Annotated in this window: 53 protein-coding genes (2 of these 53 only partly in view); 17 read left to right on the forward strand and 36 right to left on the reverse strand. The window is 53.0% G+C overall.

The annotated features are described in order from the left end of the window. Positions 1 to 471 carry the 3' portion of a recombination-associated protein RdgC gene (gene rdgC / locus JG725_RS08280; protein WP_172289660.1) on the forward strand. It extends 441 nt beyond the left edge of the window, so 471 of the gene's 912 nt are visible here — the last part of the coding sequence; its start codon lies off the left edge, out of view; the stop codon is at positions 469 to 471. A gap of 56 nt (positions 472 to 527) precedes the next feature. Here rdgC and JG725_RS08285 read toward each other — a convergent pair whose 3' ends face one another. From JG725_RS08285 to JG725_RS08310, 6 genes are all read right to left on the reverse strand, one after another. Continuing rightward, positions 528 to 2318: a methyl-accepting chemotaxis protein gene (locus tag JG725_RS08285; RefSeq protein ID WP_199377543.1), complete on the reverse strand. Its 1791-nt coding sequence runs from the start codon at positions 2316 to 2318 to the stop codon at positions 528 to 530. A 301-nt stretch (positions 2319 to 2619) separates the two neighbouring features. Continuing rightward, a complete protein-coding gene (gene ppnP / locus JG725_RS08290) occupies positions 2620 to 2904 on the reverse strand; it encodes a pyrimidine/purine nucleoside phosphorylase (protein ID WP_172289658.1) in 285 nt (94 codons plus the stop codon). A gap of 141 nt (positions 2905 to 3045) precedes the next feature. Next, positions 3046 to 3567 carry a shikimate kinase AroL gene (aroL, locus tag JG725_RS08295; RefSeq protein ID WP_199377545.1) on the reverse strand — a complete coding sequence of 174 codons (522 nt, stop codon included), beginning with the start codon at positions 3565 to 3567 and terminating at the stop codon, positions 3046 to 3048. Between the two features lie 181 nt (positions 3568 to 3748). After that, positions 3749 to 4798 carry a type II asparaginase gene (locus tag JG725_RS08300; protein ID WP_199377547.1) on the reverse strand — a complete coding sequence of 350 codons (1050 nt, stop codon included), beginning with the start codon at positions 4796 to 4798 and terminating at the stop codon, positions 3749 to 3751. A gap of 200 nt (positions 4799 to 4998) precedes the next feature. Continuing rightward, positions 4999 to 6645, reverse strand: a complete 1647-nt coding sequence (locus tag JG725_RS08305) for a multidrug ABC transporter permease/ATP-binding protein (RefSeq protein ID WP_172289655.1) — start codon at positions 6643 to 6645, stop codon at positions 4999 to 5001. Positions 6646 to 6967: 322 nt separating this feature from the next. Then, a complete protein-coding gene (locus tag JG725_RS08310) occupies positions 6968 to 8182 on the reverse strand; it encodes a glycoside hydrolase family 28 protein (protein WP_172289654.1) in 1215 nt (404 codons plus the stop codon). Positions 8183 to 9054: 872 nt separating this feature from the next. On the opposite strand from JG725_RS08310, the gene JG725_RS08315 reads away from it, so the two are divergent. Together JG725_RS08315 and JG725_RS08320 are read left to right on the forward strand one after the other, a co-directional pair. After that, a complete protein-coding gene (locus tag JG725_RS08315; RefSeq protein WP_370541622.1) occupies positions 9055 to 10188 on the forward strand; it encodes an alpha/beta hydrolase in 1134 nt (377 codons plus the stop codon). Between the two features lie 130 nt (positions 10189 to 10318). Further along, on the forward strand, positions 10319 to 11212 hold the full coding sequence (locus JG725_RS08320; RefSeq protein ID WP_172289652.1) for a LysR family transcriptional regulator: 894 nt from the start codon (positions 10319 to 10321) through the stop codon (positions 11210 to 11212). On the opposite strand, the gene JG725_RS08325 is transcribed toward JG725_RS08320, so the two are convergent. From JG725_RS08325 to JG725_RS08340, 4 genes are all read right to left on the reverse strand, one after another. Then, positions 11190 to 11918: a sulfite exporter TauE/SafE family protein gene (locus JG725_RS08325; RefSeq protein WP_199377551.1), complete on the reverse strand. Its 729-nt coding sequence runs from the start codon at positions 11916 to 11918 to the stop codon at positions 11190 to 11192. The genes JG725_RS08320 and JG725_RS08325 overlap by 23 nt on opposite strands. Before the next feature lie 185 nt (positions 11919 to 12103). Further along, positions 12104 to 13195: a lytic murein transglycosylase B gene (gene mltB, locus JG725_RS08330; protein WP_172289650.1), complete on the reverse strand. Its 1092-nt coding sequence runs from the start codon at positions 13193 to 13195 to the stop codon at positions 12104 to 12106. Positions 13196 to 13310: 115 nt separating this feature from the next. Next, the gene (locus JG725_RS08335) at positions 13311 to 13652 is read right to left on the reverse strand and encodes a zinc ribbon domain-containing protein YjdM (RefSeq protein WP_172289649.1); all 342 of its coding nucleotides are present in this window, start codon (positions 13650 to 13652) and stop codon (positions 13311 to 13313) included. A gap of 126 nt (positions 13653 to 13778) precedes the next feature. Continuing rightward, positions 13779 to 14429, reverse strand: coding sequence for a DUF421 domain-containing protein (locus JG725_RS08340; protein ID WP_172289648.1), 651 nt, complete (start codon positions 14427 to 14429; stop codon positions 13779 to 13781). Positions 14430 to 14562: 133 nt separating this feature from the next. On the opposite strand from JG725_RS08340, the gene JG725_RS08345 reads away from it, so the two are divergent. Both JG725_RS08345 and mutS read left to right on the forward strand, forming a co-directional pair. Next, positions 14563 to 14763: a hypothetical protein gene (locus JG725_RS08345; RefSeq protein WP_199377553.1), complete on the forward strand. Its 201-nt coding sequence runs from the start codon at positions 14563 to 14565 to the stop codon at positions 14761 to 14763. A gap of 1139 nt (positions 14764 to 15902) precedes the next feature. Next, complete coding sequence (gene mutS, locus JG725_RS08350; RefSeq protein WP_199377555.1) at positions 15903 to 18467, forward strand: DNA mismatch repair protein MutS; 2565 nt, start codon at positions 15903 to 15905, stop codon at positions 18465 to 18467. 187 nt (positions 18468 to 18654) lie between these two features. Here mutS and nlpE read toward each other — a convergent pair whose 3' ends face one another. Both nlpE and JG725_RS08360 read right to left on the reverse strand, forming a co-directional pair. Continuing rightward, entirely contained in the window at positions 18655 to 19350 is a 696-nt protein-coding gene (gene nlpE, locus JG725_RS08355; RefSeq protein WP_199377557.1) for an envelope stress response activation lipoprotein NlpE, read from the reverse strand. An 81-nt stretch (positions 19351 to 19431) separates the two neighbouring features. After that, positions 19432 to 19986, reverse strand: coding sequence for a YaeQ family protein (locus JG725_RS08360; protein WP_172289644.1), 555 nt, complete (start codon positions 19984 to 19986; stop codon positions 19432 to 19434). Positions 19987 to 20225: 239 nt separating this feature from the next. Between JG725_RS08360 and JG725_RS08365 the strand changes: the two genes are divergently transcribed. Both JG725_RS08365 and rof read left to right on the forward strand, forming a co-directional pair. Beyond that, positions 20226 to 20426 (forward strand): YaeP family protein, encoded by a 201-nt coding sequence (locus tag JG725_RS08365; RefSeq protein ID WP_172289643.1) that lies wholly within the window; start codon positions 20226 to 20228, stop codon positions 20424 to 20426. Next, positions 20413 to 20673 carry a Rho-binding antiterminator gene (gene rof, locus JG725_RS08370; protein WP_172289642.1) on the forward strand — a complete coding sequence of 87 codons (261 nt, stop codon included), beginning with the start codon at positions 20413 to 20415 and terminating at the stop codon, positions 20671 to 20673. Before JG725_RS08365 ends, rof begins: the two co-directional genes overlap by 14 nt. Before the next feature lie 49 nt (positions 20674 to 20722). On the opposite strand, the gene tilS is transcribed toward rof, so the two are convergent. Continuing rightward, on the reverse strand, positions 20723 to 22054 hold the full coding sequence (tilS, locus tag JG725_RS08375) for a tRNA lysidine(34) synthetase TilS (protein WP_199377559.1): 1332 nt from the start codon (positions 22052 to 22054) through the stop codon (positions 20723 to 20725). Further along, positions 22044 to 22433: a VOC family protein gene (locus tag JG725_RS08380; RefSeq protein WP_199377561.1), complete on the reverse strand. Its 390-nt coding sequence runs from the start codon at positions 22431 to 22433 to the stop codon at positions 22044 to 22046. Before JG725_RS08380 ends, tilS begins: the two co-directional genes overlap by 11 nt. Before the next feature lie 405 nt (positions 22434 to 22838). Between JG725_RS08380 and JG725_RS08385 the strand changes: the two genes are divergently transcribed. Genes JG725_RS08385 through JG725_RS08395 form a run of 3 tightly spaced genes read left to right on the forward strand, consistent with a single transcriptional unit; the run spans position 22839 to position 25694 of the window. Further along, on the forward strand, positions 22839 to 23558 hold the full coding sequence (locus JG725_RS08385) for a (Fe-S)-binding protein (RefSeq protein ID WP_199377563.1): 720 nt from the start codon (positions 22839 to 22841) through the stop codon (positions 23556 to 23558). Between the two features lie 11 nt (positions 23559 to 23569). Beyond that, entirely contained in the window at positions 23570 to 24997 is a 1428-nt protein-coding gene (locus JG725_RS08390) for a LutB/LldF family L-lactate oxidation iron-sulfur protein (protein WP_199377565.1), read from the forward strand. Further along, complete coding sequence (locus JG725_RS08395; protein ID WP_172289637.1) at positions 24990 to 25694, forward strand: lactate utilization protein C; 705 nt, start codon at positions 24990 to 24992, stop codon at positions 25692 to 25694. Before JG725_RS08390 ends, JG725_RS08395 begins: the two co-directional genes overlap by 8 nt. 71 nt (positions 25695 to 25765) lie before the next feature. Here the strand turns inward: JG725_RS08395 and accA are convergent, their stop codons facing one another. The 17 genes from accA to rpsB all read right to left on the reverse strand — a co-directional run bounded on the left by accA (position 25766) and on the right by rpsB (position 45370). After that, entirely contained in the window at positions 25766 to 26725 is a 960-nt protein-coding gene (gene accA, locus JG725_RS08400; RefSeq protein WP_172289636.1) for an acetyl-CoA carboxylase carboxyl transferase subunit alpha, read from the reverse strand. Positions 26726 to 26737: 12 nt separating this feature from the next. Beyond that, positions 26738 to 30220: a DNA polymerase III subunit alpha gene (dnaE, locus tag JG725_RS08405; RefSeq protein ID WP_199377567.1), complete on the reverse strand. Its 3483-nt coding sequence runs from the start codon at positions 30218 to 30220 to the stop codon at positions 26738 to 26740. Between the two features lie 71 nt (positions 30221 to 30291). Further along, a complete protein-coding gene (gene rnhB, locus JG725_RS08410; protein ID WP_172289634.1) occupies positions 30292 to 30891 on the reverse strand; it encodes a ribonuclease HII in 600 nt (199 codons plus the stop codon). Further along, positions 30888 to 32036, reverse strand: a complete 1149-nt coding sequence (gene lpxB / locus JG725_RS08415) for a lipid-A-disaccharide synthase (RefSeq protein ID WP_199377569.1) — start codon at positions 32034 to 32036, stop codon at positions 30888 to 30890. Before lpxB ends, rnhB begins: the two co-directional genes overlap by 4 nt. Positions 32037 to 32039: 3 nt before the next feature. After that, the gene (lpxA, locus tag JG725_RS08420) at positions 32040 to 32828 is read right to left on the reverse strand and encodes an acyl-ACP--UDP-N-acetylglucosamine O-acyltransferase (protein ID WP_172289632.1); all 789 of its coding nucleotides are present in this window, start codon (positions 32826 to 32828) and stop codon (positions 32040 to 32042) included. Positions 32829 to 32832: 4 nt separating this feature from the next. Beyond that, on the reverse strand, positions 32833 to 33306 hold the full coding sequence (fabZ, locus tag JG725_RS08425) for a 3-hydroxyacyl-ACP dehydratase FabZ (RefSeq protein ID WP_172290018.1): 474 nt from the start codon (positions 33304 to 33306) through the stop codon (positions 32833 to 32835). Positions 33307 to 33393: 87 nt separating this feature from the next. After that, entirely contained in the window at positions 33394 to 34416 is a 1023-nt protein-coding gene (lpxD, locus tag JG725_RS08430; RefSeq protein ID WP_199377571.1) for a UDP-3-O-(3-hydroxymyristoyl)glucosamine N-acyltransferase, read from the reverse strand. A 3-nt stretch (positions 34417 to 34419) separates the two neighbouring features. Next, positions 34420 to 34917, reverse strand: coding sequence for a molecular chaperone Skp (gene skp / locus JG725_RS08435; RefSeq protein ID WP_172289630.1), 498 nt, complete (start codon positions 34915 to 34917; stop codon positions 34420 to 34422). 121 nt (positions 34918 to 35038) lie between these two features. Beyond that, on the reverse strand, positions 35039 to 37471 hold the full coding sequence (bamA, locus tag JG725_RS08440; protein ID WP_199377573.1) for an outer membrane protein assembly factor BamA: 2433 nt from the start codon (positions 37469 to 37471) through the stop codon (positions 35039 to 35041). A 35-nt stretch (positions 37472 to 37506) separates the two neighbouring features. Continuing rightward, entirely contained in the window at positions 37507 to 38862 is a 1356-nt protein-coding gene (gene rseP / locus JG725_RS08445; RefSeq protein WP_172289628.1) for a sigma E protease regulator RseP, read from the reverse strand. 22 nt (positions 38863 to 38884) lie between these two features. After that, positions 38885 to 39742, reverse strand: coding sequence for a phosphatidate cytidylyltransferase (gene cdsA, locus JG725_RS08450; protein WP_172289627.1), 858 nt, complete (start codon positions 39740 to 39742; stop codon positions 38885 to 38887). Positions 39743 to 39751: 9 nt separating this feature from the next. Continuing rightward, positions 39752 to 40513 carry a (2E,6E)-farnesyl-diphosphate-specific ditrans,polycis-undecaprenyl-diphosphate synthase gene (gene ispU / locus JG725_RS08455; protein WP_172289626.1) on the reverse strand — a complete coding sequence of 254 codons (762 nt, stop codon included), beginning with the start codon at positions 40511 to 40513 and terminating at the stop codon, positions 39752 to 39754. 193 nt (positions 40514 to 40706) lie between these two features. Further along, the gene (gene ispC / locus JG725_RS08460) at positions 40707 to 41900 is read right to left on the reverse strand and encodes a 1-deoxy-D-xylulose-5-phosphate reductoisomerase (protein ID WP_199377574.1); all 1194 of its coding nucleotides are present in this window, start codon (positions 41898 to 41900) and stop codon (positions 40707 to 40709) included. Between the two features lie 205 nt (positions 41901 to 42105). Continuing rightward, the gene (frr, locus tag JG725_RS08465) at positions 42106 to 42663 is read right to left on the reverse strand and encodes a ribosome recycling factor (protein ID WP_172289624.1); all 558 of its coding nucleotides are present in this window, start codon (positions 42661 to 42663) and stop codon (positions 42106 to 42108) included. A gap of 130 nt (positions 42664 to 42793) precedes the next feature. Then, on the reverse strand, positions 42794 to 43525 hold the full coding sequence (gene pyrH / locus JG725_RS08470) for a UMP kinase (protein WP_172289623.1): 732 nt from the start codon (positions 43523 to 43525) through the stop codon (positions 42794 to 42796). Positions 43526 to 43673: 148 nt separating this feature from the next. Beyond that, positions 43674 to 44531 (reverse strand): translation elongation factor Ts, encoded by an 858-nt coding sequence (tsf, locus tag JG725_RS08475; RefSeq protein WP_172289622.1) that lies wholly within the window; start codon positions 44529 to 44531, stop codon positions 43674 to 43676. A gap of 113 nt (positions 44532 to 44644) precedes the next feature. After that, positions 44645 to 45370 carry a 30S ribosomal protein S2 gene (gene rpsB / locus JG725_RS08480; protein WP_172289621.1) on the reverse strand — a complete coding sequence of 242 codons (726 nt, stop codon included), beginning with the start codon at positions 45368 to 45370 and terminating at the stop codon, positions 44645 to 44647. Between the two features lie 349 nt (positions 45371 to 45719). On the opposite strand from rpsB, the gene map reads away from it, so the two are divergent. The 4 genes from map (at position 45720) to JG725_RS08500 (ending at position 50744) form a co-directional block, all read left to right on the forward strand. Beyond that, positions 45720 to 46514 carry a type I methionyl aminopeptidase gene (gene map / locus JG725_RS08485; RefSeq protein ID WP_172289620.1) on the forward strand — a complete coding sequence of 265 codons (795 nt, stop codon included), beginning with the start codon at positions 45720 to 45722 and terminating at the stop codon, positions 46512 to 46514. Positions 46515 to 46629: 115 nt separating this feature from the next. Continuing rightward, entirely contained in the window at positions 46630 to 49314 is a 2685-nt protein-coding gene (gene glnD, locus JG725_RS08490) for a bifunctional uridylyltransferase/uridylyl-removing protein GlnD (protein WP_172289619.1), read from the forward strand. A 28-nt stretch (positions 49315 to 49342) separates the two neighbouring features. Continuing rightward, complete coding sequence (dapD, locus tag JG725_RS08495) at positions 49343 to 50170, forward strand: 2,3,4,5-tetrahydropyridine-2,6-dicarboxylate N-succinyltransferase (RefSeq protein ID WP_172289618.1); 828 nt, start codon at positions 49343 to 49345, stop codon at positions 50168 to 50170. A 184-nt stretch (positions 50171 to 50354) separates the two neighbouring features. Beyond that, positions 50355 to 50744 (forward strand): DUF3461 family protein, encoded by a 390-nt coding sequence (locus JG725_RS08500; RefSeq protein WP_172289617.1) that lies wholly within the window; start codon positions 50355 to 50357, stop codon positions 50742 to 50744. A gap of 63 nt (positions 50745 to 50807) precedes the next feature. On the opposite strand, the gene JG725_RS08505 is transcribed toward JG725_RS08500, so the two are convergent. The 4 genes from JG725_RS08505 to syd all read right to left on the reverse strand — a co-directional run bounded on the left by JG725_RS08505 (position 50808) and on the right by syd (position 53635). Next, a complete protein-coding gene (locus JG725_RS08505; protein WP_172289616.1) occupies positions 50808 to 51260 on the reverse strand; it encodes a flavodoxin in 453 nt (150 codons plus the stop codon). Positions 51261 to 51280: 20 nt separating this feature from the next. Continuing rightward, positions 51281 to 52069: a tRNA pseudouridine(65) synthase TruC gene (gene truC / locus JG725_RS08510; protein WP_199377576.1), complete on the reverse strand. Its 789-nt coding sequence runs from the start codon at positions 52067 to 52069 to the stop codon at positions 51281 to 51283. Then, on the reverse strand, positions 52062 to 52424 hold the full coding sequence (locus JG725_RS08515; protein ID WP_199377578.1) for a YqcC family protein: 363 nt from the start codon (positions 52422 to 52424) through the stop codon (positions 52062 to 52064). Before JG725_RS08515 ends, truC begins: the two co-directional genes overlap by 8 nt. Positions 52425 to 53086: 662 nt before the next feature. After that, positions 53087 to 53635 (reverse strand): SecY-interacting protein, encoded by a 549-nt coding sequence (gene syd / locus JG725_RS08520; RefSeq protein WP_199377580.1) that lies wholly within the window; start codon positions 53633 to 53635, stop codon positions 53087 to 53089. Between the two features lie 71 nt (positions 53636 to 53706). On the opposite strand from syd, the gene queF reads away from it, so the two are divergent. The 3 genes from queF (at position 53707) to xni (ending at position 56963) form a co-directional block, all read left to right on the forward strand. Then, complete coding sequence (queF, locus tag JG725_RS08525; RefSeq protein ID WP_199377582.1) at positions 53707 to 54555, forward strand: NADPH-dependent 7-cyano-7-deazaguanine reductase QueF; 849 nt, start codon at positions 53707 to 53709, stop codon at positions 54553 to 54555. A gap of 132 nt (positions 54556 to 54687) precedes the next feature. Further along, positions 54688 to 56052 carry a nucleotide 5'-monophosphate nucleosidase PpnN gene (ppnN, locus tag JG725_RS08530; protein ID WP_172290017.1) on the forward strand — a complete coding sequence of 455 codons (1365 nt, stop codon included), beginning with the start codon at positions 54688 to 54690 and terminating at the stop codon, positions 56050 to 56052. 146 nt (positions 56053 to 56198) lie between these two features. Further along, positions 56199 to 56963, forward strand: a complete 765-nt coding sequence (gene xni / locus JG725_RS08535) for a flap endonuclease Xni (RefSeq protein WP_199377584.1) — start codon at positions 56199 to 56201, stop codon at positions 56961 to 56963. A gap of 105 nt (positions 56964 to 57068) precedes the next feature. On the opposite strand, the gene rlmM is transcribed toward xni, so the two are convergent. Beyond that, positions 57069 to 57671, reverse strand: partial view of a 23S rRNA (cytidine(2498)-2'-O)-methyltransferase RlmM gene (gene rlmM, locus JG725_RS08540; protein ID WP_199377586.1) — the 3' portion only. The gene runs 498 nt beyond the window's last position; 603 of the gene's 1101 nt are visible here — the last part of the coding sequence; its start codon lies off the right edge, out of view; it ends in the stop codon at positions 57069 to 57071.

Raw genomic sequence — 57671 nt, forward strand, 5'->3', positions numbered from 1 at the left:
GAAGACACGCTGGCATTATTGCGTAAAACGCTGGGCTCGCTGCCGGTGGTTCCACTGACCATGGAAAACCCGATCGAACTGACAATGACCGAATGGGTGCGCGCCGGCGAACCGCCCGCGGGTTTCGCTTTACAGGATGAAGCCGAGCTGAAAGCGATTCTGGAAGATGGCGGCGTGATCCGTTGCAAAAAACAGGATCTGGTCAGTGACGAAATTGCCGTGCACATTGAGGCGGGCAAGCTGGTCACCAAACTGGCGCTGGACTGGCAGGAACGCATTCAACTGGTGCTGTCGGACGATGGTTCGCTAAAACGACTGAAGTTTGCGGATACGTTGCGCGACCAGAACGACGATATCGATCGGGATGATTTCGCGCAGCGCTTCGATGCCGATTTTATTTTGATGACCAGCGAACTGGCGGCGCTAATCAGCAATCTGATCGAGGCCCTGGGCGGGGAAGCGCAACGCTGATTTCAGCGTTTACGCCATTGCGCCCCCCGCCGCGACGGCGGCGGGGGGCCGCCTGATTACACTTTGAAGTGCCCGATCACCGCGTTCAAATCTTCCGCCTGCGACTGTAAGGCCGCCGACGCCGCGGCTGACTCCTGAACCAACGCCGCGTTCTGCTGCACCATTGAATCCAACTGCGCCACCGCCTGATTGATTTCATGGATGCCGCGCATTTGCTCATCCGCCGCATGGGTGATTTCAGACATCACCGTCGTTACCGTTGATACGCCGCCCACAATTTCGTTCATGGTATTGCTGGCCTGACGAACCTGGGACGAGCCGGAGGCGACGCTGTCGACGGTCGACTCGATCAGGCCTTTAATCTCTTTCGCCGCCTGGGCGCTACGCTGCGCCAGACTGCGCACCTCCCCCGCCACCACCGCGAAACCGCGCCCCTGCTCGCCCGCGCGAGCCGCTTCCACCGCCGCATTCAGCGCCAGAATATTGGTCTGGAAGGCAATGCCGTCAATTACGCCGATGATATCGCCGATTTTACCCGACGCGACCACGATATCGTCCATCGTCACAATCACATCAGACACCACTTTCCCGCCGCTGCTCGCATCCTTCGACAGCAGCAGCGCTTGCTGATTAACCTGCTGCGCCGAGCTGGCGGACTGCGTCACCGTTGCGGAAATCTGCTCTAACGCCGCGGCCGTTTGCTGAATGCTGGAAGCCGCAGACTCGGTGCGCGACGACAGGTCATTATTGCCGGCTGATATTTCATCCGCCGCCAGCTGTAGCGAGGAGCTGATATCACGGATCTGAATCATCACCACACTGAGCTTGTCGATAAAGGTATTAAACGAACGGGCGATCTGCGCCACCTCATCCTGCCCTTCATCCGGCAGGCGCTGGGTCAGATCGTTGTTGCCGTTGCTGATGTCGTCCATCGCATCACGAATCAGCAGCAAACGCTTCAGCGTGGACGTAATCATGACCCCAATCACCAATGACCCGAGTAAAGCAATCAACAGCAGCGTCCCGACAGAGGTAAACAGCAAAGAACGCATGCCTGCGGTGGCTTCGGTTTTATCCAGCGCCACCAGCATAGTCCAGTCGGTGCCGCGAATAGGCTGGGCGAGAACCATCTTCGTGGCGCCGCCAAAATCAACATCAAGCGGATCTTTTGACGCCTGCACCGTACTCAGATCGATACCCGATGCGATATCAGTAATATTCTTCAACGTCAGTTTTTCATCCGGGTGGGCGATGATGGTGCCGTCGCGGGCAATCAATACGCCAAAACTCGACGGCGTCGGATGAATTGACTTCACGTTTTCGATCACATTCTGCATCGTCAGATCGCTGCCCAGCACCCCCTTGACCGTGCCGCCATCCATAACCGGAGCCGCGAAAGAAACGATCAGTTCTTTGGTCGACACATCAACATAAGGCGCGGTGACAATCGGTTTTCTTTCCCTTACCGCCTGCTGATACCAGGGACGGATGGTCGGATCGTAATCAGCGGGGATCCCGACGGAGTCGGAAAACTTCGCCGTTTTATCCTCGTATCCCATGTAAACATTGATGAACCCGCCTGAGGCGGCGATCTGCTTAAACACAGGAACCGGATCATCATCGGTCAGTACGCTGTCGTTGAGGGCGGTTACCATCTGGGTTTTAGATTCCACCCACTCGCCGATCGCCATGCTGTGGCTGGCCGCAATCGCATGCAGCATGTTGTCGATGGATTCCTCATTAGAATTATTGGCTATGGTGTAATTAAGAAAAGTGTTAATGGCGAGAGAAAGTACAACAATTGCCGTACAGGCCGTTAGAATTCTGGCTCGTGTCGTTTTCAGCATAGCAAGCTCTTAGCATGGAAAGGTTATGCAAATCATAACGGCACAAGGAAATAAAACTTGAGGTGGCTCACAAACATGAGCGGGAATTTATCAGGAAACGAATAAGAAAACGCTAGTATGTTCTGCCGGATTTAAAACAAATATGGGTCATTAAGGTTCAAGCGACGGCCGAAAGTCAGCTGATTTCATCAAAAGTTTTAATACTCGCGGTATATAAAACTTATTGCTCATAACAAGGAAAGCTGCTCCCCTGAAGCACGAAAAGCAGCCTTGAATAAGAAACTAAATTAAACGTGGATGACTACAGGTATTTACACAAATAAGACGTGTCTTCGGCGACCTGTAAGTTGAATTCACTCTGCGCCGGAACAAAAAACGAATCGCCCGGCATAAAAACCTGCCAGTCAGGCGCCCCCGGCAACAAAACCTTCAAAGCACCGGTAATCACCGTCATCTCTTCGGCTTGACCCGTACCGAACGTATATGTTCCCTCTTCCATGACCCCGACACTGGCACGGCCGATACTGCCGCTGTCAAAACCAATAGATTTCACTTTCCCTGCAAAATACTCGTTTACCTTCAGCATAGCGCGGCACCTATAGTCGAAAAAACCTAGAAAATTCATCTTAAAAGGAGAACAGCGCCGTTGTCACTATCTATTCAACGAAAGTGCGTTGCCGGTAGCATCGACTGGCGATTATTTTAGCCATTCAGGAAAATGCCTGGACTAGGCCGCCGACAATCGCAGAATTCGCATCACATTCGCCACGATAGCGGTCGGATCTTGCGTCGCATCAATGACATGATGAGCGACTTCGCGGTAGAGCGCCTCGCGGGCGGCCAGTACGTCCGCCATTTCTTCCGCGATGGGGCGCCCGGTCAGGGTAGGCCGCTGATGATCCTGCGGGCTGGCTTCCAGGCGCCGGGCCAGTAATTCGGCGGGGGCATGGAGATAAATGACCGAACCTTTGCCGCTCATAAAGCGTCGGTTCGACTCGGACAGCACCATTCCACCGCCGGTGGCGACCACGCGACGTCGGGCGGTCACATCCTGCAATGCCCGGCTTTCCCGTTGACGAAAACCGTGCCATCCCTCCTGCGCCACAACGTCGGCAACCGTCATCTGACTGCTCTGCTGCATAAACAGGTCGGTATCGACAAAATCATATCTCAACGCCTGAGCCAGTCGGTTTCCTACGGTGGTTTTACCACAGCCTCTGGCGCCAACCATAAAAATGGGTTGTGTCATCTAATGACGTATCCTTATTTTCACCAAGCCCGTTCTGAACATCATGATACCGCCGCCGGGATTACCCACTCTGTCGAGGGATGAATCATACCGATAAAATTCACGGATATGAAAGCCGCTTCGCAAAGAAAAAGCCCCGTAATCGATATAACGGGGCTATCATTTTTCACCGACATCGATATCAGTATGTGTGGAAATATTCCTGAATCACTGCCGGATTCGTGGTTTTCGTCAGCGCCAGCATCAACAGAATACGAGATTTAGCCGGATTCAGCGAATCGGCGACCAGCCCTGGCTGGGAAGCATCCGGCGGGACAATGCCGCTGCCGGTACGGCTGGCGCGAACCACGACCACGCCTTTACTCTCTGCTTTGCGGATACCCGCGTCGCTGCGTTTAGACACCGTACCCGCCCCCATACCGGCATAGACAATGCCCTTCACGCCATGCGCCAGCGCCGCATCATACATATATTCAGGATCATCCTGATATCCGTAAATAATATCTACTGCCGGCAGTTTTTCCAGGTTGGCGACATCGAAGACGGAACGGGTGGTATGAATTTTATCCAGACGATTCTGGAAATAGACCTTGTTACCGATAATCACCCCCAGGTAGCCTTCTTCCGGCGCCTTAAAGGTATCCAGCGTGGAAGCATTGGTTTTGGTGATAAAGCGGGCAGAACCGATACGATCGTTCAGCACCACCATAACGCCACGGCTACGCGCGTTTTTATCCGCCGCCACTTTAACCGCGCCGTACAGATTCATCGGGCCATCAGCGCTGATTGACGTCGCCGGACGCATCGCCGCGGCGAACACCACCGGTTTGTCGCTTTTTACCGTCAGGTTCAGAAAATAGGGGGATTCATCAAGCGTATCCGTACCATGAGTGATAACCACGCCATCCACATCGCTGCGCGCCAGCAGTTCATTGACTCTTTTACTCAGCTTCAGCAAAACGTCGCTGGTCATGTTTTCACTGCCGATATTGGAGATTTGCTCACCTGAAATATTGGCAAGCGTTTTCAGTTCCGGCACGGCATTGATCAGCGTATCCACGCCCAACGCCCCCGCTTTATAACCTGTCGTTTGTGTATTGGCTGCCGCAGAACCCGCTATTGTCCCGCCGGTTGCCAGGATCACAATGTTAGGCAGGTTTTCCGCCGCAGACGACAGAGTAGAAAAACAAACAACAATCACCACAAACAGTGAATTAAATATCCTTTTCATAACCTATACCAACCCAATATGTTAAACGGCAGCCATTTCGACACGACTTGATCCGCACCCGAACGCCGCCTGTGAGTGATGGAACGATCCTTTCTGCCAGCAGACGGCCGACATTGGCGCTTATCATGCCCCAGCGTTCGCTGACTGTATAGCTTTGCGTATAATATCATTGGCATAGATTATATTTTTGCTCTATCGGCTCATCGATTGATCTGCGCCACGGCATCCTGACTTGCCAGCGCGCGCGCGGTGCCGGTCAATTCCGATAGCTGGCCGTTGTGCATTTCAAGCAGGCGGTCGGCGTGTTCAAAATAGCGATCGTCATGACTGATCGCGATAATCGTTTTGCCCAGCGCCTGAAGCTGAGGCAGCAATTCGAGATAAAATACCCGCCGAAATTGCGGATCCTGATCGGCGGCCCATTCGTCCAGCAACAGAATATCCCGCTGTTCCACCACGGCCAGCAGCAGCGCGATGCGTTTGCGCTGCCCCTGAGAGAGCTGTAGATTCGTCACGCGATAATTATCCAGCTCGAGTTTCTGGCGCATATTGAGCCGTTCCAGCCAGTCATCCATCAGCGCCCTATCAGGCGTAGCCCCCTGCGGGCCGATCATTTGCCCGAAGAGATGGAAGTCGGTAAAGACGGCGGAAAACAGTTTTTGATAATCGGGCAATGTCGCTGCGGTTATCGGCCGGTTATCCAATAATAAAGCGCCGGATACCGGAGTGTATAAGCCGGTCAACAGCATCGCCAGCGTCGATTTGCCGCTGCCGTTCCCGCCGATCAGATAAACCAGCTCCCCGCGCCGGATGGTCATATTTATTGGCCCGACTTCAAATTCCGCGCCGGCGTAACGAAACACCACATCGCGCAGTTCCAGCGTTTGCCAGCCAGTTGGCGCGGTTGCCGGAGGAAATTCAGGCCGGTAGTCGGCCAGCTTGAGTCCGTTTAATTTATTGAACGCGACCTGAGCGCTGATCAACGTGGGTAATGCCCCGACGGCCTGAAGCAAAGGGGTACGCAAAAACAACAGGGTTAATGAATAGGTCGCGGCGACATTGGTATCCGACCATCCCAGATTATTCGCCATAAAAAACACCGCGCCGATCGCGCCCAGCATCATGATGTTGGACCAGTTCACCGCGCTAAGATGGAAAGTATCCGCCCGGATGATATTCCGGCGGTAGTCCTGGGCGTTGACCTGATAAATCTCTTCATACAGCTTTTGCGCCCGCTCACGGTTCAGCGCCAGCTCTTTACGTCCTTCAATCGCCATCTGATAATCTTTCTGGAGGCGATCTTCCGCTTCGCGCACGTGGGTAAGATGATGGTATACGCGAGAAACCAGGATAAAACCGCCCCAAATGGTGATCGTAATCCACAGCGATGTCACGGCCAGCATTTTCGGCGACAACCAGGCCAGATAAACCGCAGAGCCAAGCGTTAACACTATCCCCTGAATCAACTCCGGCAGGCGGACAAAAGCAAGCGTGATATTACGAATGTCGCTGGAAAGGCTGGCAAGCAATTGCGCATTCCCTAACTGTTCGATGCGCGCAATATTGGTATCCAGAATACGTTTAATAAACTGCCCGCGCAGTTGATAGACAAAATGGTGCCCCAGCGCCGTCAATGCCAATTGAGAAGCCAACGTCACCGCCATCAGCAATATCAGCAATCCCAGGAACTGAGGCAGCACGGCCAGAGACTGGTTGGCGGTTTCAATCAACTGCACGTTGATAAACGCGATCAGGCCGATTCCCAGAGCGGCGCTGACAATGCTTAATAAGATAACGGCCAGAAAAGGCCAACGGTATTGTTGATAAACGATACGAAGCAACTCCATGACATTCTGTTCTCTATAATGATGGGAATCGCACGCAGTGTAATATGCCGGGGGTTGATATCAAGAATAATTCTCATATAAAGGCACGGTTGTACTGCGGATAAAGGTTCGGCAGACGACGACATCGCTGTTGTCAGAGTGAGATACACGGGAAAATGAATGAGGCGCGCGCCGTATGCGGCCCGGGGTAGAGTTAATCGCCAATCGTTGAATCACACATCGACCGACGGTTCCCTCCCCGACGGAGGCAGGAAAGGAACCTTGTTATTAATACATCAATAAAAACATGGCTGCGCCGAAAGACAGCAACTTTATGTTTAACTTATATTTTATTTACCTTGGCATTCTTGACCTGCCACTTGGTGTCCGTGGTCAAGGTGACATTCTTCATCGTCACCACGATGGGTTTTTTAGCATTCTCGCCATTAATCACCACCACGCCACTGGTTTTAGATGTGACATTCGTAAAGGTTATTCCGCTCCAGTCAGGAACGGTATTGCCGCTTTTTTGCTCATATACGGTATCAATGACAATCGGCTTAGCCACATTAGTCATAGTGACGTTTTTGTAAGTTACGCCGTTGACTATGCCGGCAGCGGATTTATCGCTTTTTATCCGTAAACCGTTGGTGGTTCCATTCATGATTAAATCATCTACCAGAACGCCATATACCCCCATGGTTTCACTGCCGATCGACATCCCGTGTCCCGAGCCAAACTGGTTATGAATGATAGAAATATTTTGCGCCGACGCTCTTCCGCTGTACGCCTTTATCGCCACGTTATCGTCGCCAGTTGAAATATTGCTGTAGGCAATGGTGATGTTTTGCGACGATATCGGATCGATACCATCGGTGTTTCTTGCGGTGGCGGGGGTTTTAATCGTGGTTTTCCAGGCGGTCAATCCATCGCTATCGCTGAATACGACATGGAAATTAGGTGAATTAGTCAGTGTAACGTTGTAAAGCGTAAAATTTTTACTCTTGTTAATCTGAATCAGACGCGGAGCATTCTGCTTCATTTTTTTCACTTTGGCACTAGCCGCTAACGCCCACCAACTGACCTTTTTATCCTGAAGCGCGACGCCCCCTTGCCCATCAATCGTTCCCGGCCCATAAATGCCGCTGTTTTGCGCAGCGTTGACTTTAATCAATGGCAAACAACCTTTGCCGCTATTGTCCAACGTCCCGCAAGTCCCAGACCCTGCATTAAAAGCCGCCGCATTATTAACCGCCCGTAACGTAACGCCTTTATCTATCCACAGGCTCACGCCGGAAGGGATCGTTATCGAACCACTGAGAAAGACCGCAGACTTACCCCCGGCGGCCAATTTCACCGCCTTGCCTTGAGAGCAAGAATTTAGCGCTTTCTGAATATCCTTAGTCGCAATGCTGCCCTGAGACTGTAAGACAGCACAGGCGGCCGGCGTCGTTGGCATTTTGACAACGCGGGTATCGGCGGCATGTGAAGAGAAACTGGCCATCCCGATAAAACCAAAGAACAATGATAAAGAAATTCCGTCTAATTTATATTCCATTTCCAAACCTCATTTTAATACCTATCATCTTTCACACTGCAAATAGAGTAGCGGCCCTCGCCTCGATCCTCTCCGTTACTGACTGGAGTAAATATGCGTTCGACGGCCGCCGCTCTGTATCTTTAAATTTATTAGGCATAGCGCTTGATATTAAGTAAAAATCCATTTGTATAAAATCCGCCAGATGCATTAAATTGATAATCATTCCTATTAATAGATTTTCTATCAGGATACTTTCCATGCAATATCTTATTTCTGCTTTTTGCAGTAATAAAACGCAACTGGACGCAGTCAACCATATAAAAACGATCGACAACAGAAGACATCTGAATTTATATCAGGGCGGGTCATCATATTACATTGAAATATAATTACAACACAAAATTGAAACCGTAAACGGCTCCCGCAGTTTCAAATAACATTAACTTACCTCAACTTATAATCATTAATAAAAAGTAATAAGCAGCAAACAATAACAAAGTAAATTATATCAATAAATTGATTTTATTTTAGTCATTTCGCAATATTCATCCGGTATATTCAAGAAGCCGGCCTATTTGCTTCTTATTTAAGGCGGTGATATCCCCATCACTCTATTAAAAGCTTTGCAGAAAGCGGAATCTGCAACGACGAAAATATTTCGCACGTCAAAATGTCAATGCATAAATACCCTGTACCCCCCCAAAAAAGCACGTTGCTGGATACGCACACGCTCTATATTATGCACGAATGATTTCCGCACCGGTTCATGCTCAATACGATTCACTGCGGTCTATGAAAACAGGCGCATACGGATGCTTCAAAGATCATCAATGGGAAAGCGGGCTTTTTGGCCCCGCTTTCCGATAAAAGCCATGGCAGTATTCTCCAGCATGGTCATCGGCGTTTTCCTGCTGTTGATTTCCGGCTGTACGGGCGCACAGCAGGATATCATGCCGCTGGGACAAACCTCATTTGCCCGCTATCAACAGGAAACCGCACAATGGGTAGAACAACACCGCGCTTTCCAGACTACCGATAAAAATCTCGAACTGGTCTGGAATACGCCGCAGGAAATGCGTCCGGCAGGTAAGCCAACCAAGGGCATTTTACTGGTTCACGGTCTGGGCGACTCCCCCGGTTCATTCAACGACATCATGACGCGGCTGGCGGAACAAGGCTTTCTGGTCAGAACCGTGCTGCTGCCGGGGCATGGCACCCGCCCCGCCGATATGCTGCATATTACCGTGGATGACTGGCGCAGAGTCGTCGCCGAACAGGCGGCCATTCTCAGCCATGAGGTGGATGACGTCTATCTGGGCGGTTTTTCCACCGGAGGCAATCTGGTGCTGGAATATGCCCTTAGCCACCCGGAAATTAAAGGATTGGCGCTGTTCTCTCCGGCGATAAAATCCAACGAGCGTTATGATTTTCTGACGCCGCTGCTTTCCGTCTTTACCGACTGGATACTAAAACCCCGGCCCGGCAACCCGCAACAGTTAATGACGCGTTATATGGTGGTGCCGACCAACGGTTTCGCCCAGTTTTATTATTCCAGCCGCGCCGTGCGAACGCAGTTGGCAAAAACCACCTACGACAAACCGGTGTTGATGGTGCTTACCGAGCATGATTCGGTGCTGGACACGCCTTATCTGCTTGAGCTGTTCGATCGCAAATTCACCCACTCGCGCAGCAGGCTGATCTGGTACGGCAACCCGCCCGCAGGCTCTTCCCCATCGCGCGTGCTGATCCGCCGCGACTATTTACCCGAGTGGCGGATCAGTCAGTTCTCGCATATGTCGATTCTGTTTTCGCCAGACAATAAAGAGTATGGCAAGGAAGGCTCGGTGATCGTCTGCGCCAACGGACAAACGCCGGTCAGCCAGCAGGTCTGTCAGGACAGAAACAGGCTATGGTATTCCGACTGGGGCTATCAGGAAGAGGGAAAAACCCACGTCCGTTTAACCTTCAATCCCTATTTCGACTGGCAGACTCAGGTGATGAACGCGGTATTGGCTGGCGACTAATCCGCCGGGTGTGATTCGGGGATAATGCAGCACGTCGCTTTTCAGCTTTAAAATCAGGATCGGGAGCGCATTGAATATCAGGGGATCATCTGCCATAACATCACTATCACCATAATCGCAGGTTGATGGCATGAGATTTGATTTAACGGATCTTCGTCTGTTTTTGCATATCCAGAAAGCAGGCAGCATTACCGGGGGCGCCGTGACGTCCAATCTGACGCTGCAAGCAGCCAGTGAGCGCGTCAGGGGCATGGAAAATGAACTCGGCGTGCCGTTATTATTACGTTCAAAAAACGGCGTCACGCTGACCGAGGCGGGCTATTCACTGGTTCATCATGCCACGATCATCCTGCATCAGGTCGAACATATGCGCAGCGAGTTACATCAATACAGTAAAGGACTACGCGGCCATATTCCCTTGCTGTGCAATTCCGCCGCGCTGAGTGAGTATTTACCTGAACTGCTGGGGCAGTATTTACTCATACGTCCCAATATATCGATCGCGGTGAATGAACAGCTCAGCCGCGACATTGTTAACGAGATTAAAAATCAAACCGCGGATTTAGGCATTGTGGCGGACACCGTGCAGCTAAACGGATTGGAAACCCGCCCTTTCCGCCAGGACGAACTGGTGGCGGTGGTGCCCGGCGACAGCCGGTGGGCGCAACATGACATGATAGCGTTTGAAGCCATCGTCGGGGCGGAATTTATAGGGCTGAGCGCCGGTTACGCCTTGCAGGAACATATTGACGAACACGCCAGAAAGCTGGGCCGACGTTTAAATTATCGCGTACGGTTAGCCAGCTTCGACGCGGTTATGCATGTCATTCAGCGCGGTATCGGCGTGGGTATTCTCCCCCGACATGCGGCAAATCGTATGATGCATTCGCTTGATATCCACTGCATCGGGTTGTCTGACGTTTGGGCAAAAAGAAATCTGGTTATCTGCGCCCGCCGGTTTTCAGCGTTGCCCGGTTATTTTCAGGAATTCGTTGAGTTTATTACCCTGCGGCAAAAGGGATAAACATATACCCGCCCAGCGTCATTAACCCCGCAAAAAAACACTGCCGAAAGGTTTTCTCACTAATACGGTGGCGCAGACGTTGCCCAATCACCATACCGAGGATAGCGGGAAGAAGCGCGAAACACGATATCCCAAGATCGATGCCGCTCAGCCCTATTCCCTGAGCCAACTGTATCGCCAGTCCGATGGTTGAAACCGTAAAAGCCAGCCCTAATGACTGCACCAGGTCGTGTTTATTCAGCCCCAGACATTGCAGGTAAGGCACGGCCGGGATAACAAAAACCCCCGTCGCGGCGGCAATCGCGCCGGTAACGTACCCCGCCAGCGGCGATAGCCAGACTTCGTGGCGGCCGGGCTGAGGCAGTTTTTTTGCCAGTATTCCCCATATGCCATACAGAACCAGAATCAGTCCGATAGCCGCCCCCGTCCAGGAAGATGAGGACGTTAAGGTCGGTAATCCTCCCCACAACGTGCCGATGATGATGCCGGCAAATAACGACCAAAATCGCTTAACCAGGCTTAGGAACGCCGGGCCGCAAATCAATTGCCAGATATTGGTGACCAGAGAGGGGATAATCAACACCCCTGCCGCTGTCGTCGGCGACATGGTGAGCGTTAATAATCCCATGGCAATCGTCGGCAGCCCCACGCCAATGATGCCTTTGACCATCCCCGCCAGTAAAAAAACGATAAGAATTACCGCCATGACCATGTCCTGAAAATAAGGTAAACAATGGCCTCATTGTCACGAAACGGTCTTGCGGGGTATATGCGGATTTACCTGAGGCTGACTAAAGGAAAAACAGACGTGAACAGCAGGAGGAAACGTATAGATGCCGGCAAGAACCGGCGACAGAACCGTTGATTTGTCGCCGATATCACCAATATTGATTAATACCCCTGCCGCGCCCGGCCAACCGCCTCACCCAGTTGCCACACCGCCATTGCGTAATGGGTACTATGGTTGTAACGGGTAATGGTGTAGAAGTTAGGCAAACCATACCAATACTGGTATCCGCTGCCGATGTCGAGACGCAGCAGACTGGCCTCTTCATAGCCACCCAGCGTACTCTGCGGCCTTAGCCCGGCGGCCTGTAACGTCGAGAGGGAATAGCGCGTATTGAAGCCATGGGCCAGCGATGGCGCCTGACCGATCGCCGGTACAGCCACAACGCCCCCTTTGCGCCAGCCGTGCGCTTTAAAGTAATTGGCTACGCTGCCGATGGCATCCACCGGATCCCATAGATTGATATGCCCATTGCCATCAAAATCAACCGCATAGTTTTTAAACGACGACGGCATAAATTGACCATAGCCCATAGCGCCCGCATAGGAACCCCGCAAGCTGAGCGGATCATTCCCCTCGTTGCGGGTCATCAGCAGAAACGTTTCCAACTCGCCGGTGAAGTACGCGGCGCGGCGCGGGTAGTCGAAAGACAGGGTTGCCAGGGCATCAATAATGCGGGTTTTCCCCATTATCCGGCCCCAGCGGGTTTCCACACCGATAATCCCGACAATGATCTCCGGGGGAACGCCGTATATTTCCCAGGCGCGTTGCAGCGCGTCTTGATGCTGATTCCAGAAAACCACGCCGTTTTGTACGTTATCCGGGGTGATGAACTGATTACGGTAACGCGTCCAGGCCCCGTTCGGCCCGGACGGCGGGCGAGGCACGGTTGGCGGCGGCGTTGGCGCCTGTCTATCCATCAGACGAATCACCCAATCCAGCCGCTGCGTCTGAGCCAATACATCGTGCAGTTGCTGGCGGTCAAAACCGTGTTCACTCACCATTTTGTCGATAAAGCGGTTCGTCGCCGGATTAAAAGCAAAATCGCCGCTCTGCAAATGACCGGTATGCGCAGGCTCGAGCAGAAAACCGCCTTTAAAGGGATTGCCCTGAGGCGCTTCGGCTGACGGCGTCGGCTTACTGCTACAGGCGGAAAGCAAGGCAAGCAGTGAAACAAGAATAGCCAAATGACGCATTGGATGTCCGTCTAAACAGATGAAAAAAGAGTCGTTGCCATGGTAAAGCATCGCCTGACGTGAAAAAACCACAAAATGCACCCTGTTTTCCGCTGAAAGCCAGGGTGCTTTATGATCAGTTTTTCTTCACAAACTCGGATTTCAGCTTCATGGCGCCAAAACCGTCAATCTTGCAATCGATATTATGGTCGCCTTCAACCAAACGAATACCTTTCACCCGCGTACCCATTTTCAATGGCGAAGAACTGCCTTTTACTTTGAGATCCTTAATCACGGTAACGGTATCGCCATCCGCCAGCAAGTTGCCGTTGGCATCTTTGACGATCGGCCCCTCTTCCTGAGCAGCCGAATCACCATCCATTGCCCATACATGCCCACACTCAGGGCAGTTCAGTAATTCATTATCCTGCCAGGTATATTCAGAGTGACATTTAGGGCAATTCGGTAGCTGTTGCATTATAAAATTCCTGAAAATAATAAAGTTTATGAAAAAAGCCAATAAAATCAAAGATTGTGTTACCAGCTACCGATATTTTAGCGCGTTATGCGCATCCTGAGTAGTCATCGATTGGCGATACCTGAATCATCTCACTATCTTGCCGTCCCGCAGAATAAACATCACTTTCCCATCCCAGAACTCAGCGATAAAAATATCTTCATCCTTGAGACTACGCTCATTCAGTTCGCCTTTTAGCCACTCTTGATCTTTTTCTATTTGTTCCAACTCTTCCTGTCTGACTTTACCGTCTTTCATAATAATAACCGAGGGCATTTTCGCGTTATCACAAACAACCGTCAGTTGACCGCTGGGTTCTATTTGAGCATAGGTGACCTGCTGGAACGAATTGATTCCCTGCGAATGTAATTGAGAAGCGATATTCAAAATATCTATTTTATTTTTCTTACGCAGAATATTGTCCATGATAAAGCGCCCCTTCTTAACGATAGGCAGCGGATTACCGATGGCTATTGCACGGAAAAAATTAACATGCTTAGTGATGGCATTGAGCAGCGATATCAGCCCGACGCCAATAAATAACACCAGCACATATTGCTGAAGCGGTATGCTATCACTGTATATCACCCCGCCGATTATCCCCCCTAGAACAAAATTCCCAATAAAATCAACTGGCGTCATCTGAGAAAGCTGCGTTTTCCCTGAAAGATTCAGGTGCATGATTACAATAAAAAATCCAATGATGAACTTTATTAATACTAAGCCGTAATATCCCATATATCCTCTGTCCCACTCGTTTACCAAACCGCCAATCAAAAAGCCGCGCCAAGGCGCCTTCTAGGCCGTCACTGAAAAAACCTCATGCTGTTTATCCAGCCAGCACAACCGCTTCCAACCATGATGTATATAGATGAAAATCAGCAGCCCTGCTGTATTTTTCAGGAAAACCGCCCTCACGCATCGAATTCCTGCGCATCCGGAACAAGGCCTCGCCGGTAAAAAGCGCGGCAATTCAAACGATTTATTACAAGTTTCCGACGGCAGGCAAGGCGTATATCATTTAATGACGATGCTACACTTCCATCTTCTCTCGCCATTATTACCTTTATAATAATAATCTGGCTAATTATGATTCAAAAAAGACCGGGTACAAAAAGAACTGCCCAATAAATACTATTGACTCATCCACCCAAAAAATGTAGAAATCAATTAAAAACAGCCAACTCAAAATAATCTTTTTTTAATACGCATAGCAACATGATTCCATAAATAAATACAAAAAATTTAATACTATTTATAATACGATAATCATAAACGGCGAAACAGAGTGGCAAAAGGAAAGGGATTAACATCCCTTTCCAAGATAAACGTGATATAAACAAGATATATCAGCAAAAGGTTCAATGTCTTTTATTTTTGCATCTTTGCTGTAAGGCTTTTTTGGGTGTCCACGTAGTTATTTTTCAGACGAAGTCGTTCCCTGACATTCAATCCTGAGGTTATGATTTCTTTTATCCATTACTCATTCCCTTGGTTATCCGTTCTGCTAATCAGCTAAATTTTAGCCTTTCGGCTCAATCCCCTGCTTACGAAGCGCTTTACACGCCGGTTCTTTTAACCCGTTTCCCAAGCTGACACCTTATTTTGCCACGACTTTATCAAACTGTTCGTAGTAGCTCAGGTGAGATCCCTATCCGAAAGGTATTGGTCTACCAGACAAAGACTCCCCCTGTTAAGCAAACTAACAATATGGCTATCGACAAATCCAGAAGCTCCCTTCATGAAGATCAGCATTTTCAGCATGTTAACGCGGGAGGTTTTAACCTGTTCCTGCGATTGATAGCGGGGCGCATTATGCTTGATGACACACCGTTAGAACGAGAAAAATCATCGCAGTAGCGGGCAAAGTTGCGAGCCGTTTCGCAGGCATAACCGATACTCGTAAAATCAGATACATTTACCATCGTTGCTCTGATAACTTCCTGTAATGCTTTACCAGTATTAGCGCTACGCCTGACGGGAGCACCCTGTCTCTGAATGAATAATGTAGGGTTTTTAGAGGTTCTGATTTCCCCCTGAACCCCACAGGTGAATCACGCGGCATGTCGGTGATAAGATAAGATTTCTAACAAGATACACCTTTTCTGGCATACTCCCAGGCGACAAATTAATGGGTTTAGGTAGGTTTTTGGCGCTTTTATCAGCGGCCGCCTGAGCTAACAGACAGAGTAAAAACCGAGTAAAATCAATATGAATGAGTCTATTGACAAGGACCTTTCCAGCCATACGCCAATGATGAAACAGTATTTCAAGCTCAAGGCGGAGCATCCGGAAATTCTGTTGTTCTACCGTATGGGTGACTTTTACGAGCTGTTTTATGACGATGCCAAACGGGCATCGCAGCTTTTGGATATCTCACTGACCAAACGCGGAGCATCCGCCGGGGAGCCGATTCCCATGGCCGGCGTTCCCCATCATTCCGTCGAAAACTATCTTGCCAAGCTGGTGCTGTTGGGCGAGTCGGTCGCTATCTGCGAACAGATCGGCGATCCCGCCACCAGTAAGGGGCCGGTGGAGCGCAAAGTCGTGCGTATCGTGACGCCCGGCACCATCAGTGACGAAGCGTTGTTGCAGGAAAAACAAGATAACCTGCTCGCCGCCATCTGGCAGGACGGGCGGGGCTTTGGCTATGCCACGCTGGATATCAGCTCCGGCCGTTTCCGGGTCACCGAACCGGCCGATCGGGAAACCATGGCCGCAGAATTACAGCGTACCAATCCGGCGGAATTGCTCTACCCCGAGTCGTTTGAATCCATGTCATTGATTGAACACCGCCACGGGTTGCGCCGCCGTCCGCTGTGGGAATTTGAACTGGACACCGCCCGTCAGCAGCTCAATCTGCAATTCGGTACGCGCGATCTCACGGGATTTGGCGTTGATCAGGCGAAGCTGGCGCTGCGGGCGGCGGGCTGTCTGCTGCAATATGCCAAAGATACTCAGCGCACTTCCCTGCCGCATATCCGCGGCATCACGATGGAACGTCAGCAGGACGGCATCATTATGGATGCCGCCACGCGGCGTAATCTGGAACTGACGCAGAATCTGGCCGGCGGTACGGAAAATACGCTGGCCGCGGTGCTCGACTGTACGGTGACGCCCATGGGCAGCCGGATGTTGAAACGTTGGATCCACATGCCCAGCCGCGATATCGCCGCGCTGACGCAGCGCCAACAGGCCATCAGCGCGTTGCAGGATATCACAGCGGAATTGCAGCCTTATCTACGGCAGGTAGGCGATTTGGAACGTATTCTGGCGCGGCTGGCGCTGCGTACCGCCCGCCCGCGCGATTTAGCGCGTATGCGCCACGCCTTTCAGCAATTCCCCGAGATTCGTGCGCAGTTGGCGCCGTTGGAAACGGACGCCGTCCGCCAGCTAGTCGGCCAGATTGGGCAATTCGACGAGCTGCTGGATCTGCTTGAACGCGCCATCGTCGAGGCCCCGCCGGTGCTGGTGCGCGACGGCGGCGTGATTGCAACGGGCTACAACGCCGAACTGGATGAATGGCGGGCGCTGGCCGACGGCGCCAGTGATTATCTGGACAGGCTGGAAATTCGCGAGCGCGAAAAACTGGGGCTGGATACGCTCAAGGTCGGTTTTAACGGCGTACATGGCTATTATATTCAGGTCAGCCGCGGCCAAAGCCATCTGGTGCCGATACATTACGTTCGCCGCCAGACGCTGAAAAACGCCGAACGCTATATCATCCCGGAGCTGAAAGAATACGAAGATAAGGTGCTGACCTCCAAAGGCAAAGCGCTGGCATTGGAAAAAGCCCTCTATGACGAACTGTTCGATCTGCTGCTGCCGCATCTGGCGGAACTCCAGCAAAGCGCGGCGGCGCTCGCCGAACTGGATGTACTGGCGAATCTGGCGGAGCGCGCGGATACGCTGAACTATGTGTGCCCGACGCTAAGCGATAAGCCCGGTATAAAGATCGCCGGCGGACGTCACCCGGTAGTGGAACAGGTTCTCAGCGAACCCTTTATCTCGAATCCGCTGTCTCTCTCCCCCCAGCGCCGTATGCTGATCGTTACCGGCCCGAATATGGGCGGAAAGAGTACCTATATGCGTCAGGCGGCGCTGATCGTGCTGATGGCGCATATTGGCTGCTTCGTTCCTGCCGATCAGGCGGTTATCGGCCCGGTGGATCGTATTTTCACCCGCGTGGGCGCGGCGGACGATCTGGCTTCCGGCCGCTCGACCTTTATGGTGGAAATGACGGAAACCGCCAACATCCTGCACAACGCGACGGAAAACAGTCTGGTGCTGATGGATGAAATCGGCCGGGGAACCTCGACCTACGATGGATTATCGCTAGCCTGGGCCTGCGCTGAAAATCTGGCTAACCGCATCAAAGCCATGACGCTGTTTGCGACTCACTATTTCGAACTGACCAATCTGCCGGAAAAAATGGAAGGCGTGGTAAACGTCCATCTGGACGCTCTTGAGCATGGCGATACCATCGCCTTTATGCACAGCGTGCAGGACGGCGCCGCCAGCAAAAGCTACGGACTGGCGGTGGCCGCATTGGCGGGGGTGCCGAAAGACGTCATTAAGCGGGCGCGCCAAAAACTGAAAGAGCTGGAGACGCTGTCCAATAACGCCACCGCCAGCCATATTGATGGCGCACAGCTGGCGTTGCTGGGTAATGAGGAGCCGTCACCGGCGATGGAAGCCCTGGAATCGATCGATCCGGATGCGTTAACGCCCCGTCAGGCGCTGGATTGGCTGTATCAGTTGAAGAAGATGCTGTAAGCGGCGCGTTTTTATCATGCACCTAAAAAAGCGCTGATTGCCGACAAAGTCGTTTGTAAGCCTGAGATACCCGGGCCTAGCGTACCGAGGGGCGCTCCGGCCCCTCGCCACGTTCTCCCTAATAACGGGCTTTGTCAACAGTCTGAAAAGCGCTGATTTTTCAGCGCTTTTTCATTATACGCCGATGCTATTCAACGGGTGGGTCACACCGTTGGCGCGCTTTCATCTGCACCTCATCGCTGTCCGGCACCAGCGCTTTGGTCATCTGTCCCTCCTCCATTGAGGGAACGATGGCGAAATGCGCCGTCAATATCGTAAACACCGGTTCACCTGCTGCGCTTCGGGCGTTCATATACTGTTTTTCCAACGCCAGCGTATTATCCACCACAAAGGTTTTTCCCGTCGCGCAATCGGTAAAGGTCGCCGCATCCGCCATATAGCGATACATGCCTTTCATCGCCATCGGCGTATCGGGTAAAGCCAGTTCTGTGGCAATCAGCCGATAGGCGTGAGAAGACGGAATAGGCACGCCCTGTTGATCCAGCATCTCCAAATCTTTTCCCAGCGGGCGAAAATAACGCTTTTCCCCCTCACTGTTGGTTAACACCAATTTGTCCGCCGTCCGCCGCCACTGACCATATTCAGCAAAGACCGACGTTCCCTCGCGCGTCGTCTGATAATGCTGACGTAAGACAAACGTGCCGTCTTTTTCCAGAAACAGCGACGTATCGATCCCCTCACAGTCAGCACAGGGCAGTGTTCCACGATAGCTTTGCGCCATCGGTTGAAGCGGTTCTTCCTGCATCCGTGAACGTGTATGACACCCAATCAACGCCGATATTACCGCAGTCAACAACACGCCAATCGCCAGTTTTCTCACCATTATTCTCCCGCTGGGGTTGTCCTGTTACCGTTATTCATTTTATTGGTGATTTCTTATACCGTTCATCAACATAGCGAACAATCATCCCTGTCTCGGGGCTATTTGCCAGTCTGCGAACGTCATTTCCAGACTATTCTCACTGTCTGACAGCCAGATAGTTCCTTCCTGCAAGGTGGCCTGTAGCGTCATATTGCGCTTTGCCAACGCGGCAAGCTGCGCCAACTGGCGATCGTCCAGAAAATATATGGTCAGGTTCTTATACCCTGCCACCTTGTCCGCGATGTTTTGCCACCATACCTGCGCAGCGCGCTCGCCATAGGCGTACAGCACCACCGAACGGGATTGGTTGCAGGCTTTTTTCAGCCTCTTCTCATCGGGTAAACCCAGCTCAATCCACAGTTCCAACTCCAGCGTGTCATTACGCCGCCAGATTTCCGGCTCATCGTCAGCGCTTAACCCTTTGGTAAAACGTAAATTTTCATCCGCATGACAAATCCAGGCCAGCAAACGCAGCATCATCCGCTGTTCCGTTTCTGAAGGATGCTGGGCGATAGTCAGGTTGGCGTCATGGAAAAAATGACGATCCATGTCCGCAATATTAATCGCTGCCTTGTAAACCGTTGCTTTTAATGCCATCTGTAACCTCACGTTTATCCAGCGACAGTGTACTTGAGTTAGCGCTATCCTCACAGTAAAGGTGATATCTGCTACATAACCGAACGATTAGGTGTTTGAGGAATACTGATATCCTGCCAATGCCTATGCTATAGTCGATTTGATAAGTAGAGTTTATCTCCGTAGGCTTACAACATCGGCCACAGTCATAATCAAGGTGCATGAATGTCTACCGGGTTAAGCTTTCAAGGGAGGATATAGTGCAAAAATACGGTGAATTAGTACGCCGCTTATACGCAGAGATCGCCAGCGGCGATCTGGGCTATATACCCGACGCGCTGGGTTGTGTATTGAAAACCCTGGATGACATTGCCGCTAACGGCGAATTGCCATCCTCTGTCAGGGAACAGGCGGCTTATGCCGCCGCTAACTTATTGGTGAGCGATTATGTCAATGAGTAACGAATATCAACCCATCAACTGTGATGATTACGACAATCTGGAAGCCACCTGTCAGCAGAATTTGACGCTGACGCTGGAGCTGCGTAATGGTGAAATCGTTACCGGTAAAGCCAGTGACATGATCTCACGTAAGCATGTTGAATATTTGGTGATCGAAGAGTCCGGTTCAAAGCGGGAATTGCGCCTCGATCACATCGTCAGTTTTAGCCATCCGGAAATAGGAAAAGTCGTCGTCAGCGAGGCTTAACCGGCATACTTTTCTCTAAAACGGACAACTTCGGTTGTCCGTTTTCATTTCAGTTACGCCAGACAATATGCCAGCACGGCTCATTGTCCCGCGCCTGTCCTTCCAGCGTAACAAACCGCCCGAGCGCGGCGATCAATCGGTCATCGTAAAAAACCAGCGGGGTGCGATCCCGCAACCACGGCGGCACAGCCAGCTCCTGCCAGAGTTTCTTGATTTGCCGCCCGCCAGCCCGCCCCACAATGCGTACCGTGCCGCCGGTGGTGAAACGTATGCTTACCTGCTCGCCGGCGCGCGGCGCGCGAACGGCGGTTCCCCCTTCATCCGCCAGCGAGAGATCCCCCAGGCCATCAGGTAACGTTAAGCCGCCGGATCCCGGCGGCCACGGCAATATGCGGTCTTTCAGCGAGTGCATCAGCGGCAGCACATAAAGGCGCTGGCGAAAACGCCGGATTTGCCGTTGGTTTAGCCGTAACACCGGATCGGCATCCTGACGGCTGACGGCAACTTCATGCCATAACCGTTGCAACTGATCGCGCGCAGGCATCGACGCCCCCTGCTCAGCCAGCCAGCGCCGCAATAAAGCAAAGCGCCTGACCGGGCTCAACGACGACATGCCTTCAATGCTCAGGGAGCCATCCGGCCGACACAGTTCCCGTAACGACTCGGCCAAAAGTTCATCAAGCAGTTGTTCCTGCTCGGCGCAGAGCTGCGCGCTACGGGCCACCGCCGCGGGAAAATGCGGCCAGCGCCCGGTTAATAAAGGAAGCACCTTGCGGCGCAAAAAGTTGCGGTCGAAGCGCTCATCCTGATTGCTGTCATCTTCAATCCAGCGCAGTTGATGCCGCCGCGCATACTGCTCCAACTGTTGACGAGAAAAACCCAGCAATGGACGCAGCAGGGTATGGTTATCGCATAGGGTGCTGGCGGCCATCGCGGAAAGCCCGGCCGGCCCGCTGCCACGCTTGAGCGCCAGCAAAAACGTTTCGCTTTGATCGTCCAGATGCTGTGCCGTCAAAAGCGCCTCATCATCCAGTAAATGCGCGTTTAAAGCCCGGTAGCGCGCCTCACGCGCCGCCGCCTCAATACCGCCGTTTTGCGCATCGACATTCACTTTCAGCTCCGCGAAAGACACCTGCCATTGCCGACATTGCCGGCGACAGTGCTCAGCCCAACTATCCGCCAACGGATTTAGACCGTGATTAACATAGGCGGCGCGGACAACGACATGATTACGCTGGCGCAGCGTGACCAGCAGATGCAACAAGACGCTGGAATCCAGCCCGCCGCTGTAAGCCACCAGAATCTGCCGATGTCCCGCCGTCTGTGACGCGAGGGAGGCAAGCAAAATATCTTCAGGTTCGCTCACGGTTTCAACTCTCATACAGCTCTAAAGGCAACCCATCGGGATCGCTAAAGAAAGTAAACCGTCGCCGCGTGTCAGCGTCAATGCGCACCGGCTCGCAACTCACCCTGGCCCGGGCGAGCGTAATGATAGCCTGCTCGACATCCTCAACCGCAAAAGCCAGATGCCGCAAACCGCAGGCTTCCGGCTGGCTGACGCGCGGCGGCGGCGAAGGGAAAGAAAATAGCTCTACCAGATAACATCCATTTAACGCCAAATCGCCCTTCCAGGAGTCCCGCTCCGCGCGATAGATCTCATTCATCAGGGTAAAACCCAGAATATCGCAATAGAATCTTTTACTCCGCGCATAATCGGCAGCGATGATAGCAATATGGTGAATACCCTGTAGTTTTAGCATAGCGCTATCCTGTTCCCTCCCGCGAATTGTCTTGCTCATGATGATCGGCATAATCAAAAGACGCCGACCGATTGTAATCGTGATGCCTGGCGCAATCTACAGCGACAATCTGACACGGAAAGCCGATACCAAACACGATATATCGCCGGGGCAGATGTTACGCCCAGGCGCAAGATATCTGCTAACCTTTATTTTTATCCTGCTGTGCTCTCCGCTGTTTCCTGCATTGCAATGAATCGTCGGCCTGATTTCCAGTCAGTTTCCTTTGTTGGTGCTAAGCAGCGGACTGACGCTGCTGAAGTGATTAGGCGGCACCAAAAAAATAACCATTTGAATCATAAAATAATATTAAAAATAAATTTATCAGTCCGGCTGTTTTAATCGTTAGCAATGGAGCAAACGTCAATGAACATTAATTTTTATGTCACCTGCCTGGGCGATGCCTTAAAAGCCGGGATGGCGCGTGACACGGTGTTACTGCTTGAGAAATTGGGCTGTAAGGTTTTTTTTCCAGAAAAACAAGGCTGTTGCGGCCAGCCGGCGCTGAACAGCGGCTATGTCGAAGACGCCAAACCCGCCATGAAGTCGCTAATCATGGCGTTGGAAGAAAATGATTATCCGATAGTTTCCCCGGCCGGCTCCTGCACCTATGCCATCAAAAGCTATGCCGGGTATCTGAGCAACGAACCGGATTGGGCGCGGCGCGCGCAGGCCGTGGCCGATCGAATGCAGGATCTCACTTCGTTTATCGTCGATATTCTGGGCGTGGTCAACGTCGGCGCCTCTCTGCCCGGTAGGGCGGTCTATCACCCCTCCTGTAGCCTGTCCCGCAAACTGGGCATCACCGATGCCCCGCTCACGCTGTTACGCCATGTGAAAGGACTTGAGCTGATACCTTTCGAACACCAGGAAACCTGCTGCGGTTTCGGCGGCACTTTTTCGGTCAAGATGGCCGAAATCTCCGGTGAAATGGTCAAGGAAAAAGTGCGGCATCTGATAGCCGCGCAGCCGGACTATCTGATTAGCGCCGACGTCAGTTGCCTACTCAATATCGGCGGCAGACTCAGCCGGGAAAAACATCCCGTCAAAGTAATGCATATCGCCGAAGTGTTGATGAGCCGATAAGGGGGCCGCGTATGTCTTTGAAAACCAGCAAAATCGATTTCAGACCGCGGATCAACGCCGAAATGCAGGACGCTATCATGCGGCGTAACGTTTCAATGGCGCAGGAACGCATCGGCGCCAACCGGCAAAAGATGGTGGAAGAGTTGGGGAACTGGGAACAATGGCGCGAGCAGGCGGAACACATCCGTAATCACGTATTGGAAAACCTTGACGCCTATCTGCACCAGTTGACGGAGAAAGTGCATGACAACGGAGGACATGTCTTTTTCGCCCGCACCCACGAACAGGCCACCGACTATATTCTGAAGGTGGCGCAGGCCAAACAGGCCAAAAAAATCGTGAAGTCCAAATCGATGGTCACGGAAGAGATCGGCATGAACCCCAAGCTCCAGCAGGCGGGAATTGAGGTGGTGGAAACCGATCTGGGCGAATTTATTCTCCAGTTGGATGGGGATCCGCCGTCGCATATCGTGGTGCCGGCGATCCATAAAGACCGTCATCAGATTAGACGCATACTGAGCGAGCGTTTGGGCTACAACGGCCCGGAAACGCCGGAAGCCATGACCTTATTTATCCGTCAAAAGATCCGTCAGGATTTTCTAACCGCCGATATCGGCATTACCGGCTGTAATTTTGCCGTCGCCGAAACCGGCTCGGTGTGCCTGGTGACCAACGAAGGCAACGGACGGCTTTGCACCACGCTGCCGAAAACCCATATCGCGGTGATGGGCATGGAGCGTATCGCGCCGACCTTTGCCGAAGTCGACGTATTGATCACCATGCTATGCCGCAGCGCGGTGGGCGCCAGACTCACCAGCTACAATACCTGGCTGACCGGCCCGCGCCGGCAAGGCGATATTGACGGACCGGAGGAATTCCATCTGGTGATTATCGATAACGGACGCTCCCGGGTGCTGGGTTCCGAATTCCGCTCGGTCCTGCGCTGTATCCGCTGCGGCGCCTGCATCAATACCTGTCCGGCCTATCGTCATATCGGCGGACACGCTTACGGCTCAATCTACCCCGGCCCTATCGGCTCCGTGCTGTCGCCGCTGTTGGGCGGCTACAAAGATTTTAAAGATCTGCCTTACGCCTGCTCGCTGTGTACCGCCTGTAATCAGGTCTGTCCGGTAAAAATCCCGCTGGCGCAATTGTTGCTCAAACATCGCCGGGTGATGGCGGAACAGGGATTGACGCCCAAAACGGAACAACGGGTTATCAAACTGTTCAACTATGCCAACGCGCATCCCGGCTTATGGAAAGTGGGGATGGTGGCGGGCGCCAAAGCCGCCAAATGGCTGATCAAGGATGGCAAGGCGCCATTGACGCTCGGCGCGCTGGGCGCCTGGACGCAGGCGCGCGACTTACCGGCAGCAGACGGCGAAAGCTTCCGCAGTTGGTTCAAACGCCACCAGTCCGAGGGGAAAAATAATGCTTAATCAACAAAACCGTGACGACTTTTTAGCGGAAATTGCCCGACAGCTTGGCCGGGAGGTACGCCATACGCCGGTTGGCGCCGTGTCGGAGGTCGAACTGCTGGCGCAAACGCGCCTGACGGATCTGTCGCGGGATCAGCGCTGTCAGGCCTTTGTCGATTTCGCCCGCGACATCCTTAAAGCCCATTGTGTGCTGACATCAGCGGAGGCGCTACAGGGAAATTTGCTGGCGCTGTGCGAAGAGTATGGCCGAACGCCGGTGGTGGTCAGCGGCGACGCGCGTCTGGAAGAACTGGGCATTACGCAGACCTTGCAACGGCATTACCACGCCCATGTCTGGCGACCGGCGGCGCGGCAGGAGAATATTCGGCTGGCCGAACGGGCAAAAATCGGCGTGGTCTATGCCGAGGCGGGACTGACGGAGTCCGCGGGCGTGGTGCTGTTTTCCGCGCCGGAGCGCGGCTGCTCAATCAGCCTGCTGCCCGAAACGTCCATTTTTGTGCTGCGCAAAAGCGCCATCCTGCCGCGCGTGGCGCAGTTGGCGCAACGGTTGCATCATATGGCGCAAAACGGCGAACCTATCCCAGCCTGTATCAATCTGATCGCCGGCCCCAGCTCCACCGCCGACATTGAATTGATTAAGGTCGTCGGGGTACACGGGCCGGTGAATGCGGTGTATCTGATTATTGAAGACTGCTGATGCCGATAAAAAAACCCGCCATCCTGTTGGATGGCGGGTCTGTTTAATCGTTGCCGCGGCAGCTGCGGGTATCAGCAGTAGCCGTAATTCATCAGACGTTGATAGCGGCGGTTCAGCAGTTCTTCTTCACTCAGCGCGTCCAAATCCTGGAGATCGGCCAGCAGTTGAGCTTTCAGCGATTCAGCCATCGCCGGCACATTACGGTGCGCCGATCCCAACGGTTCAGGGATCACGCTATCAATCAGCTTAAGCTCTTTCAGACGCGGCGCCGTGATGCCCATCGCTTCCGCAGCCAGCGGCGCTTTATCCGCACTTTTCCACAGGATAGAGGCGCAGCCTTCCGGTGAGATCACGGAATAGGTGCTGTATTGCAGCATGTTGACTTTGTCGCCCACGCCAATCGCCAGCGCGCCGCCGGAACCGCCTTCACCGATAACCGTACAGACGATAGGCACGCTCAGGCCGGACATTTCACGCAGGTTGCGCGCAATGGCTTCCGACTGACCACGCTCTTCGGCGCCCACGCCCGGATAAGCGCCCGGCGTATCAATAAAGGTAATGATCGGCATTTTAAAGCGTTCGGCCATTTCCATCAGGCGCAACGCTTTGCGATAGCCTTCCGGCGCCGGCATACCAAAGTTGCGGCGAATTTTTTCTTTGGTCTCACGTCCTTTCTGATGACCGATGATCATCACCGGACGCCCGTCCAGACGCGCAATCCCGCCGACTATGGCTTTATCATCGGCATAGGCGCGATCGCCGGCCAGTTCATCAAAGTCGGTAAAGATGTGCTTGATGTAGTCAAGCGTATACGGACGCTGCGGGTGACGCGCCAACTGCGCGACCTGCCAGGCGCCAAGATCGGAGAAAATTTTACGCGTCAGTTCAACGCTTTTCTCACGCAGGCGCTGGACTTCTTCGTCCAGATTAATATCCAATTTTTCGTCTTGACGGCTGACTGCGGTCAGCGAGTCAATTTTCGCTTCCAACTCTGCAATCGGCTGCTCAAAATCAAGAAAATTCAGACTCATAGTATTCCTATATTAGTCAAATTCCAGTTCCACCTGCTCATTACCCACTAATGTGCGCAGATCGTTCAGCAGCGTATCGGTCGGCGTTATCCGCCATGCGGCGCCGAAACGCAACCGCGCGCGCGCATCTTCGCGTTGGTAATAGAGATGCACTGGGATCGTCCCCGATCGATGGGGTTCCAACGATTGGCGGAGACGGTTTAATAGCTGGTCATCAATTTGCCTGTCAGTCAGCGAGATAGCAAGCCCGCGCGCGTATTTTTCCCGTGCTTCGCTGATATCCATTAACTCGCGGACGGTCATTTTAAGCCCGCCGCTGAAGTCATCAAAGCTGACCTGTCCACTGGCGATAAGGATACGGTCTTTTTCCAACAAATGCTGATATTTTTCCAACGCATCGGTGAACAGCATGATTTCCAGACGTCCGGAGCGGTCGTCCAGCGTACAAACGCCAATGCGGTTTCCCCGCTTGGTGACCATGACCCGGGCGGCTAACACCAGCCCCACGGCCGTGGTCATTTTGCCCCGCTCGGTCGGGTGCATATCTTTCAAACGCAAGCCGCCGGCATAGCGTTCGATCTCCTTAAGATATTGGGTGATCGGGTGGCCCGTCAGATATAGCCCCAGCGTCTCGCGCTCGCCGTCCAGCACCACCTGCTCCGGCCACGGCGGCACCGTGCTGTAAGACTGCTCGACCTGTTCAGGGGCGTCGGCCAGCACGCCGAACATATCCACCTGCCCGATGGCTTCTGCTTTTGCATGCTGATCGGCCGCTTTCAACGCATCGCCCAGCGAATTCATCAGCGCGGCGCGATGCGGCCCCAGGCGGTCAAACGCCCCGGACATAATCAACTTTTCCAGCACCCGGCGGTTCAGTTTCTTGATATCGGTACGGGCGCAAAGGTCAAACAGCTCTTTGAAATAGCCGTCCTGATTGCGCGCCTCGATAATCGCCTCAATAGGCCCTTCGCCTACGCCTTTAATCGCGCCGATGCCGTAAACGATTTCACCGTCATCGTTGACGTGAAAATGATAAAGCCCGCTGTTGATATCCGGCGGCAGGATTTTTAACCCCATACGCCAGCATTCGTCAACCAGCCCGACCACTTTATCGGTGTTGTCCATATCGGCGGTCATCACCGCCGCCATGAACTCGGCCGGATAATGCGCTTTCAACCACAGGGTTTGATAGGAAACCAGCGCGTAGGCCGCCGAGTGGGATTTGTTAAAACCATAACCGGCAAATTTTTCCACCAGATCGAAGATTTTAACCGCCAGTTCGCCGTCAACGCCGCGAGACTTGGCGCCTTCTTCAAAGCCGCCGCGCTGTTTGGCCATTTCGACCGGGTTCTTTTTCCCCATCGCCCGACGCAGCATGTCCGCGCCGCCCAGCGTATAACCGGCCAGCACCTGCGCAATCTGCATCACCTGTTCCTGATACAGGATAATGCCGTAGGTCGGTTCCAGCACCGGCTTCAGCGACTCATGCTGCCACTCGATGTCCGGGTAGGAAATCGCTTCACGGCCGTGCTTGCGGTCGATAAAGTTATCCACCATGCCGGACTGTAGCGGCCCGGGGCGAAACAGCGCCACCAGTGCGATCATATCTTCGAAACAGTCGGGCTTCAGCCGTTTGATCAAATCCTTCATGCCGCGCGATTCAAGCTGGAAGACCGCGGTGGTTTCCGAGCGTTGCAGCATGTCAAAACTCTTTTTATCGTCGAGCGGGATAGCCGCAATGTCTATCGGCTCCAGCCCCTGCTTGGATCGTCGGGCGTTGATCATCTCCAGCGCCCAGTCGATGATGGTCAGCGTGCGCAAGCCAAGGAAGTCAAACTTCACCAGTCCGGCATATTCGACATCGCTTTTATCAAACTGGGTAACCGGATGGTTGCCTTCCGCATCGCAGTACAGCGGGGCGAAGTCGGTGATCTTGGTTGGCGAAATCACCACCCCGCCGGCGTGTTTCCCGGCGTTGCGCGTCACCCCTTCCAGCTTGCGCGCCATATCGATGAGGGCTTTGACCTCCTCATCCGCTTCGTAAATTTCAGGTAATTGCGGTTCCGCCGCGAACGCTTTTTCCAGCGTCATCCCCGGATCGGGAGGAACCAGTTTGGAAATGCGATCGACAAAACCATAAGGATGGCCCAGCACCCGCCCAACGTCGCGGATGACCGCTTTCGCGGCCATGGTGCCGAAGGTAATTATCTGCGATACCGCATCGCGGCCATACATATCGGCCACGTGATCGATCACCAGATCGCGTTTTTCCATGCAGAAATCGACGTCAAAGTCAGGCATGGAGACACGCTCGGGGTTCAGAAAACGTTCGAACAGTAGGTCAAACTCCAGCGGATCCAGATCGGTGATTTTCAGCGAATACGCCACCAGAGAACCGGCGCCCGAGCCACGCCCCGGCCCCACCGGCACGTCGTTGTCTTTGGACCACTGAATAAACTCCATCACGATCAGAAAGTAACCGGGGAATCCCATCTGGTTGATGACTTTAAGTTCAATATCCAGACGTTCATCATATTCAGGGCGCTTTTGCGCCCGTTCTTGCGGATCGGGGAACAGAAATTCGAGACGCTCCTCCAGCCCCTCTTTGGCCCGCTTGACCAGATAATCCTCGGTAGTCATATCCCCGGTCGGGAACTGCGGCAGGAAGTATTCGCCCAACCGAATGGTCACGTTACAGCGTTTGGCAATCTCTACGCTGTTAGCCAAAGCTTCGGGGATATCGGCGAACAGCTCGCACATTTCCTCTTCAGTACGCATATATTGCTGCGGACTGTAATTTCGCGGCCGCTTGGGGTCGTCGAGCGTATAACCGTCGTGGATCGCCACGCGGATTTCGTGCGCATCAAAATCATCTTCACTAATAAAACGCACATCGTTGGTCGCCACAACCGGCAGCCCATGTTTGGTCGCCAGTTCAACGGCGGCATGCAGATAGCTTTCTTCGTCGGGACGGCTGGTGCGGATCAGTTCCAGGTAATAACGATCGGGGAAATATTGCTGATAAAATGCCAGACACTGCTCGGCCTGCGTCTGGTTGCCGCGCAGTATAAACTTGCCGACGTCGCCGTGGCGGCCGCCGGATAACAGCAGTAGTCCGTTATTGCGCTTAATCAGCCAGTCGCGATCTATCGTTGGGCCTTCGGCCCCGTAGCCGCGCTGATAAGCGTGGGAAATCAACAGCGTGAGATTCTGGTAGCCTTCGTTATCCATCGCCAGTATGGTGAGGTGAGCCAGTTCATCGCCTAATTCTTCACTTGCGACAAACACATCGGCGCCGATTATGGGCTTGATGCCAGCGCCATGCGCGCCGCCATAGAACTTCACCAGTCCGCACAGGTTGGTGAAGTCGGTAATCGCCAAAGCCGGCATGCCCATCGCCGCCGCTTTCTTTACCAGCGGCCCGACCTTAGCCAGCCCATCGATCATGGAATAGTCACTGTGCACACGCAGGTGAACAAAACGTGGTTCGGCCATCTCCAGATCCCAGAATTTATCGATTAGTCAGCACGGCGATAAGCCACCACCGAGCCAAGAGTTAATGATGATTAAGCCAGTCCCAACGCCCGTTTAACCGGGGCGAAACTCCGGCGATGGAACGCGGTGGCGCCCAGCACCGCCAGTTTCTCTAAATGGAAAGCGGTCGGATAACCTTTGTGCTGCGCAAAACCGTATGCCGGAAAAAGTTTATCCAGCGCCACCATTTCACGGTCGCGTGTAACCTTGGCCATGATGGAGGCCGCGCTGATCTCCGCCACACGGCTATCGCCTTTCACCACCGCTTGCGCCGGCATGGGCAAAACAGGACAGCGATTACCGTCGATCAAGACAAAATCCGGCGTCAACGCCAGTCCGGCCACGGCCCGCTGCATTGCCAACATGGTGGCATGCAGAATATTCAACCGATCTATCTCTTCCGGCTCCGCCCGTCCGAGGCTCCAGGACAGCGCTTTTTCTTTTATCTCATCATAAAGCGCCAGCCGGCGTTTTTCACTCAGTTGCTTTGAATCCGCCAACCCGACGATAGGCCGGGAAGGATCGAGAATAACGGCGGCGGTGACGACGGCCCCAACCAGCGGCCCGCGCCCCACTTCGTCAACCCCCGCAATACAACAGTAAGCCGGCGGGTAGATAAACATCTCACTCATGATTTTACTAATTCCAGTACGGCTTGTGCCGCCTGCTCGTCGGCATTACATCGAATCTGCTGATGCAAATCCAAAAACGTCGCCTGCAAAGCGGCCGTTTGGTTTTTATCGGCCAGCCACGGCATCAATGCCGCCGCCAGTTTATCCGGCGTACAATCGGTCTGTAGCAGTTCCGTCACCAGCTCGCGTCCGGCCAGCAGATTCGGCAGAGAAACCCACGGCGTCTTCACCAGCTTCTGCGCCAGCCAGAAAGTGAACGGTTTCATCCGATAGCCCACCACCATCGGGCATTTCGCCAGCATACACTCCAACGCCGCGGTTCCCGAAGCCAGTAAGGTTGCGTCGCTGGCGACCATCGCCTCCCGCGCTTGCCCATCCAGTATATGAACCGGCAGATCAGGCGCTACGGCGTTTTTTATCCGCTCAAACTGTTCGCGACGCTTGTCATTCACCAGCGGAACGACAATTTCCAGCGCAGGAAAGCGCTGACGCAATAACCGGGCGGTATTCAAAAAGTCGGCGCTGAGCATCTCCACTTCAGCGCCGCGGCTGCCGGGCAACAACGCCAGACAGAGACTGTCGGCCGGGATCCCAAGCGTTGCCCTGGCGGCCTGTTTGTCCGGCTGCAAGGGCATGGCGTCCGCCATGGTATGGCCGATAAAACGACAGGGAACGTTGAAACGATCGTAAAACGCTTTTTCAAAAGGCAAAAACGCCAGCACCAGATTGGTGGCCTTGCCGATTTTAAAAACGCGCTTTTGACGCCAGGCCCACACGGAGGGGCTGACATAATGAATGGTGTTGATCCCACGCTGCTTCAGGCTGCCTTCCAGCGTGATATTAAAATCCGGGGCATCGATACCGACAAAAACGTCGGGCTTAAGCGCGGTGAAACGCTGCGTCAAGTCCCGACGAATTTTAAGCAAGCGCGGTAAACGTTCGAGCACCTCGACGATGCCCATAACCGCCAGTTCTTCCATCTCGTACCAGGCTTCACAACCTTCCGCCTGCATGCGCGGCCCGGCGACGCCAACAAAACGCGCATCAGGCGCTTTCGCTTTCAACGCGCGAATCAATCCGGCGCCCAGAATATCGCCGGAGGTTTCTCCGGCGATCAATCCAATAACCAAAGGACGCGGCGGCATGGATTAACGAATGATGCCGCGGGTCGAACGGGCGAAGAAATCGATAAACGCCTGTACGGCCGGGTGTTCCACCGCCAGCGCCTCAATTTCCGGTTTTACCTCATCCAGCGTTTTGCCGCTGCGGTAAATCAGCTTGTACACATTGCGGATAGCATGCTGGGTTTCTTTCTCAAAACCACGGCGCTTCAGCCCTTCAATGTTCAGGCCAAACGGCGTGGCATGGTTGCCCTGCGCAATCACGAATGGCGGCACATCCTGCGCCACGCCAGAGCATCCGCCGACCATCACATGCGCGCCGATGATGCAAAATTGATGCACCGCCGTCATGCCGCCGATGATCGCAAAATCATCCACGGACACGTGTCCGCCCAACGTCGCATTATTGGCAAGAATACAGCGGTCGCCAATTACACAGTCATGCGCGATATGCGTGTTGATCATCAGCAAATTATCGCTGCCGACTTTAGTCAACCCACCGCCCTGCTCCGTGCCACGATGAATCGTGACGCTCTCGCGTATACGGTTACGATCGCCGACTTCCACGCGAGTCGGCTCTCCTGCATATTTCAGATCCTGATTCACTTCGCCAATCGAGGCGAATTGATAGATTTCGTTATCGCGGCCAATCCTGGTGATGCCATTAACCACAATATGCGACTTCAGCACAGTACCTGCACCGATCTCAACCTGAGAACCGATATGGCAGAATGGGCCGATATGGACACCGGCACCAATGATAGCGCCATCTTCAACAATGGAGCTGGGATGAACAAAGGCGGTTTGATCAATCACGTTATCAGGCCTCCCGACGACGAGCGCACATCATTGACGCTTCGCAGGCGATTTCGCCATCAACCTTGGCGACACCTTTAAAGCGGGCAACGCCGCGACGCTCTTTAATGAATTCAACCTCCAGGATCATTTGATCCCCTGGCTGTACAGGGCGCTTAAAACGCGCCTCATCAATTGCCGCAAAATAATACAGTTCGCCAGGCTCCAGCCTGCCGACGCTTTTAAACGCCAGAATACCCGTTGCCTGCGCCATTGCTTCCAGGATCAGCACCCCAGGGAAGATAGGTTTGCCCGGGAAATGCCCCTGAAAGAAAGGCTCATTGAAAGAGACGTTTTTAACCGCCCGCAAAAATTTGCCTTCTTGAAAATCCAGGACACGATCAACCAGTAAAAACGGAAAACGGTGCGGTAATAATTCTAAAATCTCTTCAATATGCAGAGTATGAGTGTCAGTAGTCAAAATACTCTTCCTGTCCATAAAAACTGATGCCATCAACAACACGGCCTGCTCAGATCCTAAAAAAGGGGATCTTCAGGCAGGCCGCAAATAAGGAAACCCCAGTGATTAGCTATTATCGACTTTTCGTTCAACGGCTTTTAACCGTTTGCTTATATCATCAATATTCATCACCAGCGCGGCGGTCTTACGCCAAACTTTATTGGGTTGCAAAGGAATGCCCGAAGAGTATACCCCAGGTTCGGTGATCGGCCTCATTACCATGCCCATTCCAGTCACCGTGACTTTATCGCAGATCTCCATGTGACCGTTGATCACACTGGCTCCACCGATCATGCAATAACGACCGATTTTCAGGCTGCCGGCCATAATGACGCCGCCGGCCACGGCCGTATTGTCGCCAATCACCACGTTGTGCGCAATCTGGCATTGATTATCAATGATCACCCCGTTGCCGATGACGGTGTCATCCAATGCGCCGCGGTCGATGGTGGTGCTTGCGCCGATTTCGACCCGGTCGCCGATTCTGACCGTGCCCAACTGCGGGATCTTGATCCAGTTGCCGCGATCGTTGGCATAGCCAAAGCCGTCGGAACCGATAACCGTTCCCGATTGAATCAGGCACTGTTCGCCAATTTCAACGCTGTGGTAAACCGTTACATTGGCCCACAGCCGGGTGCCGGCGCCAATACGGGCATTCTTGCCGATAAAACAGCCCGGGCCGATGATTACGCCATCGCCCAGTTGCGCACCGGATTCAATGACGGCATTCGCCCCGACGGAAATCTGTTGCCCCAACGTCGCATCAGAAGCAATAACCGCGCTGGGCGCGATATCCGTAGCGGGAGCCGGCGTGGTATCCATCAGTTGCGCCATACGCGCATAGATCAGATAGGGGTTTTTCACCACCAGCGCCGCAACCTGACAGTAAGGTAAATCCGCTTCCGTCAGTACGACGGCGGAGGCCTGCGTCTGCGCCAGTTGCTCACGATAGCGACTGTCGGACAGAAAGGTAATCTGCCCTGATTTCGCTGAATGCATAGAAGCAATACCGGTGATGACAAGACTGCCATCACCGTGTAATTGCGCATCCAACTGTTGTGCTAACGCATCCAGTCGAATCGAATACATGAATTATTTAACCTGTTTCAGCACGTCGGCAGTAATGTCTTTGGCATTGGCGGAATAAGCGACGGCGTTAGCGTCGATCACCACATCATAACCTTCTTTGCTGGCAACAGATTTCACTGCATCCTGAATACGGGTCAGGATTTTGTTACGTTCTTCCATCTGGCGACGGCGATTGTCTTGCTCAAAAGCCTGCGCTTTGGTGGAGAACTGCTCGCGCTGCGCCATAACGTCTTTTTCCATCTTGCTGCGCTCGCTCGCTTTCATGGTAGAACCGTCACGCTGCAACTTTTGCATTTTGGTCTGCAAACTGGTTTCCATCGTTTGCAGTTCGGAAGCACGGCCTTTGAATTCATTTTCCAACTGCTTAGCGACCGTTTCGCGCTGCGGCAACTGTTGGAAAATGCTGGATACGTTAACAACGGCAATCTTGTCAGCAGCTTGAACGCTGGCTGAAGCAGCCAATGCTAAACCGAGGCCTGCGGCACACAACCACTTTTTCACTATAAACTCCTCAACCTAACCTAATTTGTGTCTTATACACATTCAATGTGCATAGCATTATCAGCCTCTCAGCCTATATCCGCTATGCGATTTGTCTTGCATACGATCTGCCGACGTTACATTACCAGGTTTTGCCAATATTAAACTGGAACTGCTCCGACTTGTCTCCATCGTATTTTTTAACCGGCTGGGCATAAGAGAATACCAATGGCCCAAGCGGAGACATCCATTGCAGGGCGATACCGCTGGAAATACGGAAATTACCCGGCTTGCTGTAATCAGGAACGCCCGCGGCGATGGTTTCCGTGGTGTTTTCCCAGTTGGTATCCCAAACCGTACCGCCATCAACGAAGAACGACGTACGCACCGAGTTGGCGTACTTCTCGCTGATAAACGGCGTCGGCACAATCAATTCCGCGCTCAACACCGCCATGGCGTTACCGCCGACCGCATCGTCCAGATTAGTTGAATCTATAGGACAGTTTGCATAGGAACCTGGCAGCGGAGTCGAACATTTATAATATGCCGCTTTAGGCCCGATGGTATTTGACTGGAAGCCACGCACCGTACTCGAACCGCCGGCATAGAAGTTATCGTAGAACGGCACTTCTTTGCTGCCCAGACCATCGGCATAGCCGGCCCGGGCGCGCCCCATCAGCACCCAGTTACGATTTTCGCTCAGCGGAACGTAAGTCGCGGAATCAAACGTCAGCTTGTAGTATTCGTTATCCGAACCGGGAATGGTGACTTTGGCGTTGGCGGAAGCGCGGGTGCCCGAGGTCGGGAAATAGCCGCGATCCAGATTGTTGTAAGTCCAGCCGGTATTCAGGAAGAAATCATCGGCGCTGAAATCGGCGCTGGATTTGTTCCCTTCCGCGACCACTTCCGGATTCACACCGACGGAATCCAGATAGCGCCACATCGCCACCTGCGGCAACATATCCGACAGGTCGTTATGGACGTAATCCACGCCTAAACGCAGCGAGTTGTTCTCGTTGATCGGGAAGCCTAACGTACTGCCGATACCGTAGCTGGTATTGGTGTAGTCAGACAGATCCGCATCGTAGGCTTCAAACTTGTTGTAGAAGATACGGCCGCCGAGGCTGACGCCGTCCACCGTGAAGTACGGATCGGTCAGCGACAGCTCGACATAGGTCTGGTAGTCGTTTTTCGTCCCGCTGATGCCCACGGAATTACCGGTTCCCAGCCAGTTATCCTGCTGAACCCCGGCCTGGAAGCTGACGCCGCTTTCCGTACCAAAGCCCACGCCGAAGTTAAACGTCCCGGTGTTGCGCTCTTTGACTTTATAAGTCACATCCACCTGATCGGCCGTACCGGGAACGCGTTGGGTTTCTACATCGACGCTTTCAAAGTAGCCCAGTCGATTCAGCCGCTCTTTGCCCTGCTCGACTAAATCGTTGCCTAACCAGCCGCCTTCCATCTGGCGCATTTCACGCCGCAGCACCGAGTCTTTGGAGGTGTCGTTGCCATCAAAACGGATGCGGCGGACATAGAAGCGGTTGCCGGCATCAACGTTGATATTCAGCCTCACGCTCTTATCCGCGTCGTTGATCTCAGGCTGAGTCACCACGCGCGGATAGGCATAACCATAACGGCCCAACAGCTTTTTGATGTCTTCTTCCATGCGGGTGACTTTCGCGCCGTTATACAGTTCACCCGGCTCAATTTTCGTCAACCCTTCGATTTCCGCGGAATGGCCGGCCAGGTTGCCCTTAACGGCTACGCCGGACAGTTTATATTGATCGCCTTCGGTCAGGTTAATCGTAATGTAGATGCCCTTTTTATCGGGCGTCAGGCTAACCTGAGTGGAATCAATGTTGAACCGCGCGTAACCGCGATCCAGATAAAAGCTGCGCAACGTTTCGAGGTCGCCGGACAGTTTCTGTTTCTGATATTTGCGATCGCCGACCACGTTCCACCACGGCACTTCGTCGCGCAGTTGGAAACGGGAGATCAGCTCATCGGAACTGAATGCTTTATTGCCGACGATATTGATCTGCTGGATCTTGGCGGACACCCCTTCGGTGAACACCAGCTTCAGATCGACGCGGTTACGGGGCAACGGCGTGACGACCGCTTTGACCGACGCGCTGTACTTGCCGACGCTGTAATAGAAATCTTCCAGCCCTTTCTCAATGCTGGAAAGCGCGGTACGGTCCAGCGCTTCACCGACCCGCACGCCGGATGCCTCCAGATTCTCCTTCAGCATGTCGTCTTTTACCGACTTGTTGCCGGAAAAGGTCACGCTGGCGATTGTCGGACGCTCCTTGACCTGCACGATCAGCGTTTCGCCATCGCGCAGGACACGGACATCTTCAAAATTTCCGGTAGCGAACAAAGCGCGGATGGTATTACCGATATCATCATCACTGACGGTATCACCAACACGCACTGGCATACTGAGTAGTGCCGCCCCGACGGCAACCCGTTGCAGGCCCTCGAAATGAATGTCCTTCACTACGAACCCGTCTGCACCGTATACGGTGGCGCTGCTAAACAGCAGCGACGCTATGAGCAACTTTTTCATCGCCATCGTTGTTATGCGTTTTTCCTAACCTAATCTCACGCCTAAAGGCGAGAGAAATCATTGAAAAGTGCGAGTCCCATTAACAACATCAGCAACACCGTACCGATGCGGTAGCTAAAGTCCTGCACACGCTCAGAAACCGGCCTGCCCTTCAGTTTTTCAACCGCAAGAAAGAGCAGGTGTCCACCATCCAATACCGGCAGCGGGAACAAATTGATGATCCCCAGATTGACGCTGATTAAGGCCAAAAACATCAGGTAGTAAATCAATCCGTAATCCGCTGACATTCCTGCGCCCTGAGCAATCGAGATCGGACCGCTCAGGTTATTCAGCTTAACATCACCCGTTACCAGTTTGCCTAACATACTGACGGTCAACTTCATCAATTGCCAGGTTTTATCTGTTGCCTGATAGATGGCGCTAAACGGCCCATACTGACGTACCGTTCTGTATTCCTCAGGCAGCGGCGTCACCGTCGGCATTACGCCGGCAAACCCCTCCGTCCCGCCATTACCTACCGACTTGCTGTCGGGTGTCAAGGTCAGGGGCAATGTTACACCGCCTCGCTCAATATCCAGCGCAATATTTTGACCGGGATTGTCGCGAACCGCCGTAACAAAAGACCGCCAGTGCGTTAAAACCTGCCCGCCGACTTTAACGATCCTGTCCCCGACTTGTAAACCCGCTTTTTCTGCCGCCGACCCGGGTTGTACCTGAGCAAGCACGGCTTCAATCTGCGGCCCCCGGGGAACCATCCCCAGCGAGGTCGCCGGGTCCTGTTTGTCCGGCTCAAACTGCCAGTCACGCAGATCCAGCGTTTTGCGCACTACCTGATTGGAGCCTAAAGGCGCAGCGCCAATCACAACTTCACTGTCGCCGATTTTGCCGATCAGGGCCAGACGCGCCGTATCCCAGTCAGGCGTTTCGATGCCGTCAACCGACTTTAGTTCAATTCCTGCCGACATTTCAGCCTGCGATGCGATAGAGTTGGGCAATATTTCACCAACCACGGGACGAACGCCCGGCACCCCGATAATAAACACCAGCCAATACGCGACGATGGCAAACAGGAAATTGGCGATAGGCCCCGCGCTGACGATAGCGGCGCGCTGCCAGACGGTTTTGCTATTAAATGATTGATGACGAAATTCCGGCGCGACGCTATCGACGCGCTCATCAAGCATTTTGACATAACCGCCAAGCGGAATCAGGGCGATAACATATTCAGTGCCGAGCCGGTCGCGGCGGCGCCACAATGCCCGACCGAAACCGACGGAAAAACGCTCGACTTTAACGCCGCAACGACGAGCTACCCAGAAGTGGCCAAACTCATGCACGGTGATCAATATCCCCAATGCGATGATAAATGCGGCCAGGCTCCAGAGGAAATTCATCATAAATAGTCTCTAACGTCTCATGCTAAACGGCTTTAAATATCAACAGCATCAGGCAGGAAAACACCGGTACGGCTGCTGTCAGGCTATCAATACGGTCCAATACGCCGCCGTGTCCGGGGATCAAATGACTGCTGTCTTTAATGCCGGCTTCGCGTTTGAACATGCTTTCGGTCAAATCACCCAGCACCGACGCCAACACCGCCACAATGGAACAGACCAGCAGCGTCGATGACGCAACGGTCAAAGGAGCATAACGGCTGAACAGCAGGGAAATCACGGCTGAGGTGATCAGCCCGCCGATTAGACCTTCCCAGGTTTTCCCCGGAGAAACTTTCGGCGCCAGTTTACGCTTGCCAAACAATTTTCCAAACATATAGGCGCCACTGTCCGCTCCCCACACCAGCAGCATGACATACAACAGCCACCAGGCGCCGATAAAAGAATTCACATCATAATTATATTGACGAAGGGCGACCATCCCCCAGAAAAAAGGAACGATCGTGACGACCCCGAAGACCACACGCAGAACACGCGAATGGCGCCATAAGGCTGCGGAAGCGGGATAGAACAGAACCAGAAACAGCGCGATCAGCCACCAGGCGAGAGAAACCCAGAGCGCGGCGCTGACTTGCGGTACATGTATCGAATAATGGTACGCCGGAAGCGTCAACAACATCAGCGCCAGCAAAAAACCGCACAGAATAGCCAACCAAAGCCGCTGACCATAGGAGGCGAACCCGGCAAGTTGTCCCCATTCCCAGGCGGCCAACATGCAAACAGCCAGCGTCACCAGCGTAAAGCCCACCGGGGGCAACAAAAACAGTGCTGCGATAACAATCGGAATTAAAATTAAAGCTGTAATCAGGCGATACTTCAGCAAAAGTTCCCCCTAGGATGCATCCGCATCGATAGGTGTTGTTCCCCCGAAGCGACGCTCGCGTTGTGCAAATGCATTCAGCGCACCTTCAAAGACATGTTCATCAAAATCAGGCCAAAGGACATCGGTAAAATAAAGCTCGGCATACGCAATTTGCCATAGCAGGAAATTACTTATCCGATGTTCGCCACCGGTTCTGATCACCAGATCAACCGGAGCCAGTTCATTCAGGCAAACATATTGGCATAATGAATCTTCATCAATACTGTCAGGACGCAATGTTCCCTCTTGTACCTGCTCAGCAAGCCGTCGTACGCCCTGAATGATATCCCAACGGCCGCCATAATTCGCAGCAATATTCAGCGTCAGCCCCTGATTATTTTGTGTCAGCGCTTCCGAGCGACGGATACGCTCTTGTAAACGCAGGCTAAAACGGCTGATATCACCGATGATGCGTAAGCGAATGTTGTGTTTATGCAGGCTTTTCACTTCACTGTCCAGCGCCCGGACAAACAGTTCCATCAAGGCGGTGACTTCCTGCGCGGGACGATTCCAGTTTTCGCTGCTGAACGCATAAAGCGTTAACGCATCAAGTTCATGGCTGACGGCAAAACTGACCGCCCGGCGTACGGATTTCACGCCGGCCTGATGGCCGAAAATCCGCAGTTTTCCCCGGTTTTTAGCCCAGCGGCCATTTCCATCCATGATGATGGCGACATGCCGAGGCCCAGCGAATGACAGATTATTAGCACTTTTTTGATTATCGGACGGCATAACGCGTACTTATTTCCTCAAACAAGAAATACAACAGTCCTTCCGTAACATCAGACGCTGTCAGCGCAAAAAAGCCGTGAACGATCACGGCTTAACTTCACCACCGGCGCAAAAAACATCGCTAAGCCAGTTGTTGAGCGGCGCAGACTATACCATCTCAACCCCCCATGAACAAATTGCGCCACGGAATACATTAGCTATAACGCATTAGCGTCTGTGTCGCGGTCTGCCTGGCCCATAGATCGATAGACAGAACTTCATCCACGCTTACCGGCTCCGGCAATGCGAGTTGCTCAACCACGCGCTGATTAACAGCGGCAATGTCTGTGAAACGAATTCGTGACTGTAAAAATGCAGCGACCGCGATTTCATTGGCGGCATTCAACGCCGTGGTCGCCGCCTGACCGTGATTACAGGCATCAATCGCCAATTGTAAACAAGGATATCGCTGATAGTCCGGCGCAGAAAAGGTCAAGGCGCCCAACTGGCAAAAATCCAGGGTTTTCACGCCTGACACCACCCGATTGGGGTAAGCCATTGCATGAGCAATCGGCGTACGCATATCCGGCGATCCCAACTGAGCCAGCACGCTGCCGTCAACATAACGCACCATGGAATGGATCACTGACTGAGGATGGACGATCACTTCCATCTGCTCAGCGGATGCGTTGAACAGCCAGCGCGCCTCAATGTATTCCAGCCCTTTATTCATCATAGTGGCGGAATCCACTGAAATCTTACGTCCCATCGACCAGTTAGGGTGCGCGCAAGCCTGATCGGGCGTCATGCCCGTCAGCGTTTCTAGCGGCGTTTCGCGAAACGGCCCACCGGATCCGGTGAGAATAATACGCTCGACGCCATACTGTTCTAAAGAAGAGTAGCCTAACTGGCGCTGAATTTGCTCAGGTAAACTCTGAAAAATCGCATTATGCTCACTGTCGATAGGCAACAGTTGGGCGCTGCTTTGGGCCACCGCATCCATAAACAGGCGCCCGCAGGTTACCAGCGACTCTTTATTCGCCAGCAACACCTGTTTGCCGGCGCGGATGGCGGCCAGCGTCGGCAGCAGACCGGCGGCGCCGACGATGGCCGCCATCACCTGATCGACATCATCCAGTGCGGCCAGCTCGCATGCCGCCTGCTCACCGGATAATACGTCAGTCCGGCAGCCGTATTGCGCTAGCTGTTGACGTAATAATTTGGCGGAAGCTTCATCCGCCATTGACGCATAGGCCGGTCGAAAGGTTAAGCACTGCTCCAGCATTCGCTCGACGTTATGCCCCGCCGATAATGCTTTCACCGCAAATTGGTCTGGGTTTGCCTTAATCACCGCCAGCGAACTGACGCCAATCGAACCGGTCGAGCCAAGAATTGTCAGTCGCTTCATTACAATGCTCTGAATAACTGGATTTGATTATAGAGACTAGTCTGAGACGATTGCCGTGATATGTCTACGACATTCATAACAAACGAGTTCACCGGCCAACACGGAGCTGGCCCGCAACAGTGGGTTCATTAAAAACAAAGCGCCGCCGGACAGCGGAATGCGAAACGCACCCCACTCTCCGGCGACGCTATCAAAACGAGGTGGATTAAAAATCCATCAGCTCCGCTTCTTTCTCTACCAGCGCGGCATCGACTTTTTTGATATAGCTATCAGTCAGTTTCTGCACATCCTCCTGAGCGCGGCGTTCTTCATCTTCGCTGATCGCTTTATCTTTAAGCTGTGCTTTCAGCTTATCGTTGGCGTCACGACGCACGTTGCGCACGGACACACGCCCCTGCTCCGCTTCGCCACGCACGACCTTAATCAGATCCTTACGACGTTCTTCCGTCAGCGGAGGCAGCGGAACACGAATGACAGAACCCGCAGACGAAGGATTCAGCCCCAGATCGGACGACATGATCGCTTTTTCAACCGCCGGGCCGAGGGAACGATCGAATACCGTAATCGCCAGCGTGCGGGAGTCTTCCACCACCACGTTAGCCAGTTGGCGCAGCGGCGTGGCGCTGCCGTAATATTCGACCTGAATACCGTCAAGAATGCTGGGTGAAGCGCGGCCAGTACGAATTTTGCTGATCTGATTTTTGAAAACCTCTACGCATTTTTCCATGCGCGTTTCAGCATCTTTTCTGATTTCATTAATCACGTTGTGAACCCTTGAAAACTGGTTGCCTGACAGGCCATACATCAAGCACGGCCCGGTGAATAATTTATACCAACATATAGCTGGCGATATATAACCATTTAATGACGGATATCTTACCCCATTTTCAGGATTATCCGTTATTACTGATCAACGTCCCTTCTTTCTCGCCCATGACCACGCGACGCAACGCGCCGGGTTTGTTCATGTTGAAAACCCGGATAGGCAAGTTGTGGTCGCGCGCCAGAGTAAAAGCGGCTAAATCCATCACTTTTAACTCACGCTCCAACACTTCCTGATAGCTCAGTGTTTCATGCAATACCGCAGCGGGATCCTGTACCGGGTCAGCGGAATAAACGCCATCCACTTTTGTCGCCTTCAGCACCACGTCGGCTTCGATTTCGATACCGCGCAGACAGGCAGCCGAATCGGTCGTAAAGAAAGGATTACCCGTCCCTGCGGAGAAAATCACTACGCGATTATTGCGCAACAGACTAATGGCTTCCGCCCAGCTGTAATTATCACACACGCCATTCAGCGGGATGGCGGACATCAGGCGTGCGTTTACGTAGGCGCGATGCAACGCGTCACGCATCGCCAGACCATTCATGACCGTCGCCAGCATCCCCATGTGATCGCCCACAACACGGTTCATCCCTGCTTTAGCCAGACCAGCGCCGCGAAACAGGTTGCCGCCGCCGATAACCACGCCGACCTGAATGCCCAACTCAACCAGTTCTTTTACTTCCTGCGCCATGCGATCCAGAATGCTCGCATCGATACCAAAACCTTCGGTTCCCTGCAAAGCTTCGCCACTCAGCTTGAGCAGAATTCGTTGATATACGGGTTTTGCATTGGTTGCCATGGTGTTCTTGTCCTACAGGCTGTCATCGTATTGGGAGTTGTTTGTCACACTTACCGCTATTCATCAGAATGCGAACCGCGAATAAATGCGCTGAATTTATTTTGGCTGGATAAAAAGGAACCGCCAACTGGCGGCCCTTTTTTTATGATTAAGATTGCTTACTCATTGCGGCAACTTCAGCAGCAAAGTCAACTTCAGCTTTCTCAATGCCTTCACCCACTTCAAAACGGATGAAGCTGGTTACGTCGGCTTTATGCTCTTTCAGCAGATCGCCTACGGTTTTGCTCGGTTCCATAACGAAATGCTGACCGGTCAGGGAGATTTCACCGGTGAATTTGCGCATACGGCCTTCAACCATTTTTTCTGCGATTTCACGCGGCTTGCCGGATTGCATCGCGATATCCAACTGAATCTGGTGCTCACGGGCGACCACATCGGCAGGAACTTCTTCAGCTTTAACATATTCCGGCTTGCTGGCGGCGATATGCATGGCGATGTGCTTGATCAGCTCTTCATCGGCGCCGGTTGCTGCAACCATTACGCCGATACGCGCGCCGTGCAGGTATGAACCCAGCGCGTCGCCTTCCTGAATCGCGATACGGCGGATATTGATGTTTTCACCAATTTTAGCCACCAGCGCCGTACGCTGTTCTTCGAACTTCGCTTTCAGGACTTCAACATCGGTGATGCGCTCGTTCAGCGCTGCGGCAACCACATCTTCACCGAAAGCCTTAAAGCCGGCGTCTTTAGCCACGAAATCGGTTTCGCAGTTCAGTTCAACGATGACGCCATATTTTCCATCGGCGGCGATTTTAGTCAGGATGATACCTTCAGCGGCAACACGGCCTGCTTTCTTGGCAGCTTTCGCCTGGCCGGATTTACGCATGTTGTCGATAGCCAGCTCGATGTCGCCATTCGCTTCAACCAGCGCTTTCTTACATTCCATCATGCCTGCGCCAGTACGCTCACGCAGTTCTTTTACCAGGGCAGCGGTAATTTCAGCCATTATCTTTTCCTCGGTTATCTCGCGGGGAGATAAGTAAAAAAGGGGCCTTAACAGGCCCCCTAACCAACATATCTCAATACCTGGTTAATAAGGGCTCGACAGAGCCAGTCTTATTATTCAGCTTCTACTAAGCCTTCTTCCGCTTGTTCAGCCAGATCCTGAGAACGGCCTTCACGAACGGCGGTCGCAACAGCGCTCAGGTACAGGCTAACTGCACGGATGGCGTCATCGTTACCAGGGATGATGAAGTCAACGCCATCCGGATCGGAGTTGGTATCAACGATAGCGAATACCGGGATACCCAGGTTGTTGGCTTCTTTGATTGCGATGTGTTCGTGATCGGCATCAACAACGAACAATGCGTCTGGCAAACCGCCCATATCCTTGATACCGCCCAGGCTGTTTTCCAGCTTGTCCAGTTCACGGGTGCGCATCAGCGCTTCTTTCTTGGTCAGTTTGTCGAAAGTCCCATCCTGAGACTGCGTTTCCAGATCTTTCAAACGTTTGATGGACTGACGAACGGTTTTCCAGTTAGTCAGCATCCCGCCCAGCCAGCGATGGTTCACAAAGAACTGATCGCAGCTGTTGGCAGCGTCTTTTACCGCTTCGCTTGCTGCGCGTTTAGTACCAACGAACAGAATTTTGCCCTTGCGAGAAGCAATTTTGCTCAGCTCAGCCAGCGCATCGTTGAACATCGGTACGGTTTTCTCAAGGTTGATGATGTGCACTTTATTACGAGCGCCGAAGATGAACGGCTTCATTTTCGGGTTCCAGTAACGGGTCTGGTGACCGAAGTGTGCGCCAGCCTTGAGCATATCGCGCATGGAAACAGTTGCCATGATTACCTCTATTAATTAAGTATGGGGTTAAGCCTCCACGTGTCCCATTGCGCCGACTCCTCAGGTGAAATACCGTTGGAGCACCCCGGCGAACGTGCCGACACGTGTGTGTTATATACACAAAGTGAGTTTAGTCGATGCGGCCAAATATCATGCAAAAACATCTAGCCGGATCGTCGGCGCGCTTTATATCATAAATCCCCCACAGACACCAACTTTTGTTGCTTTTCGTGCCATAGCGGCAGAATGATAATTTGGCAAGCCGGCGATAGGGCTGATAACATACGTTACTAGTTATTTAACGACCTTAATTTTTCGTGTCTTAACACGACACCTGCGGACAACATTAATGGCAATATCAATCAAAACTGCTGAAGATATAGAAAAAATGCGCGTAGCCGGTCGTTTGGCGGCCGAAGTACTGGAAATCATCGAACCTTACGTCGTACCCGGCGTCAGCACCGGCGAACTCGACAGAATCTGTCACGATCACATCACCAACAAACAACATGCGATCTCCGCCAGTCTGGGCTATCACGGATTTCCTAAATCCGTGTGCATCTCCGTCAATGAAGTGGTGTGTCACGGTATTCCGAGCGAAGAGAAAATCCTGAAAGATGGCGACATCGTCAATATTGACGTCACCGTGATCAAAGACGGTTTTCACGGCGACACGTCGAAGATGTTCATCGCCGGCAAACCCACCATTCTTGGCGAACGCCTGTGCCGCATTACGCAGGAAAGCCTGTATCTGGCGTTGAACATGGTTAAGCCCGGTATCCGCTTGCGTTCTCTGGGTAAAGCCATTCAGAAATTCGTCGAAGCGAACAACTTTTCTGTTGTCCGTGAGTATTGCGGTCATGGCATCGGTGAAGGATTCCATGAAGAGCCGCAGGTGCTGCATTACGATGCGGACGACGGCGGTGTGGTTTTGCAGGCCGGTATGGCCTTTACCATTGAACCGATGGTCAACACCGGTGATTATCGTATCCGCACCATGAAAGACGGTTGGACGGTAAAAACCAAAGATCGCGGCTTGTCAGCGCAGTACGAGCATACTATCGTGGTAACCGAAAACGGCTGCGAGATAATGACGTTGCGCAAGGATGACACCATCCCCAACATCATCACGCATCAACAGTGATATTGAGCCGGCGAACGCCGGCTTTTATTATGGCAGGCAGGGATAGCCGGCCACCCCGTGGGCTGTCGCAAGCGACGTTTAAAATCACTCCCGGCGATTTTTATAGGTTGCGCATATGACCAACAAAAACCTTTCACCAGCGATTCCTGTTGAAACCCACACGGCCGCACAGCCTCCTGATTCGCCGCTGACTTATCGTGACGACATGCTGAATTGCCAGACGTTGAAACAGCGACTGGAACAATTTCAGCTCTGGCTGGGAACGGAATTTAAATCAGGCGTCAGCGCCGAAACGCTGATTGCGGCCCGAACCGAGTTCATCGATCGTTTACTCCAGCGGCTGTGGTCTTTTTACGGTTTTGAAAACACCGCGCAAACGGCCCTGGTTGCCGTCGGCGGCTACGGTCGCGGCGAACTGCACCCGCTGTCGGATATTGACGTTCTGGTGCTTAGCCAGGACAAACTCGACGAAAAGCGCTCACAACGCGTGGGCGCTTTTATTACGTTGCTGTGGGATCTGAAACTTGAAGTCGGCCATAGCGTAAGAACGCTGGAACAATGCTTACAAGAAGGGCGGGCCGATATTTCCGTCGCCACCAACCTGATTGAATCCCGCATGATATGCGGTGATGTCGCCCTGTTTCTCAATTTGCAAAAACAGGTATTCAGCGAAACGTTCTGGCCTTCTTCGGCGTTTTTCCCGGCTAAAATCGTCGAACAACAGGAACGCCATCAGCGTTACCACAGCACCAGCTACAATCTCGAACCCGATATCAAAAGCAGCCCCGGCGGATTACGCGACATTCACACCCTGTTGTGGGTCGCCCGCCGCCATTTCGGCGCCACCTCGCTGGACGAAATGGTCGGTTTTGGTTTTCTGACGGAAGCCGAGCGCAAAGAGCTGAATGAGTGCCAGAGCTTTCTATGGCGTATCCGCTTTGCCTTGCATCTTATGCTGCCGCGCTACGATAACCGCCTGTTATTCGACCGTCAGCTCAACGTCGCCCAGCTTCTGCAATATCAGGGAGAGGGGAATGCGCCGGTAGAGCGCATGATGAAAGACTTCTATCGGGTGACTCGCCGCGTCAGCGAACTGAACCATATGCTGTTGCAACTGTTTGATGAAGCCATTCTGGCGCTGGATACCAGCGAAAAACCGCGCCCGATCGATGACGAATTCCAACTGCGCGGCAATCTGATTGATCTGCGGGATGAAACCTTGTTCATCCGTAAGCCGGAAGCCATCATGCGCATGTTTTACCTGATGGTGCGCAACCGCGATATCGCCGGCATCTACTCCACCACCCTGCGCCAATTGCGCCATGCGCGGCGTCACCTCGCCAGTCCGTTGTGCACCATTCCAGAAGCGCGGCAGCTGTTTATGAACATACTGCATCACCCGCATGCCGTCAGCCGCGCTCTGCTCCCCATGCACCATCACAGCGTGTTATCGGCCTATATGCCGCAGTGGAGCAATATCGTCGGGCAAATGCAGTTTGATTTGTTTCATGCTTATACGGTCGACGAGCATACCATTCGGGTGCTGCTGAAGCTGGAAAGCTTTGCGAATGAGGATACCCGCTCGCGCCATCCGCTATGCGTGGAACTGTACCCGCGTCTTCCCCAGCCTGAGCTGCTGTTGCTCGCGGCGCTGTTCCATGACATCGCCAAAGGCCGCGGCGGCGATCATTCGGAACTCGGCGCACAGGATGTGCTGGAGTTCGCCGCCCTGCATGGGTTGAATTCCCGTGAGGCGCAGCTTGTGTCCTGGCTGGTGCGTCGCCATCTGCTGATGTCCGTTACCGCGCAGCGCCGCGATATTCAGGATCCGGCGGTCATTCAGCAGTTTGCCACGGAAATGCAGAGCGAAACCCGTTTGCGCTATCTGGTCAGCCTGACCGTCGCCGATATCTGCGCCACCAATGAAACCTTATGGAACAGTTGGAAACAAAGTCTGTTGCGCGAACTCTATTTTGCGACCGAAAAGCAGCTTCGCCGCGGGATGCAAAATACCCCGGACCTGCGCGAACGCGTACGCCACCATCGTTTACAGGCGCTGGCTCTGTTGCGCATGGACAATATCGACGAAGAAGCGCTGCACAATATCTGGGGCCGTTGCCGGGCCGACTATTTCCTGCGGCATTCCCCCAACCAACTGGCCTGGCACGCCCGCCACCTGCTGGAACACGATACCAACAAGCCTTTGGTATTAATCAGTCATCAGGCCAGCCGGGGTGGAACGGAAATTTTCATCTGGTGCCCGGACCGGCCGTATCTGTTTGCCGCCGTGGCCGGTGAACTGGATCGTCGTAACCTCAGCGTTCACGATGCGCAGATCTTTACCAGCCGTGACGGGATGGCCATGGACACGTTCATCGTGCTGGAACCGGACGGCAGCCCGCTGGCGCAGGATCGTCACGAAATGACGCGTTACGCACTTGAGCAGGCGCTGACGCAGCGTGACTATCAGCATCCGCGCGCGCGCCGCCCGTCGCCGAAATTACGCCACTTCAGCGTACCGACCGAGGTCAGTTTTCTGCCGACCCATACGGACCGACGCAGCTATATGGAACTTAGCGCCCTCGATCAGCCCGGGCTGCTGGCCCGCATCGGCGAAATCTTCGCCGATCTCAATTTATCGCTGCATGGCGCCCGCATTTCCACTATCGGCGAACGGGTGGAAGATTTATTTATTCTGGCGGACAGCGACAGGCGAGCGCTGAAGCCGGAATTGCGTCTTAAATTGCAAGAACGGTTGACAGAAGCCCTTAACCCAAACGATAAAGTACCATTGAGTTAATTTTCACAATCAGGAAAGAGAAAACAGGATGCATCAACAATTACAGAACGTTATCGAAACCGCCTTCGAACGCCGCGCCGAGATTACCCCGGCCAACGCGGACAGCGTCACGCGCGAGGCCGTCAATCAGGCCATCAGCCTGCTGGACAGCGGCGCGCTGCGCGTCGCGGAAAAAATCGACGGTCAGTGGGTCACTCATCAATGGCTGAAAAAAGCCGTGCTGCTCTCTTTCCGCATTAACGATAACCAGCTTATTGAAGGCGCGGAAACGCGCTATTACGACAAAGTGCCGATGAAATTCGCCGATTATGATGCTGAACGTTTCCAGCGCGAAGGTTTCCGCGTCGCGCCGCCGGCCAGCGTACGTAAAGGCGCATTTATCGCCCGCAATACCGTGCTTATGCCCTCTTATGTCAACATCGGCGCCTACGTCGACGAAGGCACCATGGTAGACACCTGGGTGACAGTCGGCTCCTGTGCGCAGATTGGTAAAAACGTCCACCTGTCCGGCGGCGTCGGCATCGGCGGCGTACTGGAACCCTTGCAGGCCAACCCCACCATCATCGAAGACAACTGCTTTATCGGCGCACGCTCCGAAGTGGTTGAAGGCGTGATCGTTGAGGAAGGTTCGGTCATCTCAATGGGCGTATTCATCAGCCAAAGCACCCGAATCTACGACCGTGAAACCGGTGAAAGCCACTATGGACGCGTACCTGCGGGTTCGGTGGTGGTGTCCGGCAACCTGCCGTCCAAAGATGGCAGCCATAGCCTGTACTGCGCCGTTATTGTCAAGAAAGTGGATGCGAAAACCCGCGGGAAAGTGGGTATTAATGAGTTATTACGCACCATCGACTAAACTGAATCTGGCGGGTTATCCAACCCGCCATTTTTATCGCCGACTCTCCCCAGCGTATTGCTGTACCCATCATATTGAATCGCGCCAGGAACACCCCGGCGTCAGGTAAGTGGGGTATGTCACAGATAAAGCAGGCTGCTTATCAGTATGATAATTGAACTATTTTAACATCAAAGGTGGCATTATGTATGACAATCTGAAAAGCCTGGGTATTACCAATCCGGATGATATTGATCGCTATAGCCTGCGCCAGGAAGCCAGTAACGACATCCTGAAAATATACTTTCGCAAGGACAAGGGCGAGTTTTTCGCCAAAAGCGTGAAGTTCAAATATCCGCGTCAGCGTAAAACCATCATGGCGGACAATTCCGGTCAGGGATACAAAGAGATCAATGAAATCAGCCCTAACCTACGTTATGTTATTGATGAGCTTGACCAAATCTGTCAGCACGAGCAGGTGGAAGTCGATTTAAAACGCAAAATTCTTGACGATCTGCGCCATCTGGAAGGCGTGGTCTCCAACAAGATCGCCGAGATCGAAGCCGATTTAGAAAAGCTGACCAAAAATCGCTGACCTCCTCTGCAATCACCACACAGTATAACGGGAGCCTTGGCGCTCCCGTGTTGTATTCACATCTTACTGTTCTATGGAATCCGCCCACTGTTCCACCCACGGGCAGGAAATCACTTCCGGTTCAGGGTGTTCAATGGCGTCAATATCCAGTACGTCGCCAATACGTTTTGCGCCGATTTCCTGCAACAACGCATCAAACTGATGACCGCCGCCGCAGAAATTCTCGTAGCTGCTGTCACCCAGAACAATCAATCCATAGCGCAGTTCCGGTTGATAGCCACCCTGCTCCCGCAAGGCCGCGTACAAGGGAGCAATGGAGTCAGGCAACTGCCCCTGCCCCGTCGTTGATGTCACCACCAGCACATAATGTTCACGGTAGTTCAGCCATGACTCCAGTGACGCATCCTCATAAACCCTGACCTCATGCCCGCGTTCTTTGAGGATATTTTCTGCTTCTTCGGCTACCAGCAATGCATTTCCGTAGACCGTGCCAACAAAAATACCAATCTGCGCCATGATTCTGACTCCCTTTTTATTTAATACCCGATGAAATACCCGCTATCCTGACCCGACGCAGCAGGAAACTCAACCCTTTCAAAGTCAGGGAGAATCCCCTGCCAGCCAAACTGCGACATCACCCCCTGCCAGGCCGCATCCCAACGCGCTTGCAGCGTCAGCATCCGGCCGCTTACCGGGTGAGGCAAGCTTAGTCGGCTGGCATGCAGCATGAGTCGGTCACAGGAAAAATGTGCATGCATCCCCCGATTTTGCCGCAGGTCGCCATGCGTACTGTCGCCAATAATCGGATGGCGAATATGCGACATATGACGCCGCAACTGGTGCTTGCGACCGGTTTGCGGCGTCAGCTCCAGTAAACTATAGCGTGATGTGGGGTAACGACCGATAGCCACCGGCATTTCAGCCTGTGCCAACGTCCGATAATGGCTTACCGCCGGTTGAGGCGCTTTATCCGGATTGGCAAATTTATCCGCGATTTTGTCCAGCTCTTCCGTCAACGCGTAATCAACCACGCCGTCATCCAAAACATAGCCTCGCACCACGGCATGATAGAGCTTCTGCATCTGATGCTGTTCAAGCTGCCTGGACAACCGGCGGGCGATTTCGCTGGAAAGCGCCAGTAAAAGCACGCCGGAGGTTGGTCGATCAAGACGATGAACGGTATAGACATGCCGACCGATTTGATCGCGCACCGTCTGCATAACAACAACTTTTTCTTTGCGATCCAGCCAGCTACGATGCACCAGCCACCCGGCAGGCTTATTTACCGCCACCAGATGCTCATCTTGATAAATGATCTCAAGCATGGCGGTTTTCATCCGATAGACGGTGACCCGGCTCATCTTTGTCAAACAAGGCATCAAGCTGCGCAATAACCATCAGAACCGGTTCTCTATCAGACGAGGCGCCTTCCAGCGCCTCTTCGAAATACGGCAACAAAGATAATTCAGCGGGTAGCGGCGCACCGCCGTCAAGCAGCGCATGCATACGCGGCAACAGCACCCACTGTAACCATTGCTCCGCCGTCATGGTGTCAATGCAGAAAGGTTCTACGCTGGCAAAAGCGGCGGCCTCCGGCGGTAATTCCTGCCAGAAAGGGCTGTCTCGTAATACACGTTCGATATCCAACAAAGACTGACGCACCTGATTCTCTAAACTCATGCGATTTCTCACGGCTTAAGCCTGTTGCAGTAGGCGGCGAAGCATACCATTGATATTAGTCTCGCCCAATATTCGCGTTTCGGTAAACAATTCGGCAAAAAAATGGGGGCACTGATTGCTCAGTACCCCCGGTTCGTTTTATAGCCATCCCGCTACACCTTTGCGTCCCTGCTCATCCGTGAAAACTTTTCCTGAGTGGTCTTCCTAACCGACTATCCCTGCTGGCGTCCTACTTTCGTCCTGACTGATCCATCCTGTATCATCCATGACTAAATTCCTTTAGGCTCCAGCCCCACCGACATTCCCGATCGGTTCTCAGTCTCCTTCCTGGAGGTGTCCCTCGCTTCTTCCTGAAAACGTCGTTCATTCGTCAAATAAACCTTGATGAACCCGCCATCATCTTTACCGACGATTACCGCTACATCCAATACAACCGGTTACTAATTTAAGTAATAAGATGTATTAATTGTTCGAATTCAGCAAGAGGCAAGCGACATAGTTTATCCGCTGCCTTTATGGCAAAAGAGAGAAAAAAACATTAACACACTAATTAATAATAGAAAAATTAAAATAAAAACCAAGCTCAATATGAAAGATACGAGATCTCTTACAGCAAGTGTAAGAGATCTCTCACATCACGAAAAGTGAAACATGATTAATCATTAGGACAGTAACGGACGAAGCTGGGAAAGAAACACTGCCAGCGTCGGCGCCAAAACTTGATGTTTTTTCGTCCCAAATTCTTCAAGAATGATCTGGCCGGAGACATTACACAGTGAAATCATCGTCATTTCAGAATCGGTCGTGGCTAAAAACAGCGTCGGAGGCAATTTAAGCCGTTTCTGCGTCAGCAGATGGCCGATCAGATTTTCCTGCATGCGGGAAAAATCCTCTTCGCTCCAGACCTGGAGCACAACACAGGAAACCGAGCCAAATTGCGCCGCCATATCGCCGGCATATTGCATGGTATAAAAAGCATGGATATCCGGGTGCAAGCTAATATCCAGCGCGCGCTCCACGCCATCCAGCGTCGCAGCGGGTAAAAATGGCTGCGGCAACCAGTAAACCGCATCATCCTTAGTGTCTGTAATACAAGGGGAAGGCACGCCGTATAAAGCCTCGCTGGCTGGCGCGCGCCCGGTTTCCTGCCGCCAGAACTCGACATAACGCCGGGTAAATGCCGTCAACGCCTGAGTTACCTCATGATCCATAATTTTTCTCATCATTCTATTAGTCGGGTTACACTAGTCATTATTGTATCTTCTTCTATCAAGGCAACAGCATGTCCGCTTACGACAAGCATCAAGCCCTGAGCGGGCTGACGCTGGGGAAACCCACTCCTTATCACGATCGCTACGATGCCGGTTTATTGCAGCCGGTTCCCCGTAGCCTGAACCGCGAACCGCTTGGCATCTTTCCGCCAGATCTGCCGTTTCATGGCGCGGATATCTGGACGCTTTATGAGCTTTCCTGGCTGAACAGAAATGGCGTTCCGCAAGTCGCTGTCGGTGAAATGCGTCTGGACGCCGACAGCCTGAACCTGGTTGAGTCCAAAAGTTTCAAACTTTACCTGAACAGCTTCAATCAAACCGTATTTGATAGTTGGGACGATGTACGCGCCACGTTAATAAACGATCTCGCCCGGTGCGCGCAAGGACAGGTCAGCATAACACTGTTTAAACTCAGCGAACTTGAGGGACAACCCATTGCCGCATTCAGCGGCGAATGTATCGACGATCAGGATATCCGGATCGACGACTACACCTTCAGCGCCGACTATCTGGCCGCGGGCAATCAAGACCAGACATGGACGGAAGAAACGCTGGTCAGCCACTTGCTTAAGTCTAACTGTCTGATCACCCATCAGCCGGACTGGGGCTCGGTGCAGATCCACTACCGCGGAAAACGCATTAATCGGGAGTCGCTGCTGCGCTATATCGTGTCATTCCGCCATCATAATGAGTTCCATGAACAGTGCGTAGAGCGAATTTTTAACGATCTGATGCGTTATTACCAGCCGGAAAAACTCAGCGTGTACGCCCGTTACACTCGCCGCGGCGGGCTGGATATTAATCCATGGCGCAGTAACTATCCTTTCACCGCGCCTGACGGACGATTGCCGCGTCAATAAATGCGTAGCGCTACGCAACTTCGGTTGCCCATCGCCATCATGATTGGAAAAAATGATGGGAGCGCGCTAAGGTGGACACAGATGAAAATAAGCGCTGAATCGACGGATTTTACTGCGATTAAAGGAGCAAAATTGATTACACATATCAGCCCGTTAGGGTCAATGGATTTGTTGTCACAGTTGGAAGTGGACATGCTGAAAAGCACCGCCAGCAGCGATCTTTACCGTTTGTTTCGTAACTGTTCCCTCGCCGTATTAAATTCCGGTAGCCAGACGGATAACAGCAAAGAGCTGCTTTCCCGTTATGAAAACTTCGATATTAACGTGCTGCGCCGTGAACGCGGCGTCAAACTGGAGTTGGTTAACCCTCCTGAAGAAGCATTTGTTGACGGTTATATTATCCGTTCGCTTCAGGCCAACCTGTTTGCCGTGCTGCGCGATATCCTGTTTGTGAATGGGCAAATCACCAGCGCGGGCCATTACCAGAATCTGGATCTGGAAAATTCCGCGCACATTACCAATATGGTTTTTTCTATTTTACGTAACGCCAGAGCGCTGCACGTGGGGGAAGAGCCTAATATGGTGGTGTGTTGGGGCGGTCACTCAATCAATGAAACCGAATATCTCTACGCGCGGAAAGTCGGCAGCCAGCTTGGCCTGCGCGAGCTGAACATCTGTACCGGCTGCGGCCCCGGCGCGATGGAAGCGCCGATGAAAGGCGCCGCGGTCGGACATGCCCAGCAGCGCTATAAAGACGGGCGCTTCATCGGCATGACCGAACCGTCCATCATTGCCGCTGAACCGCCTAACCCGCTGGTGAATGAATTGATCATCATGCCGGACATTGAAAAACGTCTGGAGGCCTTTGTACGCATCGGTCATGGCATCATCATTTTCCCCGGCGGAGTAGGAACGGCGGAAGAGTTCCTGTACCTGCTGGGTATTATGATGAACCCGGAAAACAGCGAGCAAGTATTGCCGATCATCCTCACCGGGCCGGAAGAAAGCGCCGATTATTTCCGCGTGCTGGATGAATTTATTATCGGCACTTTAGGACGTCAGGCTCGCCGCTACTATTCCATCATTATTAATGACGCGGCGGAAGTGGCGCGCCAGATGAAGAAATCGATGCCGTTGGTGAAGGAAAGCCGTCGTCATACCGGGGATGCGTATAGCTTTAACTGGTCGTTGCGCATCGCGCCAGACCTGCAAATGCCGTTCAACCCCAGCCATGAAAATATGGCCAACCTTAACCTGCATCCCGAGCAGCCCGCGGAAAAGCTTGCCGCCGCGCTACGTCGCGCTTTCTCCGGTATAGTTGCCGGCAACGTTAAGGAAATCGGTATCCAGGCCATCGAGCAGGAAGGGCCTTATAAGCTGCATGGGGATCCGCGGATGATGAAAAGTATGGATATATTGCTACAGGGTTTCGTTGCACAGCAGCGCATGAAACTCCCTGGCAGCGCTTACATTCCATGCTACGAAATCTGTGCCTGATGTTATGCATACCGGCTATTACGCGATGCTTGATATTACCGCGCATCGAATCGGTTAAACGCTATTCGATTAGGCGATTCGATACAGACCTCACGGGGAAGTAACCCTTCCCCGCACACACGGATGACCCTATCAGGAAACTGCCTATGCCTGTACATTTGCTGATTGTCGATGCGCTTAACCTGATACGTCGGATTCATGCGGTACAAGGCTCGCCCTGCGTCACCGCCTGTCAGCATGCATTAAATCAACTGCTGCAACATAGCCAGCCAACGCATGCTGTCGCGGTATTTGACGACGAAGACCGAAGCACCAGTTGGCGTCATCAGATTTTACCGGATTACAAAGCCGGACGAACGCCGATGCCGGACGATCTCAAAGGGGAACTGCCGCAGATTAAAGCGGCTTTTGCCTCAATGGGCGTTGCCAGTTGGCATTCACCGGGCAACGAAGCCGACGATCTGGCCGCCACGCTGGCGACCAAAGTGGCGGCCTCCGGATATCAGGCAACCATTGTTTCAACCGATAAAGGCTATTGCCAGCTATTGGCGCCGACGATCCAGATCCGTGATTACTTTCAGAAACGCTGGCTCGATTTGCCTTTTGTGCAGCAGGAGTTTGGCGTCTTGCCGCAACAGCTTGCCGATTACTGGGGATTGGCCGGCATCGGCAGCAGTAAGATCCCCGGCGTCAGCGGCATCGGCCCCAAAAGCGCCGTGCAGTTGTTGCAACAGGCCGGCAGTCTGGATGCGCTTTATCAGGATCTGACGAATGTGCCGGAAAAATGGCGGAACAAGCTTGAGCAACAGCGGGAAATGGCGTTTATCAGCCGAAAGGTGGCAACGCTCAGTACCGAGCTGACGCTGAACGGCAATCTGCAACAGTTGAGATTATCGCCGCAGCATCATTAAGCCCGGCTCTCTCGCCTTCTTTCTATCTTTAACCCGTCGCCTATACATACAGCGCTTTGCCGCTGCACGTATAGGAAATGATAATGATGGAAAGGCGGTGAAAAACTATCGCTCGTCGCGCCGACCCGGCACGGCGGCCCAGAATCGCCGTGCGTGTACCGTCACCTCTTCACGATCGTGATACAACTGTTTGGCATGCACCTCGGCATTAATACCGTTCTCAGCCAGACGCGCGTTAAGCAAAGCCAGATTCTGCGAGACTTCCTCATAACGCTTTTTCATCGGCAATTTCAGATTGAATATTGCTTCGCGGCACCAGCCTTTTACCAGCCAGTTGGCAATCAGACTGGTTACCTTGGCCGGTTTTTCCACCATGTCGCACACCAGCCAGTAAACGTTATTACGCGGCGGTTCAAAGCGGAAACCATCGGCCTGATGATGCATCACCTGCCCGGTGTCCATCAGACTTGGCGCCATCGGGCCATTATCCACGGCGTGAACCATCATGCTGCGTTTCACCAGTTGATAAGTCCAGCCGCCGGGACACGCGCCCAGATCAACCGCATACATACCGCTGCCGAGCCGTTCATCCCACTCATCCGCCGGGATAAACACGTGGAAAGCCTCTTCCAGCTTCAACGTCGAGCGGCTGGGCGCATCCGACGGGAACTTCAGGCGCGGGATCCCCATGTAAAACGGAGAGTTGTT

Origin of the sequence: Brenneria sp. L3-3C-1, assembly GCF_016456245.1 — a bacterium.
In the GTDB taxonomy this organism is placed as follows: Bacteria; Pseudomonadota; Gammaproteobacteria; order Enterobacterales; family Enterobacteriaceae; genus Brenneria.

Excerpts from the sequence above, each read along its gene's own strand:
- JG725_RS08285 (WP_199377543.1), bottom strand. The coding sequence starts at position 2,318 with ATGCTGAAAACGACACGAGCCAGAATTCTAACGGCCTGTACGGCAATT.
- rnhB (WP_172289634.1), bottom strand. The coding sequence starts at position 30,891 with ATGAGTGAGATGTTTATCTACCCGCCGGCTTACTGTTGTATTGCGGGG.
- JG725_RS08380 (WP_199377561.1), bottom strand. The coding sequence starts at position 22,433 with ATGCTAAAACTACAGGGTATTCACCATATTGCTATCATCGCTGCCGAT.
- JG725_RS08515 (WP_199377578.1), bottom strand. The coding sequence starts at position 52,424 with ATGAGTTTAGAGAATCAGGTGCGTCAGTCTTTGTTGGATATCGAACGT.
- dnaE (WP_199377567.1), bottom strand. The coding sequence starts at position 30,220 with ATGGCCGAACCACGTTTTGTTCACCTGCGTGTGCACAGTGACTATTCC.
- JG725_RS08385 (WP_199377563.1), top strand. The coding sequence starts at position 22,839 with ATGAACATTAATTTTTATGTCACCTGCCTGGGCGATGCCTTAAAAGCC.
- nlpE (WP_199377557.1), bottom strand. The coding sequence starts at position 19,350 with ATGGTGAGAAAACTGGCGATTGGCGTGTTGTTGACTGCGGTAATATCG.
- xni (WP_199377584.1), top strand. The coding sequence starts at position 56,199 with ATGCCTGTACATTTGCTGATTGTCGATGCGCTTAACCTGATACGTCGG.
- truC (WP_199377576.1), bottom strand. The coding sequence starts at position 52,069 with ATGCTTGAGATCATTTATCAAGATGAGCATCTGGTGGCGGTAAATAAG.
- JG725_RS08325 (WP_199377551.1), bottom strand. The coding sequence starts at position 11,918 with ATGGCGGTAATTCTTATCGTTTTTTTACTGGCGGGGATGGTCAAAGGC.
- ppnP (WP_172289658.1), bottom strand. The coding sequence starts at position 2,904 with ATGCTGAAGGTAAACGAGTATTTTGCAGGGAAAGTGAAATCTATTGGT.
- lpxD (WP_199377571.1), bottom strand. The coding sequence starts at position 34,416 with ATGTATTCGATTCGACTGGATGCGTTAGCACAACAGTTGGATGCGCAA.
- map (WP_172289620.1), top strand. The coding sequence starts at position 45,720 with ATGGCAATATCAATCAAAACTGCTGAAGATATAGAAAAAATGCGCGTA.
- JG725_RS08345 (WP_199377553.1), top strand. The coding sequence starts at position 14,563 with ATGAAAATCAGCAGCCCTGCTGTATTTTTCAGGAAAACCGCCCTCACG.
- JG725_RS08500 (WP_172289617.1), top strand. The coding sequence starts at position 50,355 with ATGTATGACAATCTGAAAAGCCTGGGTATTACCAATCCGGATGATATT.
- tilS (WP_199377559.1), bottom strand. The coding sequence starts at position 22,054 with ATGAGAGTTGAAACCGTGAGCGAACCTGAAGATATTTTGCTTGCCTCC.
- JG725_RS08390 (WP_199377565.1), top strand. The coding sequence starts at position 23,570 with ATGTCTTTGAAAACCAGCAAAATCGATTTCAGACCGCGGATCAACGCC.
- accA (WP_172289636.1), bottom strand. The coding sequence starts at position 26,725 with ATGAGTCTGAATTTTCTTGATTTTGAGCAGCCGATTGCAGAGTTGGAA.
- JG725_RS08360 (WP_172289644.1), bottom strand. The coding sequence starts at position 19,986 with ATGGCATTAAAAGCAACGGTTTACAAGGCAGCGATTAATATTGCGGAC.
- rof (WP_172289642.1), top strand. The coding sequence starts at position 20,413 with ATGTCAATGAGTAACGAATATCAACCCATCAACTGTGATGATTACGAC.
- JG725_RS08310 (WP_172289654.1), bottom strand. The coding sequence starts at position 8,182 with ATGGAATATAAATTAGACGGAATTTCTTTATCATTGTTCTTTGGTTTT.
- JG725_RS08305 (WP_172289655.1), bottom strand. The coding sequence starts at position 6,645 with ATGGAGTTGCTTCGTATCGTTTATCAACAATACCGTTGGCCTTTTCTG.
- JG725_RS08340 (WP_172289648.1), bottom strand. The coding sequence starts at position 14,429 with ATGGGATATTACGGCTTAGTATTAATAAAGTTCATCATTGGATTTTTT.
- JG725_RS08505 (WP_172289616.1), bottom strand. The coding sequence starts at position 51,260 with ATGGCGCAGATTGGTATTTTTGTTGGCACGGTCTACGGAAATGCATTG.
- syd (WP_199377580.1), bottom strand. The coding sequence starts at position 53,635 with ATGGATCATGAGGTAACTCAGGCGTTGACGGCATTTACCCGGCGTTAT.
- mutS (WP_199377555.1), top strand. The coding sequence starts at position 15,903 with ATGAATGAGTCTATTGACAAGGACCTTTCCAGCCATACGCCAATGATG.
- glnD (WP_172289619.1), top strand. The coding sequence starts at position 46,630 with ATGACCAACAAAAACCTTTCACCAGCGATTCCTGTTGAAACCCACACG.
- ispU (WP_172289626.1), bottom strand. The coding sequence starts at position 40,513 with ATGCCGTCCGATAATCAAAAAAGTGCTAATAATCTGTCATTCGCTGGG.
- ispC (WP_199377574.1), bottom strand. The coding sequence starts at position 41,900 with ATGAAGCGACTGACAATTCTTGGCTCGACCGGTTCGATTGGCGTCAGT.
- JG725_RS08300 (WP_199377547.1), bottom strand. The coding sequence starts at position 4,798 with ATGAAAAGGATATTTAATTCACTGTTTGTGGTGATTGTTGTTTGTTTT.
- rseP (WP_172289628.1), bottom strand. The coding sequence starts at position 38,862 with ATGATGAATTTCCTCTGGAGCCTGGCCGCATTTATCATCGCATTGGGG.
- queF (WP_199377582.1), top strand. The coding sequence starts at position 53,707 with ATGTCCGCTTACGACAAGCATCAAGCCCTGAGCGGGCTGACGCTGGGG.
- JG725_RS08335 (WP_172289649.1), bottom strand. The coding sequence starts at position 13,652 with ATGCAACAGCTACCGAATTGCCCTAAATGTCACTCTGAATATACCTGG.
- fabZ (WP_172290018.1), bottom strand. The coding sequence starts at position 33,306 with ATGGACAGGAAGAGTATTTTGACTACTGACACTCATACTCTGCATATT.
- mltB (WP_172289650.1), bottom strand. The coding sequence starts at position 13,195 with ATGCGTCATTTGGCTATTCTTGTTTCACTGCTTGCCTTGCTTTCCGCC.
- JG725_RS08315 (WP_370541622.1), top strand. The coding sequence starts at position 9,055 with ATGGTCATCGGCGTTTTCCTGCTGTTGATTTCCGGCTGTACGGGCGCA.
- dapD (WP_172289618.1), top strand. The coding sequence starts at position 49,343 with ATGCATCAACAATTACAGAACGTTATCGAAACCGCCTTCGAACGCCGC.
- tsf (WP_172289622.1), bottom strand. The coding sequence starts at position 44,531 with ATGGCTGAAATTACCGCTGCCCTGGTAAAAGAACTGCGTGAGCGTACT.
- aroL (WP_199377545.1), bottom strand. The coding sequence starts at position 3,567 with ATGACACAACCCATTTTTATGGTTGGCGCCAGAGGCTGTGGTAAAACC.
- bamA (WP_199377573.1), bottom strand. The coding sequence starts at position 37,471 with ATGGCGATGAAAAAGTTGCTCATAGCGTCGCTGCTGTTTAGCAGCGCC.
- JG725_RS08320 (WP_172289652.1), top strand. The coding sequence starts at position 10,319 with ATGAGATTTGATTTAACGGATCTTCGTCTGTTTTTGCATATCCAGAAA.
- pyrH (WP_172289623.1), bottom strand. The coding sequence starts at position 43,525 with ATGGCAACCAATGCAAAACCCGTATATCAACGAATTCTGCTCAAGCTG.
- lpxB (WP_199377569.1), bottom strand. The coding sequence starts at position 32,036 with ATGCCGCCGCGTCCTTTGGTTATTGGATTGATCGCCGGAGAAACCTCC.
- rpsB (WP_172289621.1), bottom strand. The coding sequence starts at position 45,370 with ATGGCAACTGTTTCCATGCGCGATATGCTCAAGGCTGGCGCACACTTC.
- JG725_RS08395 (WP_172289637.1), top strand. The coding sequence starts at position 24,990 with ATGCTTAATCAACAAAACCGTGACGACTTTTTAGCGGAAATTGCCCGA.